The sequence below is a fragment of the Arhodomonas sp. KWT genome, from assembly GCF_010993615.1.
This window is the reverse complement of the sequence record NZ_WNXE01000001.1, coordinates 150,585-195,835: the sequence shown is the minus strand read 5'-3', so window position 1 is coordinate 195,835 and position 45,251 is coordinate 150,585. Positions and strand designations below refer to the sequence as shown.

The 45,251-nt window shown below is 70.5% G+C and carries 40 protein-coding genes and 1 pseudogene; 13 read left to right on the top strand and 28 right to left on the bottom strand.

Going from position 1 to position 45,251, the window contains the following annotated elements:
* Nucleotides 1–761, bottom strand: a 761-nt coding sequence (locus G7A99_RS00950; RefSeq protein WP_163138659.1) for a hypothetical protein, incomplete at its 3' end; no start/stop codon positions are given.
* A 140-nt stretch (nucleotides 762–901) separates the two neighbouring features.
* Here G7A99_RS00950 and glk point away from each other — a divergent pair.
* Together glk and G7A99_RS00940 are read left to right on the top strand one after the other, a co-directional pair.
* Complete coding sequence (glk, locus tag G7A99_RS00945) at nucleotides 902–1,876, top strand: glucokinase (protein WP_163138658.1); 975 nt, start codon at nucleotides 902–904, stop codon at nucleotides 1,874–1,876.
* A gap of 73 nt (nucleotides 1,877–1,949) precedes the next feature.
* Nucleotides 1,950–2,426, top strand: a complete 477-nt coding sequence (locus G7A99_RS00940; RefSeq protein ID WP_018718174.1) for a MarR family transcriptional regulator — start codon at nucleotides 1,950–1,952, stop codon at nucleotides 2,424–2,426.
* An 18-nt stretch (nucleotides 2,427–2,444) separates the two neighbouring features.
* On the opposite strand, the gene G7A99_RS00935 is transcribed toward G7A99_RS00940, so the two are convergent.
* Genes G7A99_RS00935 through G7A99_RS00920 form a run of 4 tightly spaced genes read right to left on the bottom strand, consistent with a single transcriptional unit; the run spans nucleotide 2,445 to nucleotide 6,051 of the window.
* Nucleotides 2,445–3,431 (bottom strand): NAD(P)H-quinone oxidoreductase, encoded by a 987-nt coding sequence (locus G7A99_RS00935; RefSeq protein ID WP_163138657.1) that lies wholly within the window; start codon nucleotides 3,429–3,431, stop codon nucleotides 2,445–2,447.
* Nucleotides 3,432–3,475: 44 nt separating this feature from the next.
* A complete protein-coding gene (locus G7A99_RS00930; RefSeq protein ID WP_163138656.1) occupies nucleotides 3,476–4,912 on the bottom strand; it encodes an RsmB/NOP family class I SAM-dependent RNA methyltransferase in 1,437 nt (478 codons plus the stop codon).
* A 60-nt stretch (nucleotides 4,913–4,972) separates the two neighbouring features.
* Nucleotides 4,973–5,680, bottom strand: a complete 708-nt coding sequence (locus G7A99_RS00925; RefSeq protein WP_163138655.1) for a hypothetical protein — start codon at nucleotides 5,678–5,680, stop codon at nucleotides 4,973–4,975.
* Entirely contained in the window at nucleotides 5,677–6,051 is a 375-nt protein-coding gene (locus tag G7A99_RS00920; RefSeq protein WP_163138654.1) for a hypothetical protein, read from the bottom strand. The genes G7A99_RS00925 and G7A99_RS00920 overlap by 4 nt, the downstream gene beginning before the upstream one ends.
* Nucleotides 6,052–6,532: 481 nt before the next feature.
* Here G7A99_RS00920 and G7A99_RS00915 point away from each other — a divergent pair, with 481 nt between their 5' ends.
* A complete protein-coding gene (locus G7A99_RS00915) occupies nucleotides 6,533–7,717 on the top strand; it encodes an FAD/NAD(P)-binding oxidoreductase (protein ID WP_163138653.1) in 1,185 nt (394 codons plus the stop codon).
* An 82-nt stretch (nucleotides 7,718–7,799) separates the two neighbouring features.
* On the opposite strand, the gene xdhC is transcribed toward G7A99_RS00915, so the two are convergent.
* From xdhC to xdhA, 3 genes are read right to left on the bottom strand one after another with little or no spacing between them, the layout of a single operon-like run.
* Entirely contained in the window at nucleotides 7,800–8,585 is a 786-nt protein-coding gene (xdhC, locus tag G7A99_RS00910) for a xanthine dehydrogenase accessory protein XdhC (RefSeq protein ID WP_018718180.1), read from the bottom strand.
* Nucleotides 8,582–10,939: a xanthine dehydrogenase molybdopterin binding subunit gene (gene xdhB / locus G7A99_RS00905; protein WP_018718181.1), complete on the bottom strand. Its 2,358-nt coding sequence runs from the start codon at nucleotides 10,937–10,939 to the stop codon at nucleotides 8,582–8,584. Before xdhB ends, xdhC begins: the two co-directional genes overlap by 4 nt.
* Nucleotides 10,936–12,402 (bottom strand): xanthine dehydrogenase small subunit, encoded by a 1,467-nt coding sequence (gene xdhA, locus G7A99_RS00900; protein ID WP_205599688.1) that lies wholly within the window; start codon nucleotides 12,400–12,402, stop codon nucleotides 10,936–10,938. Before xdhA ends, xdhB begins: the two co-directional genes overlap by 4 nt.
* A gap of 302 nt (nucleotides 12,403–12,704) precedes the next feature.
* On the opposite strand from xdhA, the gene G7A99_RS00895 reads away from it, so the two are divergent.
* On the top strand, nucleotides 12,705–13,412 hold the full coding sequence (locus G7A99_RS00895) for a GntR family transcriptional regulator (protein ID WP_163138652.1): 708 nt from the start codon (nucleotides 12,705–12,707) through the stop codon (nucleotides 13,410–13,412).
* A 13-nt stretch (nucleotides 13,413–13,425) separates the two neighbouring features.
* Here the strand turns inward: G7A99_RS00895 and guaD are convergent, their stop codons facing one another.
* From guaD to G7A99_RS00840, 11 genes are all read right to left on the bottom strand, one after another.
* Nucleotides 13,426–14,745 carry a guanine deaminase gene (gene guaD, locus G7A99_RS00890; RefSeq protein WP_018718184.1) on the bottom strand — a complete coding sequence of 440 codons (1,320 nt, stop codon included), beginning with the start codon at nucleotides 14,743–14,745 and terminating at the stop codon, nucleotides 13,426–13,428.
* Between the two features lie 92 nt (nucleotides 14,746–14,837).
* Nucleotides 14,838–16,013: a Xaa-Pro peptidase family protein gene (locus G7A99_RS00885; RefSeq protein WP_018718185.1), complete on the bottom strand. Its 1,176-nt coding sequence runs from the start codon at nucleotides 16,011–16,013 to the stop codon at nucleotides 14,838–14,840.
* 120 nt (nucleotides 16,014–16,133) lie between these two features.
* Entirely contained in the window at nucleotides 16,134–16,892 is a 759-nt protein-coding gene (locus G7A99_RS00880) for a peptidylprolyl isomerase (protein ID WP_018718186.1), read from the bottom strand.
* A 75-nt stretch (nucleotides 16,893–16,967) separates the two neighbouring features.
* Nucleotides 16,968–17,630: a hypothetical protein gene (locus G7A99_RS00875; protein ID WP_163138651.1), complete on the bottom strand. Its 663-nt coding sequence runs from the start codon at nucleotides 17,628–17,630 to the stop codon at nucleotides 16,968–16,970.
* On the bottom strand, nucleotides 17,630–18,592 hold the full coding sequence (locus G7A99_RS00870; protein WP_163138650.1) for an META domain-containing protein: 963 nt from the start codon (nucleotides 18,590–18,592) through the stop codon (nucleotides 17,630–17,632). The genes G7A99_RS00875 and G7A99_RS00870 overlap by 1 nt, the downstream gene beginning before the upstream one ends.
* Nucleotides 18,593–18,690: 98 nt before the next feature.
* Nucleotides 18,691–19,377 carry a respiratory nitrate reductase subunit gamma gene (narI, locus tag G7A99_RS00865; protein ID WP_018718189.1) on the bottom strand — a complete coding sequence of 229 codons (687 nt, stop codon included), beginning with the start codon at nucleotides 19,375–19,377 and terminating at the stop codon, nucleotides 18,691–18,693.
* 18 nt (nucleotides 19,378–19,395) lie between these two features.
* Nucleotides 19,396–20,085, bottom strand: coding sequence for a nitrate reductase molybdenum cofactor assembly chaperone (gene narJ, locus G7A99_RS00860; protein WP_018718190.1), 690 nt, complete (start codon nucleotides 20,083–20,085; stop codon nucleotides 19,396–19,398).
* Between the two features lie 10 nt (nucleotides 20,086–20,095).
* Nucleotides 20,096–21,664 (bottom strand): nitrate reductase subunit beta, encoded by a 1,569-nt coding sequence (gene narH / locus G7A99_RS00855; RefSeq protein ID WP_018718191.1) that lies wholly within the window; start codon nucleotides 21,662–21,664, stop codon nucleotides 20,096–20,098.
* Nucleotides 21,661–25,413 carry a nitrate reductase subunit alpha gene (locus tag G7A99_RS00850; protein ID WP_163138649.1) on the bottom strand — a complete coding sequence of 1,251 codons (3,753 nt, stop codon included), beginning with the start codon at nucleotides 25,411–25,413 and terminating at the stop codon, nucleotides 21,661–21,663. The genes narH and G7A99_RS00850 overlap by 4 nt, the downstream gene beginning before the upstream one ends.
* A gap of 85 nt (nucleotides 25,414–25,498) precedes the next feature.
* A complete protein-coding gene (locus G7A99_RS00845) occupies nucleotides 25,499–26,908 on the bottom strand; it encodes a NarK family nitrate/nitrite MFS transporter (RefSeq protein ID WP_163138648.1) in 1,410 nt (469 codons plus the stop codon).
* A 65-nt stretch (nucleotides 26,909–26,973) separates the two neighbouring features.
* Nucleotides 26,974–28,356 (bottom strand): nitrate/nitrite transporter, encoded by a 1,383-nt coding sequence (locus G7A99_RS00840; RefSeq protein ID WP_018718194.1) that lies wholly within the window; start codon nucleotides 28,354–28,356, stop codon nucleotides 26,974–26,976.
* Nucleotides 28,357–28,583: 227 nt separating this feature from the next.
* Here G7A99_RS00840 and G7A99_RS00835 point away from each other — a divergent pair, with 227 nt between their 5' ends.
* The gene (locus G7A99_RS00835) at nucleotides 28,584–30,437 is read left to right on the top strand and encodes a type IV pili methyl-accepting chemotaxis transducer N-terminal domain-containing protein (protein ID WP_018718195.1); all 1,854 of its coding nucleotides are present in this window, start codon (nucleotides 28,584–28,586) and stop codon (nucleotides 30,435–30,437) included.
* Complete coding sequence (gene narL / locus G7A99_RS00830; RefSeq protein WP_018718196.1) at nucleotides 30,434–31,081, top strand: two-component system response regulator NarL; 648 nt, start codon at nucleotides 30,434–30,436, stop codon at nucleotides 31,079–31,081. Before G7A99_RS00835 ends, narL begins: the two co-directional genes overlap by 4 nt.
* 69 nt (nucleotides 31,082–31,150) lie before the next feature.
* Here narL and G7A99_RS00825 read toward each other — a convergent pair whose 3' ends face one another.
* Together G7A99_RS00825 and G7A99_RS00820 are read right to left on the bottom strand one after the other, a co-directional pair.
* A complete protein-coding gene (locus G7A99_RS00825; protein ID WP_018718197.1) occupies nucleotides 31,151–31,573 on the bottom strand; it encodes a hypothetical protein in 423 nt (140 codons plus the stop codon).
* A 138-nt stretch (nucleotides 31,574–31,711) separates the two neighbouring features.
* Entirely contained in the window at nucleotides 31,712–32,668 is a 957-nt protein-coding gene (locus G7A99_RS00820) for an SH3 domain-containing protein (protein WP_163138647.1), read from the bottom strand.
* Nucleotides 32,669–32,933: 265 nt separating this feature from the next.
* On the opposite strand from G7A99_RS00820, the gene G7A99_RS00815 reads away from it, so the two are divergent.
* The 5 genes from G7A99_RS00815 (at nucleotide 32,934) to G7A99_RS00795 (ending at nucleotide 39,518) form a co-directional block, all read left to right on the top strand.
* Nucleotides 32,934–33,398, top strand: a complete 465-nt coding sequence (locus tag G7A99_RS00815; protein WP_163138646.1) for a ProQ/FINO family protein — start codon at nucleotides 32,934–32,936, stop codon at nucleotides 33,396–33,398.
* A gap of 131 nt (nucleotides 33,399–33,529) precedes the next feature.
* Nucleotides 33,530–33,751 (top strand): hypothetical protein, encoded by a 222-nt coding sequence (locus G7A99_RS00810; RefSeq protein ID WP_163138645.1) that lies wholly within the window; start codon nucleotides 33,530–33,532, stop codon nucleotides 33,749–33,751.
* Nucleotides 33,752–33,900: 149 nt separating this feature from the next.
* Nucleotides 33,901–35,718, top strand: a complete 1,818-nt coding sequence (locus G7A99_RS00805) for an assimilatory sulfite reductase (NADPH) flavoprotein subunit (RefSeq protein WP_163138644.1) — start codon at nucleotides 33,901–33,903, stop codon at nucleotides 35,716–35,718.
* Nucleotides 35,719–35,901: 183 nt separating this feature from the next.
* On the top strand, nucleotides 35,902–37,632 hold the full coding sequence (gene cysI / locus G7A99_RS00800; protein WP_163138643.1) for an assimilatory sulfite reductase (NADPH) hemoprotein subunit: 1,731 nt from the start codon (nucleotides 35,902–35,904) through the stop codon (nucleotides 37,630–37,632).
* 95 nt (nucleotides 37,633–37,727) lie between these two features.
* A complete protein-coding gene (locus G7A99_RS00795) occupies nucleotides 37,728–39,518 on the top strand; it encodes an SLC13 family permease (RefSeq protein ID WP_163138642.1) in 1,791 nt (596 codons plus the stop codon).
* Between the two features lie 40 nt (nucleotides 39,519–39,558).
* Here G7A99_RS00795 and G7A99_RS00790 read toward each other — a convergent pair whose 3' ends face one another.
* From G7A99_RS00790 to tadA, 6 genes and pseudogenes are all read right to left on the bottom strand, one after another.
* Complete coding sequence (locus G7A99_RS00790) at nucleotides 39,559–39,903, bottom strand: histidine triad nucleotide-binding protein (RefSeq protein ID WP_018718204.1); 345 nt, start codon at nucleotides 39,901–39,903, stop codon at nucleotides 39,559–39,561.
* Between the two features lie 62 nt (nucleotides 39,904–39,965).
* Nucleotides 39,966–40,289: a YnfA family protein gene (locus G7A99_RS00785; protein WP_018718205.1), complete on the bottom strand. Its 324-nt coding sequence runs from the start codon at nucleotides 40,287–40,289 to the stop codon at nucleotides 39,966–39,968.
* A gap of 10 nt (nucleotides 40,290–40,299) precedes the next feature.
* Nucleotides 40,300–41,238 carry a LysR family transcriptional regulator gene (locus G7A99_RS00780; RefSeq protein WP_018718206.1) on the bottom strand — a complete coding sequence of 313 codons (939 nt, stop codon included), beginning with the start codon at nucleotides 41,236–41,238 and terminating at the stop codon, nucleotides 40,300–40,302.
* Nucleotides 41,239–41,248: 10 nt separating this feature from the next.
* Nucleotides 41,249–41,719, bottom strand: a complete 471-nt coding sequence (locus tag G7A99_RS00775; RefSeq protein WP_018718207.1) for a YbaK/EbsC family protein — start codon at nucleotides 41,717–41,719, stop codon at nucleotides 41,249–41,251.
* Nucleotides 41,703–42,101, bottom strand: a complete 399-nt coding sequence (locus G7A99_RS25040) for an N-acetyltransferase (RefSeq protein WP_240466047.1) — start codon at nucleotides 42,099–42,101, stop codon at nucleotides 41,703–41,705. Before G7A99_RS25040 ends, G7A99_RS00775 begins: the two co-directional genes overlap by 17 nt.
* A gap of 105 nt (nucleotides 42,102–42,206) precedes the next feature.
* A pseudogene (tadA, locus tag G7A99_RS25035) lies at nucleotides 42,207–42,698 on the bottom strand (tRNA adenosine(34) deaminase TadA); the annotation flags it as partial.
* 348 nt (nucleotides 42,699–43,046) lie between these two features.
* Here tadA and G7A99_RS00765 point away from each other — a divergent pair.
* Nucleotides 43,047–43,637, top strand: coding sequence for a LysE family translocator (locus G7A99_RS00765; protein WP_205599687.1), 591 nt, complete (start codon nucleotides 43,047–43,049; stop codon nucleotides 43,635–43,637).
* On the opposite strand, the gene G7A99_RS00760 is transcribed toward G7A99_RS00765, so the two are convergent.
* Entirely contained in the window at nucleotides 43,622–44,455 is an 834-nt protein-coding gene (locus tag G7A99_RS00760) for an AraC family transcriptional regulator (RefSeq protein WP_163138640.1), read from the bottom strand. The genes G7A99_RS00765 and G7A99_RS00760 overlap by 16 nt on opposite strands.
* A 189-nt stretch (nucleotides 44,456–44,644) precedes the next feature.
* Here G7A99_RS00760 and G7A99_RS00755 point away from each other — a divergent pair.
* Nucleotides 44,645–45,251 (top strand): hypothetical protein (locus tag G7A99_RS00755; protein WP_163138639.1); only part of this gene is annotated, 607 nt, incomplete at its 3' end.

Sequence of the window (45,251 nt, the reverse complement as noted above, 5' to 3'; positions counted from 1 at the left end):
GCCGCCGCCGGGGTATCGGCCGCCGCCGGCGCCGGCTGCTCCGCCGGATCGGTCCCGGCCTTCGCCCCGGCCTCGGGCAGCGCCGGAAGCTCCCCCTCCGTGGTCTTCACCGGGAGAACGACCCAGTCGTCCCGCTCCATACGCGACTCCCAGCCACGGCTCCAGACGGTGCCGCCCTCGTTGATCACCTCTTCGCGGGTGCCCACGCGGGCATCGGCGACGAACCCGCGCACCTCGTCCTCGGGCAACGGCTCGGAGACCGTGCCGAAGAGCACGTTGAGCCGGCCGTCCTCGACGAAGACCCGCGCCGTAGTCAGCCGCACCGGATCGAAGAAGGTGAAGCCGCCGCGCCGGGCCGCGGTGGCGAAGGCGACCGCCTGGTCCGGACCCGCCTCGGCAAGCCCGCGCACCAGGGTCGGCACCAGAACGTCGAGCTGCGCGACACTGAAGAGCCGGATGGCACGCTCGTTGTCTCCGTCGCGCTCGACGCGCAGCTTGATGTCATAGAGCGCCTGTCGCAGCCACTGGGGATCGACGTGCACCGGCTGATCATAGCCGCCGCCGCGGGGCTCGGCGGCCACGAGCTTCACCCAGCCCCGGTCCGCGTCCGACCAGATGGTCTTCTGGCCGACGACCTCGCCCGGCTGTGCCTGCTCCTGCCCGGCGCCGGGCGGCGGTGCGGTGGTGCTGCAGCCGGTAACCGCCACGGCCAGCAGCAGGCTCGCGGCAACCCCCGTGATTCCCTTGGTCAGCGTGCCCATGGTCACTCCGTGTTCCTGTATCGTGATTGGCGTTTCTCCGTGGACGAAGACTATCACCGCCGCCCCGGTGACGTCCGCATCGCCCCGTGACGGAAACGTTACACTCGACGGGGAACCCACTCCGGGGAGGCACCCCCACTATGGCGACGGCCCATCACGGCACACCCTGGCTGATCGCCGACATCGGCGGCACCCGGGCCCGCTTCGCACTCGCCGACCCGGACGACGGCGCTATCCACCACGTCCGCGAACTGGTCACCGCCGACTTCACCGACCTGGCCACCGCCGCGAATCACTACCTGGACGGTCTCCCCGCCGCCCCGCGACCACGCCGGGCGCTGTGCGCCGTCGCCGGCCCGGTGGCGGGAGACCGGATCGCGCTGACCAACGGGCCGTGGCGTTTCTCCACGACACAGGCCCGGGACCGGCTGGGGCTGGAAGGACTGGAGATCGTCAACGACTTCGTGGCCCAGGCGCTGGCGGTGCCGGGCCTGTCACGGTCGGAATGTACACCGGTGAATCCGGGCGCCGCGGGGCCCGCGGCGCCGATTGCCGTGCTCGGCCCGGGTACCGGGCTGGGCATATCGGTGCTCGTCCCCTGCCCTGGCGGCGGACACCACGCCGTCGGCGGCGAAGGCGGACACGCCAGCTTCGCCCCCTGCGACGCCCGCGAGGAGGCCGTCGCACGGGCGCTGCGGCAGCGCTTCGGCCACTGCAGTGCCGAACGCGTTGCCTCCGGGATGGGGCTGACCGCGGTCCACGACGCCCTCGCCGAACTCGACGGCGCGCCGCCGGAGGCGCTCGCGCCCGCGGCCATCATCGCCGCCGCCGACGCGGGCGGCACCCGCGCCGCGGAGACGCTCACGCTGTTCACCCGGGCACTCGCGACCGTCGCCGCGGGGGTCGCTCTGACCACCGGGGCCCGCGGCGGCGTCTACCTGGGCGGGGGCATCCTGCCCCGTCTGGGCAGCCGCTTCGACCACGCCACGTTCATGGCCCGGTTCACGGCCAAGGGACGGATGCACGACTACCTCGCCGGCATCCCCGTATGGCGTATCGACGCACCGTTACCCGCCCTTGCGGGCCTCGCCCGTGCCGTCACGGACCGCCCCTGAGCGGCAAGGCCGGCACGCGGCGGCATGCCCGTGTTACGATTGCGGGCTGACCGAAAGACGACAGGCACGGTCCATGACCCGTTCCCCACAGACCGACGCGGCGGATATCGACCACCTCGGGCTCATGCTCGCGGAGACCGCCCAGCAGTGGCGCCAGGCCCTGGACACGCGGCTGCGCCCGCTGGGGCTCAGCCAGGCCAAATGGCGCACGCTCATGAACATCTCCCGCGGTGGCGAGGGGCTGACCCAGCGCGAGCTCGCTGCACGAACGGGCATCGAGCCGCCGACGGTAGTGCGCCTGCTCGACCGCCTCGCCGCCGACGGCTGGATCGAGCGCAAGGCCTGCAGCGACGACCGCCGGCGCAACCGCATCTACCTTACCGAGCGCGCCCACCGGGCGCTGGACCAGATCATGAGCGTCGCCGCGACACTGCGCGACGAGATGGTCGAGGGCCTCGACGAGACGGAGCTGCGCACGACCGTCACCGTGCTCGAGCGGCTGCGCGAGCGCGCAGCCACGATCACGGAATCCGAACGCGAGCGCGACTGAGCCGCACCCTCGGCCGGCTCAGCCGTGGGTGAGCACCAGCTTGCCGAGGTGCTGACCGGACTCCATGATCCGGTGTGCCTCCGGTGCCTGCGCGAACGCCACGGTCCGGTCCAGCACCGGTGCCAGACCGCCGTGCGCGAACAGCGGCAGCATCTCCGCCTCGAAGGCACGCACCACCTGGATACGGCGCTCCAGCGGCAGGCTGCGCATGGTCATCGCCCGGAGCGTGAGCCGGCGCATGAGCACCGCGCCCAGGTTCAGCTCGGTGCGTCTGCCGCCCATCATCCCCACCAGCACCAGCGTCCCCTCCGCGCGCAGTGCCGTGAGCGCCGCGGGCAGGCCGTCGCCGCCCACCAGGTCCAGGATCATGTCCGCGCCCTCGCCGCCGTTCGCCCCGTGCACGGCATCCGCCAGCGACGCCTCGCCGTCGTCGACGAAAGCGGCGTCCATGCCATGGGCGCGCACCGCGTCGAGCCGGGCGGCATCCCGGCCGGTACCCAGGCTCCGGGCCCCCATCGCGCGGACCAGCTGCACCGCCGCGGTGCCGATGCCGGAGGTCGCGGCGCGGACCACGCAGAAGCCGCCGGGACGCAGGCCGCCCTCCAGGGCGATGGCGCGCCATGCGGTGAGGAAGGCCTCCGGGATCGCGGCGGCCCGGTCGTCATCCATGCCGGCGGGTACCGGCAGGGTCTCGCGCTCGTGCACGAGCACGCGCTCGGCATAGGCGCCACCACCAACCAGGCCCATCACCCGGTCACCCACGCGGCGCTGCACGCAGCCCTCGCCCACGGCCTCGACCTCGCCCGCGTACTCCAGCCCGGGGACGTCGGCGACCACCCCCGGCGGCGGCGGGTAATGACCGAGGCGCTGGAGCACGTCGGCGCGATTGACGCCCGCGGCGCGCACGCGCACCACGAGCTGACCCGGCCCGGGGACCGGATCCGGACGCTCGGTGAGGGTCAGCGCGTCGGCGCCGCCGGGCTCGGGGATGTGCCACACCTGCATGGGTTCGTCTCCTCTCGCGGATGAATGCGTGTGCGCGGGCGCGCTCAGCGCCCGGCCCACGCCTTGGGGTGGAGGCTGGCGAAGGCCACCCGGCCGTCGGCCTGACGGCCGCGCACGTGGGCCACACCGATGCCGTGGCCGCCGTGACGGACCAGCACATAGGGTGCCTCGGGCAACTCGACACGGTCGAGATACAGCGGTCGCCGGGCGATGTACTCGGCCAGGCCCTCTTCGTCCACGTCCAGGATATTCGCCTGCGCCGCCGGCGCCCAGGCCAGCGCGAACGCGGTGGTCGGCTTGGGCGGCCGGGCCTGGGTACCGAGCACCGGCAGACCGGTGGTCTGGGTCGCGAGCCCCGGCGGCAGGCGGTGGTCCGCACTCACCGCACTGAGGTAGCGGCCGCCGCCACGGTGGGTGATGACGCCGTCGAAGGCGTTCCCGCCGAGCCCGAAGGTCCTGCCCAGGGCGTCGAGCGCAGCGTCATCGGCGCCCTCCGGGGATATCAGCGCGCCGTCGGGCTCGGGGCCGTCCACCTTCTCCAGCACCGCCGCGAAGAAACCGCCGGTATCGTTCTGGTGCGGCCAGACCCGCGCAGCCCCGGCGAGCGACGGGTCGAAGCCCGCACCCGCCCATTCGGTGACCCCCGGCGAGCACTCGAAGCCGGGCAGCCGGGCCGGGCGCACCGCGAGCTGGCCGGGAAAGGCGCGCAGCACCGCGTCCACCACCGCCTCGTTCTCCTCCGGCGCCACCGTGCAGGTGGAGTAGACGATGCGCCCCCCGACCCGCGCGAGCCGGACCGCCCGGGCGAGCAGCCGCCGCTGGCGCGCCGCCAGGCGCTCGCGCATCGCGGCATCGGCGACCTGGAAGTGCTTCATCGCGCGCTCGCCGACGACCTTGCGCCAGATACCCTCGCCACTGCACGGCGCGTCCACGAGGACACGGTCGAAGGGGCCGTTGGAGAGTGCCAGGTCCTCGCCGGGGCGCAGGGTGATGCTGACGTTGATCAGCCCCAGCCGGCGGATCGTGCCCTGCAGCGGCGAGAGGCGCCCGCGCTGGACCTCATTGGCGTGGACAGTACCGCGGTTCCCCATCGCCAGCGCGATCTGCGCTGTCTTGTTGCCGGGCGCCGCGCACATGTCCAGCACCCGCTCGCCGGGCACGGGGTCGAGCAGCATCACGGGGACCGTCGCCACCGCCTCCTGGGACTGGTAGAGCCCCGCGAAGTACCCCCAGTGACCGCCTGCCCCGACCCCTTCGGGCAGGCGCAGCGCGCTCGGGTGCCACGGCACCGGGGTGCTCCCGACACCCGCCTCCGCCAGCAGGCGCCGCAGCCCGTCACGGCTGATCCGTGCGGGGTGGGGCCACACCGTGGGCGCCAGCGGGCGGGTTAGGCTCTCCAGGAAGGCGTCCCAGTCCGGGACGATGGTGTGGTAGCGGCCGTAGACCTGCTCCGCCGTGGCATTCGGGGCGTCGTCGCTCATGGCACCATCGCGGCTGGTGGGGCGCGACAGTATGCCAGCCGACACGCCGCGCTTCACGGCTCAGATGACGTCGTGGCCGGCGGCGAAGTCGCGCAGCAGCGCGCCGAAACGGGCATGGTCGTCGTGCTGATCGAGACTGGCCCGCGCCCGGCGCTCCACCTCGGCACCGGCCTTCTCTCCGGCCCGGGGCAGCAACGCCGTGAAGAAATCGCGGTCGAATTCCGGATGACCCTGGACGGTGAGCACGCCCGGCGCCGCGCTCGCATAGTGCGGGCAGAACGCCCCCGCGGCGATGCCCTCGAGCCCGGGCGCGGGCTCGAGCACCTGGTCCTGGTGCACCGACAGCAGCGCCAGGGCCTCGCCCGCCGCCCAGGGGCCGAACGCGCGGGTGGCGGCGACCGGATAGATGCCCAGTCCCCAGCCCTGCGGCGAGCGCGCCACCCGCCCGCCCAGGGCGGCATGGACGATCTGGTGACCGAAACACACCCCGAGCAGGCGCTGCCCGGCGTCGCGGGCCGCGGCCACGAATTCCCGAAGCTCGCCCACCCAGCCGGTGTGCGCCCAGGCGTCCGCGCGCGAGCCGCTGATCACCCAGCAGTCGGCCTCGGTGACGCTCTCCGGCCGCTCACCGGCGTGGAAACGCCACGAGCGCACCGGGCCGGCGTCGCCGAGCATCGCCCCGAACAGCGCGCCGTAGCTCGGCCACGCCGTATCGAGACCCTCGTGGAGGTCATCGCAGAGCAGTACGCCGATACGCGGCGTGCTCATGCCCGCGCCTGCATCCGCCGCCGCAACCGCGCGAACCAGCCATGATGGGCCGGCGCCTGGGGTACCGCCGGGGTCTCGCGGGCGGCCTGCTCCGCTGCCCGCGCCGCCTCGGCGGCGAGACGCATCTCGTTACGCAGGAAATGGTTCATCGCCCCGCGGTTACCCATCGACTCCACGAACTCGAGATAGACATTGCGCACGAGTTTGAGATCCCGCCGCGCCGAGCCGGTCACCCCCCGGCGTTCGAGATGCATATCCAGCCGCGCACTCATGCCGAAGAGTTCGGCAAACTCCTCCAGCTTGGCGATCTGGCTGTTGATGTCCCAGCCAAGCTCTTCGGCCACCCGCAGAAACTGCTCATCCACAAACATCGCAACGACCCCCGCAACGGGCGGCGGGGCAAACACCCCGCCGCGAAAAAGACCCACTGACCCAAACGGAAATACCCCGGGGCCGGGAGCCGCCGGGGCCATCGAGCCGGTCATAGGTATTGCCGCTTCTCGGAGCGTGACGCATCTGGCCGCACGGCGCGCTCATGCGCCGGCGTGGCGGGCCAGGATCAGGCGGGGGCCGGACCACGCATCGGGCCTCCGACACACTCCCGGGGAACGGTACGGCAGTACCTATGACCGGATCGGAGACTATTTTCACGCTGCATCGCACAAACGGCAAGACGCTGAGTGATGGGAAATTTCAATCGTTCCATTGAGGCGGTGAATCGCTCGCAATGAGCAAACTCAAACCGGTATGGTTTTTTAGTTCCCAACGGTCATAACAAAGAATCCATTATTCCTTCAAAATATATATAGCCCTGCGTAAGGTTGCCGGAAACGCACAACCGGGGCGAGGGGCATGACGCAATCCCATGACGTTCTCATCGTCGGCGGAGGCACCGCCGGCATCACCGTGGCCGCCCAGCTGCGCCGACGGCGCAGCGACATCGACGTCGCGGTCATCGAGCCGTCCGACACCCACTACTACCAGCCCGGCTTCACCCTCGCCGGCGCCGGCGTAGCGCGTCTGCCGGAGCTCTCGCGCCCGACGGCCCGGGTGATGCCCGACGGCGTGACCTGGCACCGTGCCGCGGTGACCGCGGTGGATCCGGCACAGTCCCGGGTGGGCCTCGACGACGGCCGCGAGCTCGGCTACAGCCACCTGGTGCTCGCCCCCGGCCTCACGGTCGACTGGGACGCCATCCCCGGCGTCGCCGAGGCCCTCGGGCGCGACGGCGTCTGCAGCAACTACTCACCCGGCACCGTCGGCTACACCTGGGAGTGCCTGCGTAACCACCGCGGCGGCCGGCTGGTGTTCACGCAGCCGCCGATGCCGATCAAGTGCCCGGGTGCGCCGCAGAAGATCGCCTACCTCGCCGCCGACCACCTGCGCCGGCAGGGACACCGCGACGAGGCACAGATCGATTTCTACACCGCCGGCAAGGCGCTGTTCTCGGTGCCCGAGTTCGTGCCGCCGCTGGAGCGAGTGGCCGAGCGCCACGGTATCGACGTGCACTACGGCCGCCGCCTCACCGCGGTGGACGGCGCCCGCCGGGAGGCCACGTTCACCGGCGAGGACGGCGACGAGACCGTCGGCTACGACGTCCTCCACGTCACCCCGCCCCAGCGCGCCCCGGCGTTCGTGCGCGAGGGACCGCTGGCGGACGAGGCGGGCTGGATCGCCGTCGACAAGGCCACCCTGCGCCATCCCGACTACCCGGCGGTGTTCGCGCTCGGCGATGCCTGCAACACGCCGAACTCCAAGACCGCCGCGGCGGTGCGCCGCCAGGCGCCGGTGGTGGTGGACGGCCTGCTCGCCGAGCTCGACGGCCGCACCAGCGAAGCGGCCTACGATGGTTACGGCGCCTGCCCGCTGACCACGGCCTACGGGCGGGTGCTGCTCGCGGAGTTCCGCTACGGCGGCGAGCTCGCTCCCACCTTCCCCGGTAAGCCGACGGAGGAGCGCCGGAGCATGTGGCACTTCAAGAAGGACTTCCTGCCGCGCTTCTACTGGCACCACCTGCTGCGCGGCGGCACGCTGTAGGCGCGGCCCGGCAGCGGCTTCCGCTGCCTGTCGCCGCCGCGGACAGCACCGTGGGTGCCGCGCATCGACCGACCCGGCCGAGTCAGGAGCGGCCCCCGGCGTCGCGCCACTGGAGGAGCTGGGCGGCGACGGCGACGCCGATCTCCGCGGGCCGCTTACCACCCACGCCGGGCAGACCGATGGGAATGGTGAGCCCGTCGATGGTGGCCTCGTCGAGCCCGCGCTCGGCGAGGCGGCTGCGGAATCGCGCGCGCTTGGTCTTCGAGCCGATGGTCCCCACGAACGGGAAACGCCCGGCACGCAGCGCGGCGTCGACGATCTCCAGGTCGATGTCATGGCTGTGGGTCATGGCGATGACGAAGGCCCCGTCGGGCAGCGACTCGACCTCCTTCTCCGGCTGCTCGGCGAGCACCGGCTCGGCGACACCGGGCACCGCCTCCGGGAACATGCCGGGGCGAGAATCCACCCAGTGGATCCGGCAGGGCACGTCGGCGAGCACCCGGACCAGCGCCTGACCCACGTGGCCCGCGCCGAACAGGCCGATGCGGAAGGCGGCCGGCCAGACCGGCTCGAAGAGCAGCGACATGCGCCCGCCGCAGGCCTGGTCGATGGCGTCGTTGAGGGTGAAGGACTCCAGCGCCGGGCCGTCGATATTGCCCGCACCGGCGGCGAGGATCTCGCGCGCACGCTCCTGCGCCAGGTGCTCGACGGTGCCGCCGCCGAGGGTGCCGCTGGCACCCTCGGCGGTGACCAGCATCTTCGCCCCGGGCTCCCGGGGCGAGGAGCCCTCGATGGCGACGAGGGTCACCACGACGCAGGCCTCGTCGGCACGGTAGTGCCCGGCCAGGCGCTCGCTCCAGTGGCTCATCCGGCGACCTCCGGCTGCGCCGCGGCAACCCCGGCGCCGACGGTCCCGCGCACCGCCTGCACGGCCATGAGCACCGCCTCCGGCGTCGCCGGGGCGTGCAGCGGCGCGGCCACGCGATAGTCGGCCGCCGAGGCGACCGCGTCCTTCAGCGCGTGGAGTACGGAGATCGCCAGCATCAGCGGCGGCTCGCCCACCGCCTTGGAACGGTAAAGGGCCTCCTCGACGTTCTCGCCCCGCTCGTAGATGCGGGCGCGGAAGTCGGCGGGCAGATCACTGCACGCGGGGATCTTGTAGGTGGACGGCGCGTGGGTCATCAGCCGGCCGTGTTCGTCCCACCACAGCTCCTCGGTGGTCAGCCAGCCCATGCCCTGGATGAAGCCGCCCTCGATCTGGCCCATGTCGATAGCCGGGTTCAACGAGCGGCCCACGTCGTGGAGGATGTCCACCCGGGTGACGCGATACTCGCCGGTGAGCGTGTCCACCACCACCTCGGAGCAGGCCGCGCCGTAGGCGAAGTAGTAGAACGGCCGGCCGGTGCCGTCCTCGTTGATCTGGAGCTTCGGCGTGGCGTAGAAGCCCGCCGCGGAGAGCTGCACGCGGCGGAAGTAGGCGAGGCGTACCACCTCCGCGAAGGACGCGAGCTCGCGGCCGCCGGCGTACACGGCGTTGTCGCGGAAGGTGATGGCGGCGTCCGTGGACACGTCGAAGTGGTCGCGGATGACCGGAAGCAGCCGGTCGACGATCTTCGTCGCCGCGTTGTAGGCGGCGGCGCCGTTGAGGTCCGAGCCGGAGGACGCCGCCGTGGGCGAGGTGTTCGGCACCTTGCCGGTATGGGTGGCGGTGATCCGCACCCGCTCGAGGTCGATGCCGAAGACCTCCGCCACCACCTGGGCCACCTTGATGTGCAGTCCCTGGCCCATCTCGGTGCCGCCGTGATTGAGCTGGACGCTGCCGTCCTGGTAGACAAGCACCAGCGCGCCCGCCTGGTTGAGGTGCTTGGCGGTGAAGGAGATGCCGAATTTCACCGGCGTCACCGCGATGCCCTTCTTCAGCCAGGGGCTCGCCGCGTTGTACGCACGCACCGCCTCGCGTCGGCGGGCATACTCCGAGCTCGTCTCCAGCTCGCCGAGCAGCTCGGGGAGGATGTTGTCCTCCACGGTCATGCCGTAGGGGGTGATGTTGCGCTCGTCCACGCCGTAGAGGTTGCGGCGGCGCACGGCCAGCGGATCCAGGCCGAGCTCGCGGGCGATCTCCTCGATCACGTGCTCCATGCCCACCATCCCCTGGGGCCCACCGAAGCCGCGGAAGGCGGTGTTGGAGACGGTGTTGGTGCGCAGCCGCCGGGAGGTGATCTCGACGTTCTCCAGGAAGTAGGCGTTGTCCGCGTGGTACATCGCCCGATCGGAGACGGAGTGCGAGAGGTCCGGCGCGTAGCCGCAGCGCACTGCCTGCATGAAGGTGATGCCGCGGATGCGGCCGTCGTCGTCGAAGCCCACCCGGTAGTCGATGCGCAGATCGTGGCGCTTGCCGGTCATGGTCATGTCGTCGTCGCGGTCGAGGCGGTACTTCACCGGCCGCCCCGTGCGCTGCGCGAGCAGCGCGGCGATGACCGCGATCTGCGCCCCCTGGGTCTCCTTGCCGCCGAAGGCGCCGCCCATCCTCCGGGTCTCCACGGTGACCGCGTGGTCCGGCAGGCCGAGGACCTTCGCGACCAGGTGCTGCACCTCCGAGGGGTGCTGGGTGGAGCTGTAGACGAGCATGTCGCCGTCCTCCTGGGGGACGGCCATCGCCACCTGGCCCTCCAGGTAGAAATGCTCCTGGCCGCCCACGTAGGTCCGGCCCTCAAGATGGTGGGGCGCGGCCTCGATGGCGGCCTCCGGCTCACCACGGCGCCAGCGCTTGGGCGCCAGCAGGTCGGCGTCGGCGTCCAGCGCGGCATCCACGTCCAGGATCGCGGGCAGGTCCTCGTAGTCCACCTCGGCGCGCATCGCCGCGCGCCGGGCGGCGTCGATGCTGCCCGCGGCGACGGCGAACAGCGGCTGCCCGTAAAAGAGTACCTCGCCGTCGGCAAACACCTGGTCGCCCGGGAAGACCGGGCCGATGTCGTTGGTGGTGCCGAGCCCCTCCGGCGTGACCACGGCGGCGACGCCCCCGCCGTCGACCGCGGAGACGTCCAGCCGGTTGATGCGGGCATGGGCGCGCTCCGCGAGCCGGGCATAGGCGTGGAGCAGCTCCCGGGGCTCGGGCAGGTCGTCGACGTAGCGGGCGCTGCCGCTGACGTGCTTGTGGGCGCTGTCGTGGGGCCGGGCGACGTTCACGCCCGGGTTGCCCCGGCGGGTATCGGTCTCGCTCATGACGCGGCCTCCTCCGCGAGCACCCGCGTGCGGGCCTGCGGATCCGTCGTCTCGATGTAGAACTTGTGCAACAGCTGCGCGGCAACGAGCCGGCGGTACTCCCGGCTCGCGCGCATGTCCGTGATCGGGGTGAGCTCGGCGGCCAGCGCGGCCTCGCCGCGACGGACCCCGGCCTCGTCCCAGGCGGCGCCGGTGAGCTCGCGCTCGGTGCGCGGCGCCCGCCGCGGGGTGGCGGCGACGCCGCCGAAGCCGGTACGGATCGCCACCACCCGGCCGTCCGACAGGCGCAGGCGGAAGGCGGCGCAGACCGCGGAGATGTCCTGGTCGAAGCGCTTGGAGATCTTGTAGCAGCGGAAGTGCTCGTCCCCGCCGAGGGCGGGGATCCAGACACGCTCGACGAACTCCCCGGGGCGGCGGTCCTGGCGGCCGTAGTCGATGAAGTAATCCTCGATGGGCATCTCCCGCCGGCCGTCCGGGCCGTTCAGGGTCAGCCGCGCCCCCAGGGCGATGAGCACCGGCATGCTGTCGCCGATGGGCGAGCCGTTGGCGATGTTGCCGCCCAGGGTCCCGGAGTTGCGGATCTGCACCGAGGCGAAACGGCGCAGGAGCTCGCCGAAGTCCGGGAAGCGGCGCCCAAGCACGTCCAGCGCCTCGCCGTGGGTGACCGCCGCACCGATAGCCACGCCGTCCGCGTCCTCGTGGATGCCGTGGAGCTCCGCGACGTCGCCGACGTGGACCACCGTGTCCAGGTCCATGTGGCGCTTGGTCACCCACAGCCCCACGTCGGTGCCGCCGGCGAGCAGGGTCGCGTCCGGGTGTTCACCGAGGACCCTGGCCAGGCCGTCGGCGGACACCGGTGCGAAGTAGCGCCGCCCCTGCCACGCCAGCGCCAGGGTGTCGGTGCGGCGCAGCGCCGTCAGCCGCTCCGCCGTCCCGGCGGCCCGTGCACGGACCGGGTCGTCCCAGGGATAGTCGTGCATGGCGAGCGCGGCGTCGACGATCGGCCGGTAGCCGGTGCAACGGCAGAGGTTGCCCGCCAGGGTATCGTTGATCCGCTGCCGGTCCGGACGCCCGCCCTCGAGGTAGAGCGCGAACAGCGACATCACGAAACCGGGGGTGCAGAACCCGCACTGGGAGCCGTGGTGGTCCACCATCGCACGCTGGACCGGGTGCATGGCGCCGTCCGCGCCAGCGAGGTGCTCCACGGTGAGTAGCTGGCGACCGTCGAGCACCGGCACGAAGAGGATGCAGGCGTTGACCGCGCGATAGCGCATGCCACCCTCCCCGTCCGGCTCGCCGAGGACCACGGTGCAGGCGCCGCAGTCCCCCTCGGCACAGCCCTCCTTGGTGCCGGTGGCGTACTGGTCCTCGCGCAGCCACTGGAGCACGGTCCGGGTCGGGTCCACGTCGCGGAGCTCCCGCATCTCGTGGCCGAACAGGAAACGCACCGAATCCGTCATCATCTTCTCCCGCAGCCCGGCGGCCTGTCGAATCGCCGCCTGTACCCAAAGACTAGAAGCCTATTGTCGACATTCAAATCCGCCGATCCGGCCCTGCATGTCGCCGGACGGGAACCACCGCCCCGCATTCCACCGGCATCATCCGGTCATGGGGGCTATTTGACGACAGTATTAGACATTAATTGTCGACACAACATGAAGGCAACTTTCCCGGGGACCGGTGCGTGACGTAATGCGGCAAACGGGTTACCTTACGGGGCCTTACCCAATGCCCCAGGCAACCGTCACGGCCGACCTTGAACGACATGGTGCAATCGCTGGCTCAGGGACGTAGCACGCACTCGGCGGCACGCGCCGAGGACCGGATCTACGACGCAATCCGCCACGCCGTACTGGCCCAGCAGCTGCCGCCGGGCTCGCGTCTGCCGGAGCTGACACTGAGCGAGATCTTCGGGGTAAGCCGTTCGGTGGTCCGCCGGGCGCTGGTCCGGCTCGCGGGCGACCACATCATCCTGATGCGGCGCAACCAGATCGCGGTGGTCGCGAGACCGGGGCCGGAGGAGACCGCCCAGATATTCGAGGCGCGCCGCCACATCGAGAGCGAGGTGATCCGCCAGGTCGCCGGTCACCTCGGCGAGACGGCGCGCACGGAGATCGCCGGCCTGGTCGACGCCGAGCACACCGCCCACCGCGAGGGCGCCCACGAAGACCGCATCCACCTGTCCCTGCGCTTCCACGAGCGCCTCGCGGACTTCTGCCCCAATCAGGTGCTCGCCGGGATCCTGCGTGAGCTGATCCTGCGCACCTCCATCGCGGTCGCCCTGTACAAGGTCCCGGGGATCAGCGCCTGCTACCGCGAAGGCGACCACCGCGGCATCGCGGATGCGATCTTCGCCGGCGACAGCGAGCTCGCCGCCCGGCTCGCCCGCGAACACCTCGACCACCTTGAGCAACGCCTGACCCTCGCCGAGCGCGACGGCCAGGTCGACCTCGCGAGCATCCTCCGGCGCTGAGCGGGCGCCGCGCTCAGGAGGCGGCGCGGGTATAGGCGGGCTGGCCCTGGAGCCAGGTCTCGGCGATGCAGTGCTCGTCACCCAGCGTGAACAGCGCGAACAGCCGCTCCGCGACGGTCTCCGCCGCGGCGGTGCGCCGTGCGATCATGGGCGTCGCGGCGGGGTCGAGCACCACCAGGTCCGCCTCGCACCCGGCACGGAAACTGCCAATGCGGTCCGCCACGGACAGCGCCTCCGCCCCCGCCAGGGTCGTAAGGTAAAGCAGCCGCGCCGGCGACAGCGCCGTCCCCCGGAGCTGGGCCACCTTATACGCCTCCGCGGCGGTGCGGAGCATGCTCATGCTGGTACCGCCGCCGACGTCCGTCGCCAGGCCCACCCGCACCCCCGCGCTGCGCGCCGCGGCGTAATCGAACAGGCCGCTGCCGAGGAACAGGTTCGAGGTCGGGCAGAAGCCCATGACCGCCCCGGTCTCCGCCATGCGCCGGCGGTCGTCGTCGTCCAGGTGGATGCAGTGGGCGTAGAGTGCGCGCTCGCGCAGCATGCCGTAGCGGTCGTAGACGTCCAGGTAGCTCCGGCTCCAGGGGAAGAGCTCCGCCACCCAGGCGACCTCCTGGGCGTTCTCGGCCACGTGGGTGTGCACGTAGGTGTCCGGGTACGCCCGCGCGAGCTCGCCGACCCGCTCTAGCTGGGCGTCGCTGGAGGTGGGCGCGAAGCGCGGGGTGATGGCGTAACTCAGCCGGTCGACGCCGTGCCAGCGCTCGATCAGCGCGCGGGTGTCGCGGTAGCCCGTCTCCGGCGTGTCCCGGAGGTAGTCCGGGGCGTTGCGGTCCATCAGCACCTTGCCCGCCGCCAGGCGCATACCCCGCGCCCGCGCCGCCTCGAGGATGGCGTCCGCGGAAACGGCGTGCACCGTGCCCAGCACCAGTGCTGAGGTGGTGCCATTGCGCAGCAGCTCGTCGACGAAGAACCGCGCCGTCTCGGCGGCGAGCCCGGCATCGTGGAAACGCCCCTCTGCGGGGAAGGTGTAGCGCTCCAGCCAGGTGAGGAGCTGCTCGCCGAAGCTCGCGATCACGTCGGTCTGGGCGTAATGGACGTGGCAGTCCACCATCCCGGGTATCACCAGCCGGCCACGGTGGTCCGCCACCGGGGTGTCCGCGTCCAGCCCGGGGAGCACGGCGTCTGCCGGGCCGGTGCGCACGACCCGGCCGTCCTCGATGACGATCACGCCGTCCTCGAGGATCTCCAGCGCGTTCGGGTCGTCGCCCTCGCCCGGGTCGTGCAGGCAGTGGACGATGCAGCCGCGGATCGCACGGCGCGCCTCGGATGGGCTCATTGTCACCGGCGCGTCCCCCTCTGGGCGAACTGAACACAATCAAAGAGGATAACTGTATTCACTTCGCCGGGGGAACCACCCGGCACCCGCCCTCAGGTGCCCAGCTCCCAGTCGTTGGCGGTGATCGCCCGCGCACCGCCGGCCTCGACCACCACTGTCTCGCTCATGCCGATGCCCCACTCGCCGGGACGGCGCAGGCAAATGGGCAGGTGGAAGACCATGCCCGGCTCGAACACCGTCCCGACCCCACGGGCAATGAAGCCCGTGCCCTCCACCCAGGACGGCGGGAACTGCACGCCGACGGTATAGCCGAACACACCGGAGAAGAACACCGAGTCGGCGTGGGGCGCTAGCACCGCCTCCGCCGCCCGGGCGGCGGCGTCGAAGGTGTTGCCCGGGCGCATGGCCTCGCGCAGGCCCGCGACGAGATCGGCGCAGGCGCCATAGAGCCCGCGCATGGCCTGTGTGGGTTCGCCGCAGACCACGGTGCGCATCTGCGGCGCGGTATAGCGCCCGCGCACGGCGCCGTACTCCAGGAACACCGGCTCGCCGTCGGCGATCCGGTGACCGTTATGGTTGCTGTGGATGATGCTCGAGCGCACGCCGGCGGCGACGATGGGCTGCATGCTCATGAACTCGCTGCCCGCGGCGAGCATGGCGCGGGCGCCGGCGGCGGCGACCTCGGAGTCGGTCACACCGGGGGCGACGGTCTCCGCGGAGGCCGCCAGGCCCGCCTCGGTGATCCGTGCGCTCTCGGCGAGCACCGCCAGCTCGGCGTCGGACTTCACCCGCCGCACCGCCGCGACCAGCTCGCCGGTGGCGACCCACTCGGCCTCGTGGACGGCGCTCAGCGCGGCGAGCAGCCCGGGGCGCAGGCCCGGTGCCCACTCGTCGACGCCGACCCGGCGCGCTCCGGCCAGGGCTTCGGCGAGCTGCCGCGTGGCCTCGTGGGGGAACTCCCAGCGATAGCCCACGATCTCGTCGACGTGGGCCATGGTCACCGCCGGGCCGGTCTCGATGGAGGGCACCTGCAGCCACGTCCGCGAGGGCGTGACCACCAGCGCGATGGACACGGAGACCTCGAAGGTCGAGTAGCCGGTGAGATAGCACACCTCGGCGGCGTCGGTGACCAGCAGCGCCTCCAGGCCGTCGCGCTGCATGCCCGCGCGCACCGCCTCCAGGCGGCGCCGGTACTCCCCGGCATCGAACCGCGCCGGCAGCCGGCCGACGCGCTCGCTCAGGACCTCGCGATAACGTTGGTAGTCCATCGGTGCTCGTGCCCTCCCCGGGCCGTGGTGACTGACGCCCGCCGCGCGGCGGGCGGTCCGCCGGACAGCATGGCAGGCGTCTCCACACCGTGCCAGGGAGTGACCGATCTTCTCACTGGTTCACTGCACCAGCGGGGAGTCCGCGGCGTCGAGGTCGACACCCTCGATGTCCGCCTCGGCGGCGAGCAGCCGCACGTACTGGCCGAAGGCGCGGCGGCGCACCCGCTCGGTGAGGTAGTCGGCGATGCGCGGGCGCACCGTCTCGTAGTCCGGCAGGTGGCCGGGCTCGTGGCTCTGCACGTCGACGACGTGCCAGCCGTAGCGCGTCTCCACCGGGCGCGCCGCCAGCCCCTCGGGCAGCCGCCACACGGCGCGCTCGAACTCCGGCACGGTCGCCCCCGGGGCGATCTCGCCGAGCTCACCGCCGTACTCCCGGGACGGGCAGTCGGAGTGGCGCCGGGCGAGATCGATGAACGGCGCACCGTCGCGGCACTCGGCGATCAGCGCCTCCGCCTGGTCGCGCTGGCTCACGCGCTTGTCGGGATCGTCGGGCAGCGCCGCCAGCAGGATGTGCCGGGCGTACACCCTCGGCGGTTCGCGGAAGCGCTCGCGGTTGTTCTCGTAGTAGGCCCGGCAGTCGTCGTCGCCGGCCTCCGGGATGGTGACCTCGCGTTCGATGAGGGCGTCGATCACGCCGTCGTCGGCCTCGGCCTCGGTGGCGAGGCCGGTCTCCACCGCCCGCTGACGCAGCAGCTCGCGCACGGCGAGCGCCACCGCCGCCTGGCGCTGGCGCTCGGCGATGTCCCCGCCCTCGTAGTTGGCGGACTCGATATTCACCGCCTCGTCGCTGATCTCGATTGCGTTGATCGTGATAGGCATCGTTGCCCTCTCGTGTCGCGCCGGGTCATGGCGACCCGGCTGATGGTGTCGGTCCGCGGCCGCCGGCCCGCGGTCTCAGCAGCCCCCGCCGCCGTCGCCACCACCGCCACCGGCCGTGCCGCCACCCGCGGAGCCGGAGGCGGTGGGCAGCCAGCCCATCATGTGGACGGCGATGGCAAGGGCGTCCAGCGGCACCGGCCGCTGGACGGTAAGGTCGAGCTCCAGCGCCGAGAACGGGTTGGGCACGGCCTCCGCAACGGCCAGCCCGTCGGCGAACAGCGTGCGGTCAAGCCCACGCCGGCCGGCGCTGTGACGGCGGCAGAGCACCTTGTAGCCGGTGCCGTCCAGGCGGTAATGCGCAGTCCAGCTCCGCCGCTGCTGGATGCCGCCGCTGTCCACCGTGGTGTCGGTCTCCAGCTCAGCCACCACGCCCGCCCCGGCGCGCCAGGTGACGCGGCGCCGCGGCCTGCCGAAGAGGCGGCCCAGAACGTCGCCGGCGATCTCCCCGGCACCGCGGTCGCGGGGGTAATCCAGGCGGTAGCGCCGGCCGGTGAAACGCAGCTCGGTGAAGCCGGGGCGCAGCAGCCCCGGCTCGACCAGGCTCGCCAGGCGTTCGTCCACGTCCGCGATCACGAAGGTCTCGTCGTCCCCGCGGAAAGTGCCGGCCAGCGACAGCTTGGGGAAGTGGACGGTAAGCTCGCCCTCCACCGGGCGCTTGTGTGCGGATTCCCCGTCCATCACTGCGCCTCCCCGACCGCACGGAGACGCCGTCCGTCACCGGTGTGAAGGATCAGCGCGCCGTCGTCGGCAATGCCGAAGCGGCGCACGTCGGCGAGCAGGCGCAGCAGACGCGGCGCGGCACCGTTACCGGCCGCCGCCAGCCCGCTCAGCCTCAGCGTGGCGGGCGTCAGCGTGTAGGTGCCGGCATAGCGCCGCCCCGCCGCCCGCCCGGTGACCCGCCCGTCCCGGCGAAAGCGCAGGGTATAGGCGCCGGCGTCCGTGTGCCCTGCCGCCGGCATCCCGGTCACCCGCCAGCGGCGGCCGGCGAGCAGCGCCCGGGGATCACCGCCGCAGCCGCGCAGCGTGCGGCCGTCCAGGCTCACCTCGACCCGGTGGGGATGGGGCATGCCGGTCATGTCGTCCGCGCACGGCCCCTCGCGCACGGTCACCGTGACCGCGTCGGCGCCGCCGCTGCCCGGCGCCCGGTAACGGCGCCCGCCGGCCACCGGCTCGGGCGCCGGCGCGGGACGGTCGACGCGCCGCTCGCCGTAGTCCGCCACCAGGACCAGGCGGCTGTCCCTAAGCTCCAGGTGCCAGCCCGGCTCGTTGCCCCGCGCCTCGTAGGGCCGGCTAAGCGCGGCGACGCACTCCGGCAGCACCCGGCCGTCGAGCACGACCCGGGCGCGGGCGCCGTGGGACCAGACACTGACCGCGCCACCCCGGCCCGCGTACTTCGCCCCCGAGGCGGTACGCACCCGCTCGAGCCGGTAACGCCGGCAACCGGCGTTCAGCCAGGCGGTGGCGCCGGTACCGACGAGGTCTACGGCGGTATCGCCGCAGCGATAACGGGTCACGGGCGCCTGCTCCGGCGGCCCCGCCGCGGCACCGCCCACGTCCGCGCCGTCACCCGCGGGCACGGCACAGCCGGTGAGCGGCGCAAGCACCGCGATCACAGTGAGTCGGGTCAGTCGTGGCGTCATCGGCCTTCTCCGGGTCGCTTACGGCTCGGCCGCAGCATGCCTGATCGACGGCGCCCGGCGCACGCCCCGCCGCCCGCAGGCGGCGGGGTGGCGGAGGCTCAGCCCTGGCGCTGACGCACCAGCTGGTAGCTGCGCCCGAGGTACCACACCGGCGCGCTCCAGATGTGGACGAGCCGGGTGAACGGGAAGACCAGGAAGGTCGTCAGCCCGAGGAACAGGTGCAGCTTGAACACCAGGCTCACGTCGGCGATGTACTCCGCCGCGCCGGGGCGGAAGGTCACGATGTGCTGCGCCCAGTCGGCGAGCTCCAGCATCGTGCCACCGTCCAGGTGGGTCGCCGAGACCGGGATGGTGAGCATGCCCAGTACCAGCTGCACGTACAGCAGCAGGATGATGAAGGTATCCATGCGGCTCGAGTTGGCCCGCACGCGCTCGTTGGTCAGCCGGCGCTGGATCAGGATCCAGCCGCCGACCAGGGCGAGGGTGCCGAAGATGCCACCGGCGGTCATCGCCATCACCTGCTTGCTGCCGGGGGTGAGGCCGAACCACGGGTACATCCAGTGGGGCATCAGCAGCCCGACGAGGTGGCCGAAGAACAGCAGGATGATGCCCACGTGGAAGAGGATGTTACCGATACGGAACCGCCGGCTGGAGTCGAACAGCTGGCTGGAGTTGGTCTTCCAGGTGTACTGGCTCATATCGAAGCGCACGATGCTGCCGAGCAGGAAGACCGTGCCCGCGATATACGGGTAGTAGCCGAAAAGCAGGTTGTTCAGGAACGACATGGTCGCCTCCTCGATTGTTCAGGCCGTGCCGCTGCGCGGCGCGCCCCACTGCACCGGTTGCGCCCCGCCCTTGCGCCCGGCGGCGGCACCGCAGCCGCCCTCCGGGCCAAAGGTCACCGGCGCCTCCATCCACACCGCGTCGAGCGCCTCCGGGGTGTCGTCCCGGGGCTCGGCGGCCACACGCTCGCGCACCGACTCGTCCGCCTCCACCGCGGCAAAGGCGAGCAGCGGCTCCAGGAGTACGGCGTAGGGGCTCTCCCGCTCGGCGAGCCGGGCGTGGAGGAGCTGGATCAGGTGCCCCACCTCCTCCAGCCACGCCAGGGCCTCGCCGTCCGGCAGCGACGCGCAGAACTCCAGGAACAGCGGCACGTAGTCCGGCAGCTCACTGACCGCGATCTCGAAGCCGGCGGCCCGGTAGGCGAGCTGGAGGTCCACCATGGCGGCCCCGCGGTCGCGGGACTCGCCGTGGACGTGCTCGAAGAGATACAGCGAGCGGGCCCGGCCGCGGTCGAAGGTCTCGACGTAGCGGGACTGCACGTCCAGCAGGTCGCTGTCGCGCAGCTCCGCCGCCAGCGCCCCGATCCGCCGGCGGGACTCGCCGGTGACCAGGGCCTCGGCGTCGAGGGCCTCCAGGATCTCGTCGACGTGCCGCTGCAGCGCCGCGTCGGGATAGTGCAGCAGTGCCGCGATTACCTTCAGTGTCTGCATGGTGCCCTCCTCAGGAGACCTTGCGGGCCCGCGCCAGCAGGTCCTCGCGGTTGGGGAACGCCCGCTTGCGCGGGTTCTTGGCACCGAAGAGGTTCGGCCGGGTGACGCCCTGGGTGTGGCAGCCGTCGCCGAAGCTGAAGCCGCAGCCGCTGCGCTCGCCCCAGGGGTCGTCGGTGCTGAGCTCCCGGTGGTTGGTGGGGATCACGAAGCGGTCCTCGTAGTTGGCAATGGCCATGACCTGGTACATCTCCTCCATGGCCGCCTCGCTGAGGCCCACCTGCTCCAGCAGCTCCCGGTCGGTGACGCCGTCGACGGTCTGGCGCCGGCGGTAGAGGCGCATGGCAAGCATGCGCCGGAGCGCCGAGGCCACCGGGCGCTCGTCGCCGGCGGTGAGCATGTTGGCGAGGTAGGTCAGCGGGATGCGCAGGCTCTCCACGTCCGGGATGAGGCCGTCAAGGCCGACGTGGCCGGCGTCCGCCGCGGCGCTGATCGGCGAGAGCGGCGGCACGTACCAGACCATCGGCAGCGTGCGGTACTCCGGGTGCAGCGGGAAGGCGACCTTCCACTCCATCGCCATGCGGTAGACCGGCGAGACCTTCGCCGCCTCCAGCCAGGAGTCGGGCACGCCGTCGCGGCGGGCCTGGGCGATGACCTCCGGGTCATTGGGGTCGAGGAACACCCGCAGCTGGGCCTCGTAGAGGTCCTGCTCGCTGGCCGTGGAGGCGGCCTCCTCGATGGCGTCGGCGTCGTAGAGCATCACCCCGAGGTAGCGGATGCGGCCCACGCAGGTCTCGGAGCAGACCGTGGGCTGGCCGGCCTCGATGCGCGGATAGCAGAAGGTGCACTTCTCCGACTTCCCGGACTGCCAGTTGTAGTAAATCTTCTTGTACGGGCAGCCGGAGATGCACATGCGCCAGCCCCGGCACTTGTCCTGGTCGATCAGGACGATGCCGTCCTCCTCGCGCTTGTAGATCGCCCCCGACGGGCAGCTCGCCACGCACGTGGGATTGAGGCAGTGCTCGCAGAGACGGGGCAGATACATCATGAAGGTGTTCTCGAACTGCCCGTAGATCTCCTTCTGCACGTTCTGGAAGTTGTAGTCCTGGGAGCGCTTCTCGAACTCGCCGCCGAGGATCTCCTCCCAGTTCGGCCCCCACTCGATCTTGTCCATGGGCTTGCCGGTGATCGCCGAGTACGGCTTGGCCGTCGGCTGGGCCTTCGACTCCGGGGCGTTGTGCAGGCGCTGGTAGTCGAAGTTGAACGGCTCGTAGTAGTCGTCGATCTCCGGCAGGTCCGGGTTGGCGAAGACATTGGCGAGCACCCGCCACTTGCCGCCGATGCGCGGGCGGATGCCCGCGCGGTCACCGCGGCCCGTGCGCTGCCAGCCACCCCGCCAGCGGTCCTGGTTCTCCCAGTCCTTGGGATAACCGATGCCGGGCTTGGTCTCCACATTGTTGAACCAGGCGTACTCCATACCCTCGCGCGAGGTCCACACGTTCTTGCAGGTCACCGAGCACGTGTGGCAGCCGATGCACTTGTCGAGGTTGAGTACCTTGCCGATCTGTGCGCGCACCCTCATCGCGTGTACTCCTGTTCCAGAATGCTTTCGTCGTCGCCTTCCAGCCAGTCCACCTTGTCCATCCGCCGGACGATCACGAACTCGTCGCGGTTGGAGCCGACCGTGCCGTAGTAGTTGAAGCCCCAGCTCTGCTGGGCGTAGCCGCCGATCATGTGGGTGGGCTTGAGCACCGCCCGGGTCACGGAGTTGTGGATGCCGCCGCGGGCGCCGGTAATCTCCGATCCGGGGGTGTTCACGATGCGCTCCTGGGCGTGGTACATCATCGTCATCCCGTCCGGGACGCGCTGGGAGACCACCGCCCGCGCGACCAGCGCGCCGTTGGTGTTGAACACCTCGATCCAGTCGTTGTCCTCGATGCCGGCACGCTTGGCGTCACCCTCCGACATCCACACGATGGGCCCGCCGCGGGAGAGCGTGAGCATGAGCAGGTTGTCCGAATAGGTGCTGTGGATGCCCCACTTCTGGTGCGGGGTGATCCAGTTGAGCACCAGCTCGGGGTTGCCGTTGCCCCGCTCGCCCAGCAGCGGCCGGACGGTGCGCGTGTTCACCGGCGGACGGTAGGTGGTGAAGCCCTCGCCGAAGGCCCGCATCCACGCGTGGTCCTGGTAGAGCTGCTGGCGGCCGGTGAGCGTGCGCCAGGGGATGAGCTGGTGGACGTTGGTCCAGCCGGCGTTGTAGCAGACCTCCTCGGACTCGATCCCCGACCAGGTGGGCGAGGAGATGATCTTGCGCGGCTGGGCGACGATGTCGCGGAAGCGGATCGACTCGTCTGCCTTGTGCGCTGCCAGGTGACTGTGCTCACGGCCGGTGAACCGCTCCAGCGCCCCCCAGGCCTTGACCGCGACGTGGCCGTTGGTCTCCGGGGCGAGGCTCATCACCGTCTCGGCGGCGTCGATGGCGGTGTACATCTTCGGCCGGCCCTTGTGGTGCTCGCCGTCGTGCCAGCGGCCGTTGAGGCGGCCGAGGAACTCGACCTCCGCCTCGGTGTTCCAGCTGATGCCCTTGCCGCCGTTGCCGAGCTGGTCCATGAGCGGGCCGAGGGCGGTGAAGCGCTCGTAGAGCGCCGGGTAGTCGCGCTCGACCACGGCGATGTTGGGCATGGTCTGCCCGGGCACCGGGTCGCACTCGCCCTTGCGCCAGTCCTGAACGTCATAGGGCTGGGCGAGCTCCGCGGGGGTGTCGTGGAGCAGCGGCACCGTGACCAGGTCCTTCTCCACGCCGAGGTGACCGGTCACCAGCTCGGAGAACCGCTTCGCCAGGTCGCGGTAGATGTCCCAGTCGCTGCGGGACTCCCACGCCGGGTTCACCGCCTCGGAGAGCGGGTGGATGAACGGGTGCATGTCCGAGGTGTTGAGGTCGTTCTTCTCGTACCACGTGGCCGTGGGCAGAACGACGTCGGAGTACAGGCAGGTGGTGGACATGCGGAAGTCCAGCGTCACCAGCAGGTCGAGCTTGCCCCGCGGCGCCTCGTCGTGCCAGGTGACCTCCGCGGGCTTCTCGCCGTCGTCGAGCTCATGGAGGTCCTCGGCCTGGACGCCGTCGCTGGTGCCGAGCAGGTGGCGCAGGAAGTACTCGTGGCCCTTGCCGCTGGAGCCCAGCAGGTTGGAGCGCCACACGAACATGTTGCGCGGGTAGTTTGCCGGGTCGTCCGGGTCCTCGCAGGCCATGTGCAGGCGCCCGGAGCGCAGCTGCTCGACCACGTAGGCCTTGGGGTCCTCGCCCGCCTCGATGGCCTCGCGGGCCACCTCCAGGGGGTTGCGCCCGAGCTGGGGCGCGGACGGCAGCCAGCCCATGCGCTCGGCACGGACGTTGTAGTCGATGAGGCTGCCCTGCCAGTCGTCGGCGTCGGCCAGCGGCGAGAGGATCTCGTCGACGCGCAGCCGCTCGTAGCGCCACTGGTCGGTGTGGGCGTAGAAGAACGAGGTGCCGTTCATCTGCCGCGGCGGCCGGGCCCAGTCGAGGGCGAAGGCCACCGGCAGCCAGCCGGTCTGCGGACGGAGCTTCTCCTGGCCCACGTAGTGGGCCCAGCCGCCCCCGCTCTGGCCGACGCAGCCGCACATCACCAGCATGTTGATGATGCCGCGGTAGTTCATGTCCATGTGGTACCAGTGGTTGAGCCCGGCACCGAGGATGACCATGGAACGGCCGTTGGTCTTGTGGGCGGTCTCCGCGAACTCCCGGGCGACCTGCACCACGTCGCGGCGGTCGACGCCGGTGATGTGCTCCTGCCACGCGGGGGTGTAGGGGAGATCGTCGTCGTAGCTCGAGGCCACGGCATCGTCGTCGAGGCCGCGGTCGAGGCCGTAGTGGGCCATCATCAGGTCGTAGACCGTGGCCACGCGGGCGGTCTCGCCGTTGGCCAGGGTCACGCGGCGCACCGGCACGCGGCGCTCGAGCACGTCCGGGTGCTCGGTGCTGTTGAAGTGCTCGTGGGCGATGCCGCCGAAGTACGGGAAGGCGACGGTGGCGACATCGTCGCGGCTGTCGAGCTGGCTCAGGCGCAGGGAGATCTCCCGGCCCTGGCCGTCGCGCTGCTCCAGGTTCCAGCGCCCGCTCTCGTCCCAGCGGAAGCCGACGGAGCCCTGGGGCACGACCACCTCGTCGCTGGCCTCGTCGAAGGCGACGGTCTTCCAGTCCGGCTTGCCGTCCTCGCCCAGGGCCTCGGCGAAGTCCGCCGCCCGCAGGAAGCGTCCCGGCACGGTGTGCCCGGCGTTGTCGTCGAGGCGCACCAGGAAGGGCATGTCCGTATAGCGCCGGCAGTAGTCGACGAAATAGTCGCTGGGATTGTCGAGGTGGTATTCGCGCAGGATCACGTGGCCGAGGGCCATCGCCAGTGCGGCGTCGGTGCCCTGCTTCGGCGCCAGCCAGCGGTCGGCGAACTTGGTCGCCTCGGCGTAGTCCGGCGAGACGGTGACCATCTTGGTGCCGTTGTAGCGCGCCTCGGTCATGAAGTGGGCGTCCGGGGTGCGCGTCTGCGGCACGTTGGAGCCCCACATCATGATGAACTTCGAGTTGTACCAGTCCGCGGACTCGGGCACGTCGGTCTGCTCGCCCCAGGTCATCGGCGACGCCGGCGGCAGGTCGCAGTACCAGTCGTAGAACGACAGGCACACGCCGCCGAGCAGCGAGAGGTAACGCGTGCCCGCGGCGTAGGAGAGCATGGACATGGCCGGGATCGGCGAGAACCCGGCGATGCGGTCCGGCCCGTAACGCTTGATGGTGTGGATGTTGGCCGCGGCGATGAGCTCGGTGACCTCGTCCCAGTCGGCACGCACCAGCCCGCCGAGCCCGCGCACGGACTGGTAATCGCGTACGCGCTCGGGGTCCGAGGTCAGTGCCGCCCAGGCGTCCACCGGGTCATTGTGCTCGGCACGCGCCTCACGCCATGCCCGCAGCAGCCGGCCACGGATCATGGGGTACTTCAGCCGGTTCGCCGAGTAGATGTACCAGGAATAGCTCGCCCCGCGCGGACAGCCCCGGGGCTCGTGGTTGGGCAGGTCGGGACGGGTGCGCGGATAGTCGGTCTGCTGGGTCTCCCAGGTGACCAGGCCGTCCTTGACGTAGATCTTCCAGGAGCAGGCGCCGGTGCAGTTCACCCCGTGGGTGGAGCGCACGATCTTGTCGTGCTGCCAGCGCTGGCGGTAGGCCTTCTCCCACGAGCGGTCCTCGTAGGTGGTCTGGCCGTGGCCGTCCGCAAACTGGTCCTGGACCTTGCGGAAGAACATCAGGCGGTCGAGAAAGTGACTCATGGTCGGGCCTCGTTCAAGCGTTGTCTGTCGTCATCGGGGCCGGCCGGGACCCGCTCTGGGGGCGGGCCTCCGGCAGGGACCGTGCTCAGCAGGGGATCTCCGCGTCGTGACGCTCGTAGAACCACCACGTCACGACGACGCAGGTGACGTAGTACGCGACAAAGGCGTACAGGGCGGCGGTCGGACCGCCGGTCAGGGCGATGGACGTGCCGTACGCCTTGGGGATGAAGAAGGCACCGTAGGCCGCCAGCGCCGAGCTGAAGCCCAGCGTCGCCGCCGACTCCTTGTTGGCGTCCTTCACGGCCTGGGCCCGTGCGGCCTCGTCCTTGCCCTCGCTCCAGCGCCCGTGCTGGGTGTGGAAGATGATCGGGATCATCCGGAAGGTGGAGCCGTTGCCCACGCCGGTGGTCACGAACAGCACCATGAAGGCCAGGAAGAAGCCCCAGAAGTTGCCCGCGGTGCCCATCACCGGCAGGAAGTAGACCACCCCGAAGACCGCGGCGATCATCACCACGAAGTTCCACAGCGTGACCCGTGCACCGCCGATCTTGTCGGCCATCCAGCCACCCACGGGGCGGATGAGCGCACCCACCATCGGCCCGAGGAAGGCGTACTGCAGCGGGTCGACGTCGGGGAACTGGGTCTTGATGAGCATGGGGAAGCCGGCGGAGTAGCCGATGAAGCTGCCGAAGGTGGCGATGTAGAGCCAGCTCATCAGCCACTGGTGCTTGCGCCGGAAGATCACGGCCTGGTCACGGAACGAGGCCCGCGCCGAGGCCACGTCGTTCATCCCGAACCACGCGATCACGGTGAACAGCACGATGAACGGCACCCACACCAGCCCGGCGTTCTGCAGCCACAGCCGGCCGCCGTCCGCGAGGGTCTGGTAGGAACCGAACATGAACGACAGCGAGCCGGTGGTGATCACCGCCGGCACCACGAACTGCATCACCGACACGCCCAGGTTGCCGAGACCGGCGTTGAGGCCGAGGGCGGTGCCCTGCTGGCTCTTGGGGTAGAAAAAGCTGATGTTCGCCATGCTGGAGGCGAAGTTGCCGCCGCCGAAACCGCACAGCAGCGCAATCGCGGCAAACTCCCAGAAGGTGGTGCCCGGGTCCTGCACGGCCACGCCCATCCACAGCGCCGGCAACGCCAGCGAGGCCGTGGAGATCGCCGTCCAGCGGCGGCCGCCGAAGATCGGCACCATGAAGCTGTAGAAGATGCGCAGGGTCGCGCCGGAGAGCCCCGGCAGCGCCGTGAGCCAGAACAGCTCATTGGTGGTCAGGGTGAAGCCGATGTTGTTCAGCCGCGTCGCCACCGCGCTCCAGACCATCCACACGCAGAAGGCCAGCAGCAGGCAGGGGATGGAGATCCAGAGGTTACGTGTGGCGACGGCCTTGCCCTCGCGCTCCCAGAACTCGGCGTCCTCGGGGCGCCAGTCGGTGAGCACCCGGCCCTGGTGCCCGCCCTTGTTTGCCGTGTTATTGATGGCCATGGTCGATAACTCCCGATGGTTGCTTGCAGCGGCCGGGGCGCTCACCCCGGCCGCCGTGTTTTCTTTCAGGCGCGGGCCCCGGCGCCCGAGCCGCCGTGCTCGGGGGTGGAGGCCGACGCGGACTGACCGTGTCCGGCCTCACCCTGCTCCTGGATCTCCGGGAGGTAGCGGTAGCGCTCCTCGGAGAGCTCGGGAATGCGCCGGCGCTCCATGCGGCGGATCGCCACGTGCATCCAGATGAGCATCACCGCGACCAGCACGAACAGCACCATGTAGGAGCTGGTCCACACGCCGGTGAGGTCGAGCACGATCCCGAAGAGGATGGGCAGGAAGAAGCCGCCAAGACCGCCGATCATCCCCACCAGACCGCCGACGGAGCCGACGTGGTCGGGGTAGTAGACCGGGATGTGCTTGTAGACCGCGGCCTTGCCCAGGGACATGAAGAAGCCGAGCAGCACGGTGATCGTCACCACACCCCACAGCGGCATGGCCAGGCTGAACGCGATCGGGCCGTTCTTGCCCTCGACCACGTAGCGGGTCTCCGGATAGGCGAGCAGGAACAGGCACACCAGCGAGGCGATGAAGGTGAGGTACATCACCGTGCGCGCCCCCAGGCGGTCGGAGAGATAGCCGCCGAGGGCACGGAAGACGCTGGCGGGCAGCGAGTACAGCGCGGCGAGCGTGCCGGCGACGCCGATGCTGAGCCCGTAGGCGCCGACGTAGTAACGCGGCAGATAGGAGGCCAGGGCGACGAAGCCGCCGAAGACGAAGAAGTAGTACAGCGCGAAGCGCCACACCTGCACGTAACGCAGGGGCTCGAGCTGGGTGAGCGCGGAGGTGCCCCGGGCACCGGCCTTCCGCCGGGCCACGGTCATCGGGTCCTCCTTGGTGAGCACCCAGAACACAACCGCCATGATCGCCAGGATCACCGCGTAGACCTCCGCGGTGCGCTCCCAGCCGAGGGCGACCAGCAGGAACGGGGCACCGAAGTTGGTCACCGCCGCACCCACGTTACCCGCGCCGAAGATCCCCAGTGCCGTGCCCTGGCGCTCCTTCTCGAACCAGTAGGAGGTGTAGGCGATACCCACGATGAACGAGCCGCCGGCCAGGCCCACACCGAGGGCGGCGATCAGGAACATCCAGTAGGTGTGCACGTAGGAGAGCAGGAACACGCACACCGCGGTAACGAGCATGAGGATGCTGAACACCCGCCGGCCGCCGTACTGCTCGGTCCAGATACCGAGAAAGATCCGGCTGATGGAGCCGGTGAGCACCGGCGTCGCGATCAGGATACCGAACTCGGTCTCGTTGAGCCCGAGCTCCTGCTTGATCTTCACCCCGAGGACCGAAAAAATCGTCCACACCGCGAAGCACACGGTGAACGCGACGGTGCTCAGCGTCAGCGCCCGATACTGATCGGGCCTCGTTACGCCTTCCAGGTTCTTCATGGCAGCCTCCCTGACACGAGGGGAATGATTGACTGGGTGTCAGCGTGGGCTCGTGAAGGCGGGCGCCCCTTGATCCAGGTCAATCATGAATCTCCAATATTCCCGGAAAATCAGTTACATATATATTACTGGGTATCCCGGAATAGCATGCCAAGTCACTGTTACTTCAGGTGAAAAACCCTCTGGAATACCACTTTATGGGTAGAACGGATGAAGGGAGCGGTTCATTGGAGGTAGAGACGGACGGCTCGTGGCCCCTCGGGTCACTCTCCCGCCGCTCGCTGCTGGTGCGCGTGGGACTGGCGATGACGGCCATATCGACGCTGGCGATCGTGAGCATGCTCACCTCTATCATCATCGCGGAGACGGCCAAGGGTGACGCCGCGGCGATCAACATCGCGGGCACCCTGCGCATGCAGACCTACCGCCTGGCCGATGCCCTCCGCGCCGACGCCCCGGACGAACGCCTGCGCGAGTACGTCCGCGAGTTCCGCGAGACGCTGGAGGCGCCGGCGCTCACCGGTGTGATCCCGGACGAATCCACACACCCGCTGACCGAGACCTATCACCGCGTGCACCGGCGCTGGGACGACGAGCTCGCCCCGGAGGTGACCGGCGACGCCGCAGGCCGCCAGCGCTACCTGGCCCAGGCCCGGGGCTACGTGGGCCGCCTGGACAGCATGGTGCGGCTGCTCCAGCAGGAGGCGGAGAAGAAGATCCAGCTCCTGCGCCTGGCCCAGGGCCTGAGCCTGTTCGTCACCATCGCGCTGGTGTTCTTCAGCATGTACCGCATCCTCACCGACGTCGTACCGCCGCTGCGCGAGCTCGTCCGCGTGGTCGAGGCGGCGCGCCGGGGCGACCTCGGCGCGCGCACCAGCTATCGGGGCGACGACGAGATCGGCCTGATATCGCGCACGTTCAACCGTATGGCCGCCAACCTGCAGGCCATGTACGGCAACCTCGAGGAGCGCGTGCGCTACAAGACGGCACGCCTGGAGGAGAGCAACCGCGCGCTGCAGGTGCTCTACGACACCGCCCGGCGGCTGAGCCAGCACGCCGACCGGGACGCGGACTACGCCGATGTCCTCGCCCGCCTGGAAACCGCCCTCGGCGTGGGGCCACTGGCGCTGTGTCTCACCGGCGGGGGCGGCTCTCGCCGTATCGTCGCCGCCGACGGATCCGGGGCCGTCGATGCCCCGCCCTGCCCCGCGGCGGACGCACTACCGGCGCCGGGCGGCGCCTGCCTGGTGGGGGACGGCGTGCTCGCCGTGCCGCTGGCGGAGGGCGATGACCACCACGGCGCCCTGCTGGTGCGCCCCCCGGGCGGCAATGCCCTGCCCGACTGGCAGCTGCGCCTGTGCGAGACGGTGGCCGGCCACATCGCCACCGCCCTGGGTCGCCAGCGCCGCGAGGCCGACCGGCGCCGGCTCGCACTGATGGACGAACGGGCGGTGATCGCCCGGGAGCTCCACGACTCCCTCGCCCAGGCACTGTCGTACCTCAAGATCCAGACCGCCCGGCTGGAGGCCCAGCTCCGCGGCGACCCGGTGGACCGCCCGGCGGCGGCGGCGATCCTCGCCGAGATCCGCGAGGGCCTCAGCAGTGCCTACCAGCAGCTGCGCCAGCTGCTGAGCACCTTCCGCCTGCGCCTCGGCGAGGGCGGCCTGGAACAGGCCCTGACCGCCGCGGTCGACGAATTCGCCGACCGTGGCGGCATCGGCATCACCCTGGATCACCGGGTCTCCGACGGCATGCTCACCCCCAACGAGGAGCTGCACACCGTGCAGATCGTGCGTGAGGCCCTCGCCAACGTCGTCCAGCACGCCAACGCCCGCCACGCCCGCGTGCGGCTCTGCCCGGAGGGCGACCGGATCGTGGTCACCGTGACCGACGACGGTACCGGTATGCCCCCGGAGCCACACCGGAGGAACCACTACGGCACCACCATCATGCAGGAGCGCGCCCGCGGGCTCGGCGGGGAGATCACCTTCGGAAACGCCCCCGAAGGCGGTACCGTGGTACGACTTGCCTTTCAGCCCGCCCTGCGCCGCGGTGGGCCCGGACCGGGAGTGAACGAATGAACGACGAGCTCACGCGGGTACTCATCGTCGACGACCATCCGCTGTTCCGCCGGGGCGTGCGCCAGCTCCTGGAGATGGACCCCAGCCTGAAGTGCGTGGGCGAGGCGGCGGACGGCGAGACCGCCGTGCGTCTGGCCTGCGAGCACGAGCCGGACCTGGTCCTGCTGGACCTGCAGATGGAGGGCATGGACGGCCTCGCCACCCTGCGCGCGCTGCGTGAGCACGACCGCCATGCACGGGTGATCATGCTCACCGTCTCCGACAGCGAGGACGACGTCATGGCCGCCCTGCGCGACGGCGCGGACGGCTACCTGCTCAAGGATATGGAGCCGGAGGACATGCTCGAGCGCATCCGCGAGGCGGCCACCGGCAAGCTCGTGCTCAGCGACCGGCTCACCCGGCTGCTGGCCACCGCCATCACCGGCGGCCGCGACCACGACAGCGCGCGGCTCGCCGAGCTCACCTCCCGCGAGCGCGAGGTCCTCGGCGGCATCGCCCAGGGGCTCAGCAACAAGCTCATCGCCCGGCGGCTGGATGTCAGCGAGGGCACCGTGAAGGTCCACGTGAAGAACCTGCTGCGCAAGCTCGGGCTGAAATCCCGGGTCCAGGCCGCGGTATGGGCGGTGAATCAGGGGCTGCGCTAGACGGCCGGCGTGGGAGGCGGCGGGGACGTCGGGACGACCCGGGAGCGGGCCGCCCCGGCTCGGGGACGGTCAGTGGACGGTGGCCTGGCGCTCGCGGGTCTCCTTGAGCACCCCTACCACGTCCTGCTCCCAGCTTTTCGCCAGGGGGGACTGCGCGACGATGGCGGAGACCTCGTCGTCACTGACCGGTGAGCCGCCCTCGTCCTCCACGCTGACACGCATGCGCTGTTCGTCACGCAGCTCGTAGGCACGCTCGCCGCTCTCGGAGTCACCCACGCGCAGGGTGACCTCGTCGCTGTCCACCACGGCGCGCCAGTTGACCTGCGCCATCCAGCCCTGGGCGTTGGAATAGATGGATACGCCCGCAAGCTCATGGCGCTCGTCACGCTGGTCGCCGTCGAGGACATGGACACTGCTGGTCATGTGCTCGAACGGGGCGTCCTCCAGCATGCGCTTTAGCTGCTGCTTGGGGATCGAGTGGTCGCGATTCATCAGCGTCACCTGGGGTTGAGCGCATCGGGTTTGTTCAATGATATGCGTTCGCCACCCCCCTAACACAAGCCCGCCGGTGCGATCCGGGGACCGCACCGGCGGAGGGAGAATCACCGGCTTGCTGCCGGCGAGCGGCGGCTACTGCCGCGTGACGTAGTCGGAGTGCACCCAGCCGTTGCGGCCGCTGTTCTGCACCTGAACCTGCCACCATGCCCCCTCACGCTCGCCGGTCGGCACCACCGGCGTACCCTCGGCGAGGGTGGTGATCACCGGCGCCGAACCGTTCGGCCCGGAGCGCAGATTCAGCGCCGCCGCGGTGACATAGACGCCCTTGTCCTGGCGCTGGGAGCTGGGCTGGATCGCGCGCATCTGGCTGACCAGGTTGTTGTGGGCGTCGACGAAGGCGGCAATCACGATCTTGCCGATCTCCGTGTCCTGGTAGGAGCCGCCACCACCGGCCACGCCACTGGCCCAGCCGAAGCCGCCGAAGCTCACGTCCGTCTTCTTCGCCGTGCCGGTGGCCGCGGCCTCCTGCACGCCGGTACGGATATTGGTGAGCAGCAGCGTGGTCTGCGCCTCCAGGTTCTCGGTCTTCACGCCACCGGCGATAGCGCCCGCGACGCCGGGCAGCAGCGCACCGAGACCGCCGAAGCCGCCGCCGGAGTCCGGGTCCTTGAACGCCACGTTGGGCGTGAGGATGAAGTCCGCCGCGGCCATCTGGCCCTTGCCCATGTTGCTGCCGGACTGCAGCTCGCCGCTCTGGGCGAGCCGGCGCTCCTCGCGCAGCGCCTGCGAGGCCTGGCCCCGCTCGACCACCTTGAAGCAGCCGCTCTGGGCCATCATCACCCGGATCAGCGGCAGCGGACTCTGCAGGCCGGCGTCACGCAGGCCATTGTAGTTGCCCTCGTACAGCGCGGCGGTACCGATCGGCCGGCTGCAGCGAACGAGGTCCTTGGAGGCGTTCTGCGCCCCCGCCGCGCCCCCCGAACCCGTGACCGTCGACGACGCACCGCCGAGCACCGGGTTGGTGTTGCAGCCCGTCAGGGCCACCGCCATGGCGACCGCACCGGCCGCCGCCCAGAGTTGCTTACGCATTAGTCCCCTCTCCTTAAGTCATCCAACAGCAGGAAAATCCGATCCGCCGGCGCGCCGGCGGCACCGCTGCCGGGGAAAGACCGCCCCGGAAACATTTCTGATTGTGTAGCGCAAGGCTACACCGCACGGCTTGCGCCGTGCCAGACACACACCGGCAGCGGCGCCCCCTGCGACGCGGGACTATGCCCGGCGGCGCGGGTGCAGTATGCTTCGCAAAAATCGAACGTTGCCGGCAGAGCACGCGCGCGGATAGGCCCGAGAACCCATGTCCAATACCCCCAACCAGAAACGCCGCCGCGCCGAGCGCGCGCGCGACTTCCTCGAAGTGCTGATCGACCGTCATCCGAATGCCCTGAGCCGCGAGCGCGACCATGTGCGCCCGCTCGCCATCGGCATCCAGGAGGCGCTGCGGGCCGATCTCGACGCCGACGGGGAGCTCGACGAAACGCCCAACTGGCTGCTCAAGCAGGCCCTGGCGCGTTATACCCATTCGCCCGCCTACCTCGAGGCGATCATCGCCGGTCATCGTCGCGTCGGCCTCGACGGCGCCGATGCCGGTGCCGTCACCGAGGAGGCCGTGGCCCACGCGCGCACCCGGCGCGACGAGCAGAAGGCGCGTGCCGCCGAACGCCGTCGGCAGGCGCGCAAGTCCCGCAAGCGCGGGGACGGGCAGCAGAACGTGCAGGAGCGCAAGCTCCAGCGCCTCGCCGACAAGTTCAACAGCCGGTGAGCGCCGCTTGAAACGCGGCTCAGGCGCCCCGATAACCCGGGACAACCGGACAGCCGGCCCCCGCCGGCGCGCGTCCGCGCCAGTGACCCCATGCGTGACCAGCACCTCCAGGGAGGCCCCACGAACCTGCCATGACCGCGACCAGTAACTCCCCCCGCGCCGCCCGGCCGCAGATCGATCTCGACGGGCTGAGCATCGAAGAGCTCCAGGCGCTGCAACAGCGGGTCGACGCCGAGCTCGACGCCCGCTCTTTCGAAGAAAACCTCCGCCGCGAGCTCGATTCGCACATGCGCCGTCAGCAACGCACCGCTCCCTCCGGCGGCACGCCGCGCGGCGGATCACGCCGGGCGTGACGGGCACAGGCCCCGCCGGAAGGTGTTCCGGGCCGTTCAACAATCTGTTAATGCATAAACACATAAAGATTTATACTTTTTCGATCTAAACAGCGCCGGTCTATGCTGTCCGCCAGCTCGCCAAGAGGGATCCAGCGGAGGACGACAGCATGGCGCAAGGCCCCTTACTCGAGACTAACAGCCCGCTCAGCGCCGAGCAGGCCGAGCAGCTCAACGCGCTTATCGCCTCCCTGCGCGACGACCAGATGACCTGGCTGAGCGGCTACCTGGCAGGCCTGTCCACGGCCAGCCCCGCCGCCAATGCCGAGTCCGGCGCGCGCACCGCACCCGCGGGCGAGGCGCTGCCGGAGATCACCGTCCTCTATGGCAGCCAGACCGGCAACGCCGAGGGCATCGCCGAGCTCGCGGTCGAGCGCGCGGAGGCCCGCGGCTTCGCCGCCCGCCTCGCCGACATGGCGGACTTCGGCAAGAAGGACCTCAAGGCGGCCGCCAACCTCATGGTCGTCGTGAGCACCCACGGCGAAGGCGACCCGCCGGACACCGCCGAGGCCGTCCACGAGCTGGTAAACGGCCGCAAGGCACCCAAGCTCGCCGACGCCCGCTTCGCCGTGCTCGCCCTCGGCGACTCCAGCTACGAGAACTTCTGCCAGACCGGCCGGGACTTCGACACCCGCCTCGAGGCCCTCGGCGCCGAGCGCGTGCTCGAGCGCGTCGACTGCGACGTCGACTACGACGACGACGCCTCCGCCTGGGTCGACGCCGCCCTGGACCGCTTCGCCGAGCTCACCGGCGCAAGCGCGCCGGCGGCGAGCAACGTCATCCCCATGGCCGAGGCCCGCGGCGGCGGCACCGCGGCATGGAGCAAGAAGAACCCGTTTCCCGCGGAGATCCTGGACAGCGTCGTTCTCAACGGCCGCGGCTCGGACAAGGAGACCCGCCACATAGAGCTCTCGCTGGAAGGCTCCGGGCTGACCTTCGAGCCCGGCGACGCCATCGGCGTGGTGCCCCTGAACGATCCGCGGGTGGTGGACGAGCTGCTCGCCGCCACCGGCCTGGACGGCGATGCCGCCCTGGAGGGCGGCGAGACGCTGCGGGAGACCCTGCAGCGCGACTACGAGATCACCACCCTCACCCGCCCGTTCCTGGAACGCTGGGCGGAGATCGCCGGCGCTGACGGGCTCCGGCGCCTGCTGGGCGAGGACGCCCGCGACGAGCTGCGCGAGTGGATGGACGGGCGCCAGATCATCGACGTGGTCGAGGCCTTCCCCGCCGAGGGCGTGACCGCCGAGGCCTTCGTGGCGGCACTCCGGCGTCTGCCGCCGCGGCTGTATTCCATAGCCTCCAGCCAGCAGGCCGACGAGGACGAGGTGCACCTCACCGTCGCCGTGGTCCGCTACGAGACCCATGGCCGCGAGCGCGAGGGCGTGGCCTCCACCTATCTGGCCGACCGCCTGGAGCCGGGCCAGACCGTGGGTGTCTACGTCGACCGCAACAAGAACTTCAAGCTGCCCGCCGACCCCTCGGCGGCGACGATCATGATCGGTCCGGGTACCGGCGTCGCACCGTTCCGCGCCTTCCTCGCCGAGCGTGAGGAGACCGGTGCGGACGGCCGCAACTGGCTGTTCTTCGGCGACCGTCACTTCCAGACCGACTTCCTCTACCAGGCGGACTTCCTCGCCTGGCGGGACAAGGGCGTGCTCGAGCGCATCGACGTCGCCTTCTCCCGGGACCAGGGCGGGAAGGTCTACGTCCAGGACCGCCTGCGCGAGAGCGGCGCCGAGGTCTACGCCTGGCTCCAGGAGGGCGCCCACATCTACGTCTGCGGCGATGCCGACCGGATGGCAGGCGACGTTCACGCCGCGCTGACGGAGATCGTCCGCGAGCACGGCGGGCTCGACGAGCAGGGCGCCGCCGACTACCTTCGCACCCTGCAAAAGGACAAGCGTTACCAGCGGGACGTCTACTAGGACGGCTCCGGAGCGCACCGCCACAACGGCTCGGCCCGGCGGACGCACGAGCCGGCACGCGCCGCGGCGGTGCGGCTCCGGCGTCCACCGGAACGGCGTCATCACACTGCGGCCGCGCCGCCCCGCTCCACGGGAAAGGGCGCGCCGGCACGGCATCACGGCAACAGCCAACGGGCCCTGACCATGAACGACATCAGCCGACCGCTCGAAGAGCTCAGCCACAACGAGACGCTGAAGGCCGACAGCGACTACCTGCGCGGCAACCTGACCGCCGAGCTCGCCGACCCGGTGACCGGCGGCGTGACCGAGGACAGCCTGCAGCTGACCAAGTTCCACGGCATGTACCTGCAGGACGACCGCGCCCTGCGCAGCGAGCGCCGCCGTCAGAAGCTGGAGCCGCTGTACTCGTTCATGGTCCGCGTACGCCTGCCCGGCGGCGTGGTCACCCCGGCGCAGTGGCTGAAGATGGACGAGCTCGCGCGCACCTACGCCAATGGCACCCTGCGGCTGACGACGCGCCAGACGTTCCAGTTCCACGGCGTGCTCAAACGCGACATCAAGCAGCACATCCAGGGCATCGACGCCGCCGCGCTGGACTGCATCGCCGCCTGCGGCGACGTCAACCGCAACGTCATCGCCACCGCCAACCCGCGGCGCTCGGCGGTGCACCGGCGCACCTTCGAGCTCGCCCACGAGATCAGCGCCCACCTGCTGCCGCGCACCCGCGCCTACCACGAGATCTTCCTGGGCGAAGAGCGCGTCGCCGGCGGCCCCGAGGAGCAGGAGCCGCTCTACGGCCCACAGTACCTGCCCCGCAAGTTCAAGATCGCCCTCGCGGTGCCGCCGGAGAACGACGTGGACGTATTCGCCCACGACATCGGCTTCATCGCCATCCTGGACGACGACGGCACCCTCGTCGGCTATAACGTCACCATCGGCGGTGGCATGGGCATGACCCACGGCGAGACCGCGACCTTCCCCTGCGTGGGGGAGGTCATCGGCTTCTGCACCCCCGACCAGGTGGTCGAGGTCGCCGAGAAGATCATGCTCGTGCAGCGTGACCACGGCGACCGTGCCAACCGCAAGCACGCCCGGCTGAAGTACACCGTGGACGACCACGGCGCCGACTGGTTCCGCCGCGAGGTGGAGAAACGCCTGGGCCACGAGCTCGAACCGGCCCGGGCGTACCGCTTCGACGACAACACCGACCGCCTCGGCTGGTACCAGGGCGACGACGGCGACTGGCACTACGGGCTGTTCGTGCAGAACGGCCGGGTCGCCGACTTCGACGACGAGCGCCGGATCATGAGCGGCCTGCGCGCCATCGCCGGGGTCCACGAGGGCGACATCGCCATCACCACCAACCAGAACGTGGTGATCGCCGGCGTGGCCGAGGGCCAGCGCGAGCGCATCCAGTCGCTGATCGAGGAATACGGCCTGGAGCGCCACGCCTCGGCCCTGCGCGCCGCCTCCATGGCCTGCGTGGCCTTCCCTACCTGCGGGCTGGCCATGGCGGAGAGCGAGCGCTACCTGCCGACCTTCGTCGACAAACTCGAGACGCTGATGCGCGACGCCGGCCTGGATCCGGAGGCGGACCCGATCGTCACCCGCATGACCGGCTGCCCCAACGGCTGTGCCCGGCCCTACATCGCCGAGATCGGTTTCGTGGGTAAGGCGCTGGGCAAGTACAACCTCTACCTCGGCGGCAACCGCACCGGCTCGCGCCTCGCCAAGCTCTACCGCGAGAACATCGACGAGGCCACGATCCTCGAGACCCTGGGCGCGCTGCTCGGCGACTACGCCCGGGAGCGCGGGGACGGCGAGTGCTTCGGTGACTTCGTGGTGCGCACCGGCGTGGTCCCGGAAGTCACCGCGGGACGCCACTTCCACGATCCGCTGCCTGCCGTAGAATAGCCCCCTCGGGGCACGGCCCCCGGCCGCGCGCGCCCCAACGGCGCGCGCGGTGCCCGTGCCGGAGCGCCGGCAGCCATCACACCGGGAGGAACGCGTTGACCTGGGAAGCCTGGCTCACGATCGCCGTCGTGCTCGCCGTGATCATCGGCCTCGCGCGCAACGCCGCCTCCCCCACCACCCTGCTGTTCGGCGCCCTCGGCGTGCTCATGACCGCCACCGCGCTCACCGGCACCGACCAGCTGCTCGCCCCCGCCGAGGCCGTGGCCGGCTTCGGCAACCCGGGCCTGGTGACCGTGGGGCTGCTGTTCGTGGTGGTCGCCGGACTGGTGCGCACCGGGGCGCTCGCGATCATCAGCGAGCCCATCGTGGGCAGGCCGCGGCGGCTGCTAAGCGCCCAGCTGCGGCTGCTGCCGCCGGTCTCCGGGCTGTCGGCATTCCTCAACAACACCCCGGTGGTCGCGATGTTCCTGCCGGTGGTGAGCGACCTCGCCAAACGTACGCGTCTGCCCGCCTCGCGGCTGTTCCTGCCACTGTCCTACGCCTCGATATTCGGCGGCATGTGCACCCTGATCGGGACCAGCACCAACCTGGTGGTCGCCGGACTGATCCAGGGCGAGCCGGCGGTGGCCCCGGTCGCGCTGTTCGACCTCGCCTGGGTAGGCGTGCCCGTGGCCCTGCTGGGGCTGGTCTACATCCTGGTCGCGAGCCCCCGGCTGCTGCCGGACAACCGCGCCGCGCTGGACATCGACGCAGACCCCCGGCGCTACACCGCGGAGGTGGTGGTCGACCCGGACGGGCCGCTGGTGGGACGCAGTATCGAGCAGGCGGGCCTGCGCCACCTGCCCGGCCTGTTCCTCGCGGAGATCGAGCGCGACGGCCAGGTCCTGCCCGCGGTTGCCCCCAGCGAGCGGCTCCAGGCCGGCGACCGGCTGGTCTTCGCCGGGGTGGTGGAATCGGTGGTGGACCTCCAGCGCATGCGCGGCCTCCAGCCCGCCACCGACCAGGTGCACAAGCTTCAGGGCCGGCGCGACCAGCGCTGCATGGTCGAGGCGGTGGTCTCCAACGAGTGTCCGCTGGTGGGCAGCAGCATCCGCGCCGGGCGCTTCCGCAGCGAATACAACGCCGCCGTAGTGGCGGTGGCCCGTGGTGGCCGGCGCCTGTCCGGCAAGATCGGCGACATCGTGCTGCAGGCCGGCGACACGCTGCTGCTGGAGACCCACCCGAGCTTTCTCCAGCGCCAGCGCAACGGCCGCGACTTCTTTCTGGTCAGCCAGGTGGAGGATTCCGCACCCCGCCGCCACGACAAGGCCTGGATCGCGCTCGGGCTGCTCGCCGCCATGGTCGCCGCGGCCGCCAGCGGCGTGCTCACGATGCTCAACGCCGCCCTGCTCGCCGCCGGCGGCATGGTCCTCACCGGCTGCACCAGCAGCGCCGAGGCCCGGCGGCACGTGGACTGGTCCGTCCTGCTGGTGATCGGTGCGGCACTGGGCGTGGGCCAGGCGATGGCCAACAGCGGCGCCGCCACCACTCTCGCCGACGCGCTGGTGAGCGCGGCCGGGGGACGGCCCTGGCTGGTGCTGCTCGCGGTGTTCGCGGTCACCTCGCTGTTCACGGAGATGATCACCAACAACGCCGCCGCGGTGCTGGTCTTCCCGGTGGCGCTGTCGGCGGCGCAGGGCCTGGGGGTGAACCCCACACCGTTCATGATCTGCCTGATGATCGCCGCCTCGGCGAGCTTCTCCTCGCCACTGGGCTACCAGACCAACCTGATGGTCTTCGGCCCCGGCGGCTACCGCTTCGCGGACTACCTCCGCTTCGGCCTGCCGCTCAACCTCCTCACCATGGCGGTGGCGGTGACGATCGCACCGCTGGTCTGGCCGTTCTAGCGGCCGCGGAGCGGGCGCCCGCGGCCGACGCGATCCCGGGTCAGCCCACCACCATCGGCCCCATGGGACGACCGCCCATGAGATGGACGTGCAGGTGATAGACTTCCTGGCCACCGTGCTCACGGCAGTTGACCAGCAGCCGGTAACCGGACTCCGCGATCCCCTCGCGGCGGGCGAGATCGCGCGCCACCACCACCATGTGCCCGATCAGCGCCTCGTCCTCGTCGGCGATGTCGTCCACCGTCTCGATGACCTTGTTCGGCACGATGAGGATGTGTGTCGGCGCCTTGGGCGCGATGTCACGGAAGGCGGTGACCCGATCGTCCTGGTAGACGATGTCCGCGTCCATCTCGCCGTCGACGATCTGCTTGAAGATATTCGCCATGGATCGACTCCTGTCGTTTGCCGGGCCGCCATTCTACATCGCCCCCGGCCCGGCGTAGGTGCTCAGGCGGCGCGCGGGGCGAACATGATGATTGCCATCCCGGTCAGTGCCACCGCGGAACCGAGCAGATCCCACGCGGTCGGCCGAATCCCGTCCACAGCCCACAGCCAGACCACGGCGGTGGCGACGTAGACCCCGCCGTAGGCCGCGTAGACCCGCCCTGCCGCGGTGGGGTGGAGAGAAAGCAGCCAGACGAACAGCGCGAGGCTCGCGGCCGCCGGCAGCAGGAGCCACGGGCTGCGTCCCTCGTTGAGCCAGAGATACGGCAGGTAACAGCCGGCGATCTCCGCCAGCGCCGTCACCACGAAAAGCGCCAGGGTATTCACCTCGGCGGCCTCACTCCGGCAGCGACACCGGGCGGATGCCGCGCAGGGTCTCGCCGGTGAGCCGGCGCGCGGCGGCGATGAAGCCGCTCAGGTACGGCAGCGTGGCCTCCTCCTCGCGCACCGCGGCATAGAGCGTGCTCCACAGCCCGCCGGGCCCGAGCCGGCAGACCTGGATCTGGCCCCGGGCGAGGTGCTCCTCCAGCGCCCAGCTCGGCATCGCGGTCACGCCGCGGCGGCTCGCCACGAGCTGGACGATCATCACCGAGAGCTCGGAGGTACGCACCGCCGCGGGCGCCACACCGGCCGGGTCCAGGAAACGGCTGAACACGTCCAGCCGCGACCGGCACACCGGGTAGGTGATCAGGGTCTGGTCCGCCAGGTCCTCGGGCTCGATGTGGTCCTGGGCGGCGAGCGTGGAGCCCGCGGGCACGGCCAGCTGGACCTCGTGGCGGAACAGCGGCGAGTAGTGAATGCCGGTGAGCGCCGGGTCCGGGTCGGAGGTGATAACCATGTCGATATCGCCGCGCACCAACGCCGGCAGCGGGTGGAAATTGAACCCCATGGACAGGTCCATCTCCACCTCCGGCCAGCGCTCGCGGTAGCGTTCCATCGTGGGCAGCAGCCACTGATAGCAGCTGTGGCACTCGATCGCGAGGTGAAGCCGCCCGCCCTGGCCCGCGGCCAGGTTGTTGAGCCGCTGCTCGACGGTCTCCACCTCCGGGAGCACGCGGTCGGCGAGCTCCAGCAGCATCTGCCCTGCCGGGGCGAGGCGCAGCGGCCGCGAGCGGCGGAAGAACAGCTCCGCGCCGACGCGGGACTCAAGCCCCTTGATCTGGTGAGAGAGCGCGCTCTGGGTGAGATTCAGCCGCTCCGCCGCGGCGACCAGGCTGCCCGTCTCGCAGATCGTCTTCAGGCTGCGCAGATGCCGCAGCTCCAGCCAACCGCCCATCATTCCTCCGCTATCGCGTCACGCGGGCCCGTGTCCCGCCGGTGAGTTCGGGCAGCGCCGAGGGCGCCACGGGGAAGACCGCGAACGGCGAGCCCGCCGCGGCCCAGACACGCTCGAAGCGCCACAGCGCGTCGTCCAGCCAGCAGCGCAGCCTTTCCGGATGGCCTACCGGGGGGACACCGCCGATGGCGAAGCCGGTATGCTCGCGCACGAACGCGGCATCCGCGCGGCCGATGCCCTCGCCGGCGAGCTCGGCCAGCAGCACCTCGTCCACGCGCCGGTCGCCGCTGGCGATGACCAGCAGCGCATCACCGCTGTCGACACCGCGGAAAACCAGGCTCTTCGCGATCTGGCCGACGTCCACGCCCAGCGCCGCGGCGGCCTCGGCCGCGGTGCGGGTGGACTCGTCCACCGACTCGATGGTGACCTCGCGGCCACGCTCGGCGAGCGCCCGCGCCACCCGTTCAGGTCCCTTCGCCATTCTCGTCCTCCGTGTCCAGCGGCAGGGTCAGTATGCGCTGCGGCCCCGCCGGTCCGCCGTGATAGAGCGCCCCCGTGTCGCGGAAACCGAAACGCCGGTACGCCGCCTCGGCCTTGTCGTTGCGCAGGTTCACCGTCAGGCTCAGCCACCGATAGCGCCGGGCCGCGATCGCGACGATCCCGCGCAGCGCCCGGGTCGCCACACCCCGCCCCTGATGACGGCGGTCGATGCGCAGCCCCTCCAGCCAGGCCTCGTCGCCGCGCCGTCCGGGATAGTCCACACCCTGTACCGGCGGCACCAGCGCCATCAGCCCCACCGGCCGGCCGCCGGCCTCGATGCCGTACAGCGCCTCGGCATAACCCTCGCGGAAGTGGCGCCGCATCAGCGTCGGCGCGTCGCTCACGAATGCCCCCTGGCCCTCGCCCACCGCGACGCCCTCGTAGCCGTGGGCATTCTCCGGGGTCAGCCGGACCAGCCGCACCGCCGGCCGCGAGGCGGCGCGCCGGGCACGGAAGAAGCGCTGCAGCCGCTCGCCGCAGGCATCGGCCATCACCCCGCCGTCGACCTGCAGGCGATGATTGTGACTGGCGTGCCCGTGCAGCGCCAGCGCGCCGCCGCAGGCGCCGGTCTTCGGGTCCGCGGCGCCGAAGACCACGCGGCGCACCCGCGCGTGGACCAGCGCCCCCACGCACATGGGGCAGGGCTCCAGGGTCACGTAGAGCGTGGCGTCGGGCAGGCGGTAGGCGGCACGCCGACGGGCGGCGTCGCGCACCGCCACGATCTCCGCGTGGGCCGTGGGGTCGTGGTCGGCGATGGGCCGGTTCCAGCCCTCGCCGATCACGCTCCCGTCGCCGGCGACCACCACCGCCCCCACGGGCACCTCGCCCGCCTCGGCGGCACGCCCGGCAAGGGCCAGGGCGCGGGCCATGAAGCCCTCGTCCGCCGCGGCGCCGGCCTCGGATGACGCGTCGTCGTTCACGGCACCGCGGGGACGGCCCGGCCGCCGACGGACATCACACCCCGCCCGGTCGTCAGCTGGTCACCCAACCCGGCATGGTCAAGGGGTTTCACGGTGATCGACCCGGGATTCATAACGTCGCTTTGCCATCAACGGCACACATCTTCTGCTGGCGTGGGAGAGGGAGCGCTTCGCGGGGAGACGACTCTGCTCGACACCGTCATCAATCGGCCTCAAGGATACAGGAAGCCGGCGGGCGTTGTCCGCCGCCCCGCCCCCGTCGCGCCCGGTAGCAATCCCGTTCAATACACCGGCCGCGCGGCGTTCCAGCCTGGCCGGCACGAGATCAAGACACCGAGGACATCCCCCATGACCGTGACCCTGTCGCTGTCCATGGCCGCCTTCGCACTGGCGGCCTCCCTTTCCCCCGGCCCGGTGAACCTGGTGGCGCTGAGCGCCGGGACACGGCATGGATTCCGGGCTAGCCTGCGCCATGTCACCGGCGCGACGGTCGGCTTCACCCTGCTGCTGGTGCTGATCGGTCTGGGCCTTCACCGGCTGATGGTCCGCTGGCCGGGCATTATCGAGGGGGTACGCTGGGCCGGCGTGGCCTTCCTGCTCTACCTGGCCTGTCGCCTTGCGGCGGACGACGGCCGCCTGGAGACGGCCGCCCCCGCGGCGGCGCCGTCATGGCTGGTGGGCGCGACCATGCAGTGGCTCAACCCCAAGGCCTGGCTGGCCTCGATGGCTGGCATGGGGGCCTATGCGGCGGGCGGTGACCTCGGCCTGGTGGCGTGGTTCGCGACCCTGTTCTTCGTGATCTGCTACCTGTCGATCGGCTGCTGGGCCTATGCCGGTGCCCACCTGAGGCGGTTCCTGGACCGTCCGGCGAGGGTGCGCCTGTTCAATCGCGGCATAGCGGTGCTGCTGGCGGCGAGTGCGCTCTATCTGCTGCTGTGACCCGCGGCATACTGTCCCGGCGTGGCCGCCTGCAGACGCTTGAAGGTGCGCTGGAAGTGTGCCTGATCGGCGAAGCCGCAGTCCGCGGCGACCTCGGCGATGGGACGGCCACGGCGCACCTGGCGACGAGCGAACCGAACGCGCCGGTCGGTGAGGAAGGCGTGGGGCGTCAGCCCGAAGTGGGCCTTGAAGCATCGCACCAGGTGGGAGCGGGACAGGCCGGCGACACGGCAGATGTCGTCCAGCCCGATGGCCTCCGTACAGTGGGTGTCGATGTAGTCCGCCGCGCGACGCAGACCGAGGGGGTCGTTACCGGATGGTGGCATCCTCGGTGTGAGGCAGCGCTGCATCTCCACGACCAGCGCGGTGGCCTCGGTTTCCCTGGCCAGGCGACCGGCATCCGGATCGAAGAGGGTGTCGCAGAGGGTCGTCAGGCGCCGATACAGGGCCGGGTGGCGACTCGAGCGGGCAGTGTATAGCTGTACGTCGAGGTGGCCGGGCGCACCGAGTTCCCGCTGCAGTGCGCCGAGCCAGGCGGTGTCCAGGTAGAGCATGTCGTACGACCAGGGGCGCTCGTCGATGGGATTGCAGGCATGCACCGCTTCGGGATTCATGACCACCACGGTACCGGGGGCGACCGTTTCGGCATGGCCCTGGTTCCAGTACGTGCTGTTGCCGCCAGTAACCGCGCCGATGGAGAAGCTCTCGTGGCTGTGCCTGGCGTAGCAGACACGCCGGCCGTCCGTGACCCGACGGGCCTCGAGGAAGGGCAGCGCCGGATCACGCCAGAAGCGCGGATGGTCGTGACGAAGGCTCATGGGGCCCTCCCGGATCGATGGACTACAGCCTATGCGGTGTCGCCGGGAATGGCGAGCCCACACCGTGGACCAGGCGGCCGACAATTCCGATCTGGAGTCTATCGAGAAACATCAGGTGTAGGGCTTTCTGCCCTGCTGATACCATACCGCTCTTGAAGATGATCCCGGAACTGCTGGCAAGGAGCCGAGTTGGACACTGACAATCGCCCCTTGAGCGCACTGGAGCGATACCACGCCCGTTCGATTCATCTGCGCCTGATCCTCTTCAAGTGGCTTGCCCTGTTCTTCGGGGTTGTCCTTACGCTTCTCGGTCTCATGCTGCCTGTGGCATTTGCTTTCGACAGGCAGAGCGTTCCCCTTCCACTGCTCCTCCTCCTCGTCCTGCTGGACCTCGTTATCATAGCGCTGGGCCTTTTCATTACCGCCCATGGGCTGTGGCGGGATACAAAGCTGAGGGAAACAGCGACCCAGCTGCATGGCAAGCTGACCGAGAAGAAGCATACGGTGGTCAACCCCAATACCGGCAGCCGCACCACCCATCGCCTGTACTTTATCGACGATATTCAGATCTCCTGGCCGTCGGGATCCGAGACTGTCTACCTCCCGCTGGTCGGCCGTGACATCGAACTGACGGTCGCAATGATCGATGTGAAAAGCCGGAACAGGCTCAAGGCGTTACGCCAGCGCGTGGGTATCGACAAGCTCGCCGGGCCCGGGAAACACCCTTCGGGGATCGCGGTCGTACTCAACTACCGGCAGGCAGTCAATATCCACGGGGTGCTCGATAAATATGGAC

Excerpts from the sequence above, each read along its gene's own strand:
- glk (WP_163138658.1), top strand. The coding sequence starts at position 902 with ATGGCGACGGCCCATCACGGCACACCCTGGCTGATCGCCGACATCGGC.
- G7A99_RS00940 (WP_018718174.1), top strand. The coding sequence starts at position 1,950 with ATGACCCGTTCCCCACAGACCGACGCGGCGGATATCGACCACCTCGGG.
- G7A99_RS00935 (WP_163138657.1), bottom strand. The coding sequence starts at position 3,431 with ATGCAGGTGTGGCACATCCCCGAGCCCGGCGGCGCCGACGCGCTGACC.
- G7A99_RS00930 (WP_163138656.1), bottom strand. The coding sequence starts at position 4,912 with ATGAGCGACGACGCCCCGAATGCCACGGCGGAGCAGGTCTACGGCCGC.
- G7A99_RS00925 (WP_163138655.1), bottom strand. The coding sequence starts at position 5,680 with ATGAGCACGCCGCGTATCGGCGTACTGCTCTGCGATGACCTCCACGAG.
- G7A99_RS00920 (WP_163138654.1), bottom strand. The coding sequence starts at position 6,051 with ATGTTTGTGGATGAGCAGTTTCTGCGGGTGGCCGAAGAGCTTGGCTGG.
- G7A99_RS00915 (WP_163138653.1), top strand. The coding sequence starts at position 6,533 with ATGACGCAATCCCATGACGTTCTCATCGTCGGCGGAGGCACCGCCGGC.
- xdhC (WP_018718180.1), bottom strand. The coding sequence starts at position 8,585 with ATGAGCCACTGGAGCGAGCGCCTGGCCGGGCACTACCGTGCCGACGAG.
- xdhB (WP_018718181.1), bottom strand. The coding sequence starts at position 10,939 with ATGAGCGAGACCGATACCCGCCGGGGCAACCCGGGCGTGAACGTCGCC.
- xdhA (WP_205599688.1), bottom strand. The coding sequence starts at position 12,402 with ATGATGACGGATTCGGTGCGTTTCCTGTTCGGCCACGAGATGCGGGAG.
- G7A99_RS00895 (WP_163138652.1), top strand. The coding sequence starts at position 12,705 with ATGGTGCAATCGCTGGCTCAGGGACGTAGCACGCACTCGGCGGCACGC.
- guaD (WP_018718184.1), bottom strand. The coding sequence starts at position 14,745 with ATGAGCCCATCCGAGGCGCGCCGTGCGATCCGCGGCTGCATCGTCCAC.
- G7A99_RS00885 (WP_018718185.1), bottom strand. The coding sequence starts at position 16,013 with ATGGACTACCAACGTTATCGCGAGGTCCTGAGCGAGCGCGTCGGCCGG.
- G7A99_RS00880 (WP_018718186.1), bottom strand. The coding sequence starts at position 16,892 with ATGCCTATCACGATCAACGCAATCGAGATCAGCGACGAGGCGGTGAAT.
- G7A99_RS00875 (WP_163138651.1), bottom strand. The coding sequence starts at position 17,630 with ATGGACGGGGAATCCGCACACAAGCGCCCGGTGGAGGGCGAGCTTACC.
- G7A99_RS00870 (WP_163138650.1), bottom strand. The coding sequence starts at position 18,592 with ATGACGCCACGACTGACCCGACTCACTGTGATCGCGGTGCTTGCGCCG.
- narI (WP_018718189.1), bottom strand. The coding sequence starts at position 19,377 with ATGTCGTTCCTGAACAACCTGCTTTTCGGCTACTACCCGTATATCGCG.
- narJ (WP_018718190.1), bottom strand. The coding sequence starts at position 20,085 with ATGCAGACACTGAAGGTAATCGCGGCACTGCTGCACTATCCCGACGCG.
- narH (WP_018718191.1), bottom strand. The coding sequence starts at position 21,664 with ATGAGGGTGCGCGCACAGATCGGCAAGGTACTCAACCTCGACAAGTGC.
- G7A99_RS00850 (WP_163138649.1), bottom strand. The coding sequence starts at position 25,413 with ATGAGTCACTTTCTCGACCGCCTGATGTTCTTCCGCAAGGTCCAGGAC.
- G7A99_RS00845 (WP_163138648.1), bottom strand. The coding sequence starts at position 26,908 with ATGGCCATCAATAACACGGCAAACAAGGGCGGGCACCAGGGCCGGGTG.
- G7A99_RS00840 (WP_018718194.1), bottom strand. The coding sequence starts at position 28,356 with ATGAAGAACCTGGAAGGCGTAACGAGGCCCGATCAGTATCGGGCGCTG.
- narL (WP_018718196.1), top strand. The coding sequence starts at position 30,434 with ATGAACGACGAGCTCACGCGGGTACTCATCGTCGACGACCATCCGCTG.
- G7A99_RS00825 (WP_018718197.1), bottom strand. The coding sequence starts at position 31,573 with ATGAATCGCGACCACTCGATCCCCAAGCAGCAGCTAAAGCGCATGCTG.
- G7A99_RS00820 (WP_163138647.1), bottom strand. The coding sequence starts at position 32,668 with ATGCGTAAGCAACTCTGGGCGGCGGCCGGTGCGGTCGCCATGGCGGTG.
- G7A99_RS00815 (WP_163138646.1), top strand. The coding sequence starts at position 32,934 with ATGTCCAATACCCCCAACCAGAAACGCCGCCGCGCCGAGCGCGCGCGC.
- G7A99_RS00810 (WP_163138645.1), top strand. The coding sequence starts at position 33,530 with ATGACCGCGACCAGTAACTCCCCCCGCGCCGCCCGGCCGCAGATCGAT.
- G7A99_RS00805 (WP_163138644.1), top strand. The coding sequence starts at position 33,901 with ATGGCGCAAGGCCCCTTACTCGAGACTAACAGCCCGCTCAGCGCCGAG.
- cysI (WP_163138643.1), top strand. The coding sequence starts at position 35,902 with ATGAACGACATCAGCCGACCGCTCGAAGAGCTCAGCCACAACGAGACG.
- G7A99_RS00790 (WP_018718204.1), bottom strand. The coding sequence starts at position 39,903 with ATGGCGAATATCTTCAAGCAGATCGTCGACGGCGAGATGGACGCGGAC.
- G7A99_RS00780 (WP_018718206.1), bottom strand. The coding sequence starts at position 41,238 with ATGGGCGGTTGGCTGGAGCTGCGGCATCTGCGCAGCCTGAAGACGATC.
- G7A99_RS00775 (WP_018718207.1), bottom strand. The coding sequence starts at position 41,719 with ATGGCGAAGGGACCTGAACGGGTGGCGCGGGCGCTCGCCGAGCGTGGC.
- G7A99_RS25040 (WP_240466047.1), bottom strand. The coding sequence starts at position 42,101 with ATGCGGCGCCACTTCCGCGAGGGTTATGCCGAGGCGCTGTACGGCATC.
- G7A99_RS00765 (WP_205599687.1), top strand. The coding sequence starts at position 43,047 with ATGACCGTGACCCTGTCGCTGTCCATGGCCGCCTTCGCACTGGCGGCC.
- G7A99_RS00760 (WP_163138640.1), bottom strand. The coding sequence starts at position 44,455 with ATGAGCCTTCGTCACGACCATCCGCGCTTCTGGCGTGATCCGGCGCTG.